This window comes from Vibrio sp. 1CM7H, assembly GCF_023161645.1.
Taxonomy (GTDB): domain Bacteria; phylum Pseudomonadota; class Gammaproteobacteria; order Enterobacterales; family Vibrionaceae; genus Vibrio; species Vibrio diabolicus.
This window is the reverse complement of the sequence record NZ_JALNTV010000001.1, coordinates 288,357-346,027: the sequence shown is the minus strand read 5'-3', so window position 1 is coordinate 346,027 and position 57,671 is coordinate 288,357. Positions and strand designations below refer to the sequence as shown.

Genomic DNA, 57,671 nt, shown 5'->3' with positions numbered 1-57,671 from the left:
TCGCGATTGACAACGCTTGCTGTGCCCCAGAGGTAATAATAATGCGCTCTGGAGAACAATTCACTGAACGGCTTGATGCGAGGTAGTCAGCTAAAGCACAGCGCAATGCCCAACTACCCTGAATATCTTGATTCCCCAACAAGCAAGTACGAGACATATGGCGAGTGAGTAACTTTTGCCACTGTGCCATCGGGAAAGCGTCCAGATCCGGCACACCTGGTGCAAATGCAAGGTTGATATCAAAGTGAGTTTTCGGTGATGAGTCTCTCTGAACTGAATTAGGTTCAGGCAAGTACTGCTCCGGCAGTTCTACGGCAACATAAAAGCCAGAACCTTTTTGGCTGTTCAAGTACCCTTCCGCCACTAACTGTTCGTAGGCAGAAATCACGGTATTCCTACTTAGATTAAGCGCCTGTGAAAGCTTCCGCGTAGAAGGCAACTTCCCATTCTTCACCCACAATCCTTGAACAATTTTCTTGCGAATAGCAAAAAACAACGCTTGCTGACGCGTTCCATCACTTTCTTTTAAATGTAGGTCACCGATATCAATCAAAGACAAACTGGATCCATCCATTAAATAAAACTGGCTCTCTTTAAGCTACCAGTTAAGCGCTACATTGCAATCAAAGAATGAGGGTCAAGCGCTCGTAATCGTGAGTAAACAAGGAGAGAAAATGCTATCCAACACCAATAGAACGGAAATTAAGAAAGGCGCACATAAAGCAGTCTATGATGTTAGCAAACTGCACGCCATCATAGATGAAAGCCTAATCGCTCATATTGCGATAACCAACGAGTCAGGCCCTGTGGTCATCCCTATGCTGGCATGGCGTGTCGATGATTACGTGTATATCCATGGTGCCAACAACAGTCGACTGTTACGCTCACTCAAACAAGGAGTGCAAACGTGCTTAACCTTTACTTTGTTTGATGGTTGGGTATTGGCTCGAAGTGCATTTCACCACAGTGCGCATTATCGTAGCGCCGTGGTCTTTGGCCAGTTTGAGATGGTGGAGAATAACCAAGAAAAAGACAGGTTGCTGAATCACTTTATCGAACAGATCGCTCCAGGGAGAACAAAACAAGTCCGTTTGAGTAATGAAAAAGAACTCAAAGCCACCATGCTACTGCGTATCCCGCTCACGGAGGCATCAGTGAAAATCAGCAATTTTGGCGTCAACGACGACGCAGAAGACATGGACATTCCTGTTTGGGCAGGTGTCCTACCCTACCGAACCGTCGTAGGTCCACTGCAAGCTTGTGAAGATTTGTATGAAGGTATCGCTGAACCAGACTACCGCAGTGCCTACTCTAATCGTTGGCAGGAATAAGCACCGTAAAACGTGCGCCGCCTAAGTGACTCTCGCCGACAGAAAGTTCCCAACCTAATTGCCTCGCTGCACTGGTAGCGATGGCAAGCCCTAAACCAAAGCCTTTCACGTCGGCGTTGCGGCTTTTGTCTAAACGCGAAAATGGCATAAATACTTCTTCTCGCATCGCTTCAGGTACGCCCGGACCATCGTCCTCAATATCGATGCTCCAGCAATCCGCTACCATTCGAATCGTCACCTCAACGCAGGATTCACCGTAACGCTTGGCGTTTTGCAATAAATTATCGATGACGAGGTTACCCAAAGTAGGCTGAAAGTGAATCAATTGGTTCGCGAGTTCATTTTCCGCTCTCAACATGGCGGACTCTAAGCCTAAGTAATTCATACGGCTTTTGCACCAAAGTGGCAGTTCCATGGTTTCAACAGAATCGACCCAGGAGTGGTTTTTCACACTCAAGCGAGACAGCATGACGATGTCGGACGTTAAATCCGTCACTACATCAACGTATCGTTCAATATCGTCATGTAACTCTGCCTGCATTTCACCACTCGTGCGCCTAGCTAAATCCGTCGCTAGCTGAATACGACTCAGCGGAGTGCGCACTTCATGAGGAATAGCTTGAGTAAAGATGTGTGTTTGACGTACTCGTCTCTCAATCTCTTCAGACATGTTGTTGAAGCCTTGGGCGAGCTCTTTCACGGGTTGCGAAAATTGCTTTAAATCGACTCGCGTATTCAACTCACCATAACCAAATTGTTGTTGTGCAGCCGTTAGTTGTCGAATTTGGCGGTCAAGACGTCGTACAGGTATGTAAACCATAATGCCTAAACTGCACACAACAACCAAAAGTAGAGTCAGTATAAATACAATCTCAGAATCTTCATTCCAATCAACATCTGGGCTAAAGAAATCCGTTTTTTCTTTGAAAACTAAACTCTTCGAGGTGTTAGGTAAAGGGAATACCGCGGCATAGGTACTGCCATCAATAAGATAAACAGGTATCCCTTGTATTCGGTACAGCAGCTTACAATCTCGACAAGGCGGTGATCCGTCCCAGTTTTCAACCAATGTTAAATCAAAGATAAAGAAATCTTGCTTGCCGTTTTCGGTTAACTTCTTATAGAGAGAATCCGGAGTGCCTCGTTGCTCAATGTATTGATCGACAAAATAAGCACCATCACTCAAAAAAACACCGACTTCTGTTTTGCGCATGTACTCTTCCCCCATAAAGAGAAACAAAGCAACAGTCAGCGCAAGGCCAGTAACTAACCCCACATATAGACGAGTAAACAGGGAAAACATGCGTCATTTACCTGTCAGCATATAGCCGTGGTGACGTATGGTCTTAATGGTAGCAGTATGGATATGAGCCTTAGAGAATTTCTTCCTTAGTGAGGATATACGCATATCAATCGAACGATCAGTAATGCAGTATTCAATGCCTCTGGCAAGACGGCAACATGATTCACGAGATACTGGTTTATCGACATTCAGCATCAGGAGCTCTAGAATTTCAAACTCAGAGCTCGTTAAACCAATATCTTTTTGCAAATAAAATGCTTGGGAGCGACGAAGACAAAGGCTAATGCCATATCGGCTCAGCTTTTCTTCTTCAACGGTATCAACTTGACGACGATAGCGACGCAACGCCGCTTCAATACGGGCGAGAAGGATATTGCCTTTTATCGGTTTGGTAAGGTAATCATCAGCACCGAACTTAAATAAGCTCACCTCGCTCATTTCATCATCGGTTGCAGTCAAAACAATGATAATCCCATGATAAAATTTACGTGCCTCTTGGCATATTTCTGCGCCATTTTTTCCCGGCAACATCAAATCTAACAGCACTAGGTCCGGATTGAGTCCGTGAATCGTTTCTAATGCATTTTGACCGTTGTCGATAACGGTTACTGTATAGCCTTCGGCTTCGAGGTACATTTTGGTTAATCGAGCAATCTCAGAGTCGTCTTCTACCAGTAAGATTGTATTGCCCACCATGAATCATTTACTCCACCAATATGATGGAGGGAGTATATCGCTCGTCCTATACTGCGCAACCCACTTAAATGATAATTTTAATAAAAAGCGGGCTTACATACGCTTACAAACCATACATATACGATAATCCTAATCATTCCACGCCCCTAAAACCATGCAATAACCTGATGTTTTATTTATTAGCAGAATATAGCTTCACATAAAAAATAAATTTCGGAACAAAAATCTACTACATTTTTAAATATATCGAATGATAGTCCTTACCAAAAAACAATGTCGATATATATGACTTGGTTTGCTTATATAGACAGGACTTTATGTTGCTTCTAAGTTTCTTGCTCTAATAAAGTCTACGAGTAACATGAAATGAGATATTCCCAATTAACACCTTTAGCCATATTTTGCGCGATAAGTCTAACTGCTTGCGGCGGCAGTGAATCTAATTCGAAACCATCGACAACGACACCTCCAACACCACCAGCGCCAACATTGAGCACTGTCACAATCCCAACTGTCGTTTCTACAGAGCTTCCAGCCAAGTTAAAAGTGGCTGCTGATGCGGGCTTCACCCACTATGTGAAAATCTCCCTTTCTGAAGCAAATAACAATGATACATTTCACATTGTGGCTGTTGATGATGGTGCGAATAATGAAAAAATCTTTCGTGCAGCCAAAATCATACAACACCTTCTCACAAACCAACCAGACTCTAAGTACGGCGCTGACAAGTCTCGTATCGCTAAGACATTAGCCGAGCGTGATGCCACACTAATGCTGACCGAAAACGACGAACAGAATGATGAGATGCTAACCAAAATCTTCATCAACGAACTGATTCGCCAAGACAAACTGAACGATGCAGTGACAAACTCGGGCTTAGCACACTCTTTTGATACGAGTTCTCTAGAAAAGTTTGTTGTAAGCATGATGGTACTTAACGAAGAAGATATGGATACACTTGTCACATCTATCGTGGCAACATTAGTAAATAGTAAAGAAACACCAAACTGGCTAAGGAACAGCCAATCTCTGATGTATCGAGAACTGACAGTTGAAGGCGATTGCCATTACATGAGTAATTTTGCCGATTACTGTGCCAATCTTGGTAAAAAAGCCGAACGAGACGCCGCTTTTGAAGAAATTTTACACTTGGTCCAAGCGCAAGGTATTGCACCTAACACGGGGACTGCGGCACTGCAAAATGACATTCAAGCTCATGCGTTAAAAATCTATAACGATATTCAAGCGGGCAAACCGACGGTGTGGCGCCCAACTCAGTATGACTGGGACGATTGGAAATCGGACGACTTCGATCCTGAAAGTGTTAAACAAACGGGCCCTTCATATTCTCACGAATACTTTGCTGCCGCTTTTGAAGCTTACATGGGTGTAGCAAAAGCAAACGGACAAGGTTTAGATGGCTACCAAGCGTTAACACGTGAAGAAATGCAAACTCAAGATCCACAAGCCGTTGATTGGATCAGCGGCTTATTCCACGGATACTTGCAATACACCGCGAACATCGACTCTGCGGGCGTCAAACTTTACACAGAAAAGACAAATCCAGGCACTGTGCCTACCTTCCGTATGGCTCCCAACAAAGACGGCTTGATAGAAGCATACACCTACAAATCTCAGTGGCTGACAAGAGTGAAGATCATTGGCGACGACGCAATGAATGTCATCGGTAATGACCAAGACAATACCTTTGAAGGCAACTGCAAAGACAACAGCATTTATGGTGAAGGTGGTATCAACACCTATATCGTGCCACACAAACTGGCAGAATGTACTGTTATCAAAGCAAAGAGCGTTTCTGTTAAGTGCCCGAGTACAGGCTCGGATGAGTTGTACGACATTCAAAAGATCCAATTCACCGACCAAATCTTAGATGTAACCGAGCTATAAACGATGAAAAACATGAAGAAACTTACTCTATTCGCTCCCCTACTCCTTGTAGGTTGTGGTGGCCTAGCTGTCATGGATCGTACTGATGCCGTAAAAGCACAACCAGAAATGCTGATCAAAACCGACGGAGATTTTTGGGGATTCGGTGCAGATGGTCATTTTGATTTTGCTGGTAAGTACAAAGGCAACTATTCACGCAGTGCTTCTAACTCAAGTTGGTTTAACCATATCTCTTTCAAAGAAGGTACGATGGGCGCAGAAGTTACTCGTATCGACAACGGGGAAACTTGGCTTCTGAGCTGCTCTGGAGGCGGTATGTCGGTTAACTACATGGGCGTCGATTTTGGTGGGAATGACCCTTACACCTGTGATATCACCCAAGATGGCGTCAAAGTGGGAGAATTTGCCATGGAGCCAAAATCCGCTCTCATCGACATCAGCTTTGAGAAAAAAGAGACTGGCGTAGTGCGTATTGGCAGCACCCACTTTAATGTAGAAACCGTACATACTAGTCCCGACGCCATGATGGCGGTAGACATTCCATTGGGTTATAGCTTTAAGGAAGGCACACAAGAAATTGCCGCTGTGCAGACGAACGGTACCATTGCGGTACAGATGCTCCCAGAACTTAGTGAACAAAAAAAGGATGTGATTGCCATCGGCGCTGTTGCAAGTGCACTAAGCTGGCGCCCTAAGAAATAGCTATTACATTAAACAACACCACACAAAAAATAATAAAGCCCTCTACCTTGAGGGCTTTTATTGCTTGTTTTCATAAAGACAAGTGAAGCATTACTTTTCTAATCTTCCCGCATACTGCTTGGGCGTTAATCCACGATGTTTCTTAAACATACGATTGAAGCTCGCCACATTGGTGTAACCAAGGCGCATGGCTATGTCATCAATACTCACGCGCTTACTCAATAACCCAGCCGCAACATTACTCAATACATAGCCGGATACCATCGAGAAGTTGAGGCCTAATTTGTGCAAACGACGTTGAAACTGCTGTTCAGATAAATCAAGCAGAGAAGAAACGCGCTCTAACGTTGGCAATCCATAATGACTGCTGTAGTTCACCACTTCATAAATCACTTTCAACTCATCTTCTGGGTCGGGCATATTAAGCAAATCATCCAAATCGGAAAAACTCATCGCTAGACGGCTGTCCTCGCGATGGCTCACTTGGCGGGAAGCTAATCGGTCATCTCCCGGGATCCATATTTCTGTTTTTGGCTGACTCCATTCCACCTCGCAGCCGAAATATTCCCGGTATCGCTCAGTATTTTTTCTCGACCCTGAAATCTTGACGCGCAAAGGCTGATAGTCTTTACCAAGAAATTCGCGTAGCACTTTAATCATAAATACCGCACAGCGGATACTATCGTGCACCTTTACTGACGTTTCTATAAACGGATTGTGGTAAGTCCATTTGATGATTTTGCCCGACTGTTCGCCAGCGAAAAACGCCCCAGATTGTAAGTTACTCGCACCATAATTAACGCGTCGAATCGCGCTGGCTAAATCATTCCCAGAAAATAGCCAGCGTCCCACAGGTCCAAGCTTTTGCAGTTCAATACCTCGGCTGAGACTCAATACCACATCCGGGTCACCACTGGCTTGTTCAACACAACGATACCATTCTGCGACGGCTTTTAGCGGGATCAGTGTCATTGGGTTGTGAAATACCGACGACGGAATCCCCAGTGCATCCGAGCCCAAATTATATTTAGATAACGCGAGGTTATGCATGTTTAGAATGCCCATCGCGCGAATAAATCGAACCGTCTTCATTACCAATCACATCAAATTTAATCCTCTATTGATTGAATCTGTCACAAAGAAAGACCTAAATCAAATCCAGATCACAATACGCCAACCGTTTGATAGAGGAGTGTTTAATGAGTTTACTGAGTGTCCCATTTGTCGGTACAGGCGCAGATACGGCGTTACATGTTGTCGCTGCTGTCGTTTTAATCGCGAGTGTCGCGGGCGCGTGTTACGGCTTTTGGAAAATCCATGAGTTGCCAATTAATAAGGCGCACAGCAAAGACCATCATCAGATAGGGCTCATCACTGCGCTCACCTGGATTGGGTTTGTCTGGCACTGGGTTTGGGTGCTAGCCGTGATCTTTGCATTCGTTGATATGGAAAAAGCCATCATCAATCTGCGTGATACATGGAGAAGTAAACCGCAAACAGAAACACAGCCAAAAGAGGAAGCGGAATGTTAGAAGGTTTAGCGGTATGGGCTCTCTTCATCTATCTGCTGCGTTTGGTTGGCATGCCTTGGAACAAAGCAACCAAATCGTTCGCTTATCTTGGCGGTTTGAGTTGGCTGATGTTCGTATGGGTAGGTTTGATTAACTTCACCCCGATGGATTTATCCGGTGGTTCTGTCGTGCAGTCACCACACATCCAATTGCGTCCAGATTCAACCAATGTGAAGGGTAAAGTTGACCATATTTACATTAAGCCAAATCAACAAGTTAAAGAAGGTCAGCTTATTTATGAACTTGACCCAACTCAATACGAAATCGCATTAAATCAGGCGAACGTATCCGCCGATTCTGCACGAGTCGCATTAGCTACGGCAAAAGGCGACATCGAGATTGAAGAAGCGAATCATCAAGCATTGGTGCAAGATCTAGAAACATCAAAGAGCCAATTGGAAGCGGCGAACGTTGACTACAAATTGCAGAAAAAGATGCTAGATCGTTATGTTGAGCAAAACCGAGTGGTGCAAAACACCATCACGGAAAGCGATATCGACAAACAATCGAGTGCGGTTGATATGGCACGTCACAACGTGTTAACCCTTGAGTCTCAAATTAAGAAGAAACAAGTCGATATTTCCCGTGCAAAACTGGCGATTCATAAAGCGGAACTTGCAGTTGAAACCAAACAAGCCGAACTGCGCCAAGCTGAAGAGCAAATTGCAAAAGCGCAATGGGATTTGAATAGCACAAAAGTTCATGCCCCAACAGATGGCTTTGTCACCAACTTTATCCTGCGTGAAGGTCAGCGTGTTTCGATGATGCCACGTATTAATATGTACACTAACGAGAAGTATGTGCTGATGCGAGTCAACCACCAGGCGGTTCGTAACATCAAACCGGGTCAGCCAGCGGAATTCTCTTCGTCCGTTTACCCAGGCAAGATCTTCTCAGCGACCGTCGAAGGCATTGTTGAAGCAACAGGTGAGTCACAAGGTAATCTGCTGGGTTTCGATGATTCTGTTCGCGTGACAACCGGCAAGAACTTACAGAACAAACACCACTTTGTTCGTCTTAAGATTGATGAGCCAGAAGGCTACGACATTCCTGTTGGCTCTGTTGGCCTCGCATGGGTCAGCGGTGAAAAACCGATAGGCTTCATGGCCTTCTTGGATGTGATTCGCGGGATCATCATTCGAATGAAGTCTCAGCTGTACTTCTTCTACTCCATCTAAACTCACAAACCGCCAGTTTCGCTGGCGGTTTTTTCATTTGTATCCAAACACATCCTTTTCCCGTATAACAATTAGTTAGTAAATAGCGGAGAAGATTCATGTCGGCAAAGGAAAGAAGCCTACCTACCCATCGTATCTCAAGGTTCAGCAAGTTCGCTTCACTTGCTACCCGTGTCGCAGGCAATGTGATTGCAGAAGGCACGAAACAAATCGCCAAAGGCAATAAACCAAAAGCGAAAGACCTCTTGCTGACGCCACAAAACATCGCACGGTTGACAGACCAACTTGCTCACCTACGTGGCGCTGCAATGAAGCTTGGTCAAATGCTCTCAATGGATGCTGGTGATGTTTTAGAACCTGAACTCGCCGATATTCTCTCCCGTCTTCGTTCCAACGCAGACCCAATGCCTGCAAAACAACTGAACGGAGTCATGGAAAGTTCGCTAGGAACGAGTTGGAAAGCTGAGTTTCTATCATTTAACTTCAAACCAATCGCCAGTGCATCAATAGGACAAGTGCACCAAGCCTACAGCGATGCGGGCGATAACCTAGCCGTCAAAGTGCAATATCCGGGCATACGAAAAAGTATTGATAGCGACGTCGATAATGTCGGTACACTGCTCAAGGTCGTTGGGTTGATTCCCGAGTCTGTCGACTACAAAGGATTGCTCGAAGAAGCGAAAAAGCAACTGCATGATGAAGCCGATTACACCCGAGAAGCGCAATTTGCGATTCGTTACCATGATGCTTTGAAGGAGCATCCTCATTTTGTCGTACCAAAGATTCACACTGAAAGTTGCTCAGACTCCGTTCTCGCCATGGAGTTTATTGACGGCGTACCCATTGAACACATCGAACATTATGATCAAAGTACGCGAGATTTTGTCATGCACAGTTTGCTCGAATTGCTGTTCAGAGAGCTGTTCGAATTCAAGATGGTGCAAACCGACCCTAACTTCGCCAATTACTTGTACATTGAAAGTACTCGCCAAATCGGCTTGTTAGATTTCGGTGCAACTCGCGAATACAGCGAACGATTCAGTGCCGGCTATCGCCAAGCCTTTGCGTCCGTCATGAATAATGACGAACAAGGCTTGAATGACGCGCTTGAACAAATTGGCTTCTTCAGCCAAACCATCTTACCTGATCAGCGCCAAGCGATTCTCGATTTAGTAAAAATGGCATGTGAACCCATGTTAGTTGATGAGCCATATGATTTTAAAGCCAGTGGCTTAGCGCAAAAACTTCGCGAAGCTGGCACTATTTTGAGCATGGAACAAGAGTACTGGCATACCCCACCTGCCGATGCCCTATTTTTACATCGTAAAATTGGTGGCATGTATTTGCTCGCAGCGAGAATTGGCGCAAAAGTGAACATTCGCCAATTGGTACAGCCATATCTCACTATCAACAGCGAATAGCCTATTGTTTTTCTGTTACTTTCAAGTACCTTGAGCAAGGTTAAGATGCATAGTTGTGCATCTCAATAACATGCCATACTTCCATAAAACGAATTAACTATCGGGGTACTCGGTGAGCAAGTTTCAAGATCTCTCCACTCTAATCCAGCAAATTGGCCAAGCCGAAGAAGCGGATCAAGTCGCAACGCTCAATGAATCTATTGAAGCGGGTCTCGAACCTGGCGCAGTCGCCCTAATTCTGGAAGCCTTTCCAATCGATGATCGTGTTCGCTTATGGCGAGCTTTGCCACTAGAACTGCATATCGACGTGTTAACGGAAATGCGTGCCGACGTACGTTTTTCTATCATCAATGCATTATCTGAAGTCGAGCTAAAACTCACCCTCGCTAAACTTGATAACTTATCGCTGATCGAATGGGCGGATTCGTTGCCTGAGTCGATCATCAACGAAGCGCTCGCGTTAATCGAAAAAGATGAGTTAGAGCTTTACGATCAGGCAAACGAATATGAAGATGAAGAACTCGGCCACTGGGCTGAGCGTAAAATCATCACCCTGCCCTTTAATATTACGATTGGAACGGCTAAGCAGTTAATGGAGCGCTATAGCTACGACACGCCTCAACAGGTCTACCTGATCAACCGTAATAAACAGTATCGAGGGACAGTCAATTACTACGAAATTTTACGTAGTGATCCTGATACTCGCTTGAAAACACTCGTTATTGAAGCGGTGACGGTGCTAGACAGTAAGATGATGCTTCCCGAAGCGGTAGAAGCATTAGAGCACAGCACACTGCCCGCTCTGCCTGTGACTGATGCAGACCAAACTCTGATTGGTGAAGTCGATTGGCAATTTGCATTAAGTACGCAACGTGAAATCTACGAAGCGCGCTTAATGGCCGGTACTGGTATGGATGAAGGCGATGACTTGTTTGCGCCAGTATTAAAAAGCTCACAAAAACGCGGCGTGTGGCTGGGCATCAATTTGCTGACTGCAATTTTAGCGTCTGTCACTATCGGGCTATTTGAAGACGTGATTGCTCAAGTGGTGGCTTTGGCCGTACTAATGCCAATTGTTGCATCGATGGGTGGCATTGCAGGCAGCCAAACGCTGACTCTAATGGTTCGTGCGATGGCGCTTAATCAGATTACCCCAGGTAACCGATTCAAATTCTTAAAAAATGAGTTGGGCATAGGCTCACTGAACGGCATTGCTTGGGCGCTAATCATCGGCGGGTTAGCCGGATTGTGGTTCCAATCGCCAGTTTTAGGCGGAACCATCGCGCTGGCCATTATCGTCAACATTATTACCGCTGCTTTATTTGGTGTGTTGATACCCATTATTTTGGATAAGTTTAAATTGGACCCTGCTTTGGCTGGCTCGGTGATTCTAACAACAGTGACAGATGTGGTTGGTTTTTTCGCCTTTTTAGGGACGGCGAGTTTAGTCATGCTCTAAAAAGTCCACTGTTTATTAATCAATCATTAGCATAATAGAGTCAAATTGCATAACGCAGTTGCAAATTGCAAACAAACTCAAACTTTAAGCAACGCATGTCACAGAAACTACGTATTTTAGGGCATATTAAAGTTGGCACAGTAACTGCATTATATAAATCGACCCTTCTTAAGCCGAGGGTCACCTAGCCAACTGACGTTGTTAGTGAACTTGATTTTGTTCACATGTATATAAGCCAATCGCACTCTTTGCGGTTGGCTATTTTTTTATGTGGCTATTGCTCTCTTATCCTCTGACCGAGCTCGGTTGTACTTTTCCTGCCCACAACAGATTGTTTACTGTTTATAAAATTCAAATATTCGCCCACTAAACCATTAGAAATACCAGCTTCAACAAAAACAAATTACCTACATAAAATAAAACCAAGAAAACATACCCAAAAAAGAAAAAATAACGTCCAAACCAAAAATCTTATCATGAAATCGTTTTCTTTTCATAGAAATCGACTGAACAATCTAGAGTTATAGATAAATTTAATCCATAAACATAAATAGCAATTCAAAACATTCATTTCACATAGAAAACCTGTCTATAAATCATAGAAAACACGTAAAAACAAACTTTTTACCTTTATAAGTAAAAAATCAAGCCATTGTTATTAAAAGAAAAAATAGACATCAAAAACCAAGCAAACGTTTAAATTGCAATTTTATCATTGACTATTAAATTTACATCACGATAATACGCGCCGTTTGCCTGAAAACCAGGTGCTATAATTTAACATTTCAATGTGCGGAGGTAATAATGGCTGGAGACAATAACTACAGTCTTGGACCAGTTCCCGACACGGCCAGAAAAGGCGTGGCGTCACTAACCATGGTGATGTTAGGACTCACTTTTTTCTCCGCAAGTATGTGGACAGGGGGTTCTCTCGGTACTGGGCTCTCCTTTAATGATTTTTTCCTCGCTGTTCTCATCGGTAACCTAATCCTCGGTATTTACACTTCTTTCCTCGGTTACATCGGCGCTTCTACTGGTCTCTCTACTCACCTTCTTGCTCGTTTCTCTTTTGGTTCTAAAGGATCTTGGCTTCCTTCAGCTCTTCTTGGTGGTACTCAAGTTGGGTGGTTTGGAGTTGGTGTCGCGATGTTTGCGATTCCGGTGCATAAAGCAACGGGCATCGATACCAATACATTGATCCTCGTTTCCGGTTTGCTCATGACCGCGACCGTTTACTTTGGCATCTCCGCACTGATGGTGTTGTCAGCAATTGCCGTTCCTGCCATTGCGCTACTTGGCGGTTACTCTGTCGTAGAGGCAGTAAATAGTGTTGGCGGTATAAGCGAACTACAACAGGTTCAACCAACCGAGCCACTCGATTTTTCAATAGCTCTCGCGATGGTTGTCGGCTCTTTTGTCAGTGCTGGTACATTAACGGCAGATTTCGTGCGCTTTGGCAAAAAGCCGCGCAGCGCCGTGATGATCACCATGGTGGCATTTTTCATCGGTAACTCGTTAATGTTTATCTTTGGCGCGGCAGGTGCGTCGGTGACGGGTCAATCAGACATCTCTGAAGTGATGATTGCGCAAGGCTTATTAATTCCCGCCATCATCGTACTTGGATTAAACATTTGGACGACTAACGACAACGCGCTCTACGCATCGGGTCTTGGATTTTCCAACATCACAGGCTTACCAAGTAAATACATCTCGATGGCGAACGGGCTTGTTGGCACACTCTGCGCTCTCTGGCTCTACAATAACTTTGTTGGCTGGCTGACCTTCTTATCGTTGGCAATTCCACCGATTGGCGGCGTGATCATCGCTGACTTCTTCACGAACCGTAAACGCTACGCAAACTTTGAAGCCACCCAGTTCCAAAGCGTAAACTGGGCTGGCATTATCGCTGTAGCGATTGGCGTTGGTGCAGGACACTTCCTTCCTGGCGTAGTACCGATTAACGCTGTACTTGGCGGTGCAATTAGCTTCCTGATTCTTAATCCTATTCTCAACAAAAAAGCACTGGCAACACGGCCAGCGTAAGGAACCATCATGACAACACTACTGATCAAAAACGCAACGCTAAAAGGACAAGAAGGTCTACAGCAAATTTTGATTGAAGATGGTCAATTCAAGCGCATCGAAAGCAACGGTGTGGAGCTTAATCATAACGGTGACACCATCGATGCTGAAGGCGGCATGGCGGTGGCGCCTTTCTGCGAGCCGCACATCCACCTAGATACAACGCAAACCGCAGGCGAGCCAAGCTGGAACATCTCTGGCACATTGTTTGAGGGTATTGAACGTTGGGCTGAGCGCAAAGAAATGCTGTCGATTGAAGACGTGAAAACGCGCGCAAAACAAACCTTAAAATGGCAGATCGCAAACGGCGTACAACACGTTCGTACTCACGTCGATGTTTCAGACCCTACCCTAATTGCCCTAAAAGCGATGGTAGAAGTGCGTGAAGAGATGAAAGAGTGGGTAGACATCCAAATCGTTGCGTTTCCGCAGGAAGGTATTCTCTCTTACCCAAATGGCAAAGAGCTGCTAGAAGAAGCAGTCAAATTGGGGGCGGACGTTATTGGCGCGATTCCACACTTTGAATTCACACGCGAATATGGCATTGAATCACTGCACTACGTATTCGAGTTAGCACAAAAATACGACCGTCTGATCGACGTGCATTGTGATGAAATCGATGACGAGCAATCTCGCTTCGTTGAAACGCTGGCAGCATTAGCGCACAAGTTCGATATGGGAAATAAAGTCACGGCCAGTCACACAACAGCGATGGGTTCCTACAACGGCGCTTATGCATCTCGCCTGTTCCGTTTATTACGCATGTCCGGTATCAACTTCGTGGCAAACCCTCTGGTGAACATTCACTTACAAGGCCGTTTTGATGATTATCCGAAACGTCGTGGCGTAACACGAGTAAAAGAGATGCTGAATGCCAACATCAACGTCTGCTTTGGACACGATGACGTATTCGACCCATGGTATCCACTAGGCACTGCAAACATGCTGCAAGTGCTGCATATGGGTCTGCACGTGTGTCAGGTGATGGGTTACGACCAAATCAACAACTCACTGGATCTGATCAGCACCAATTCAGCACGTACACTGAACATTCAAGACAAGCACGGCATTGAAACAGGTAAGCCAGGTAGTTTACTGATTCTTCCTGCAGAAAATGTTTTTGACGCAGTACGTCGCCAAGTGCCGGTTCGCTACTCTGTTCGTCACGGTAAAGTGATTGCAGAAACACAGCCTGCGACAACTCATATTCATCTTGAACAAGTAGAGCAAGTAACGTTCAAACGCTAAAAAGATCGGCGAAACGAAAAAGGCCTGACGACATCATCAGGCCTTTTTTCTACTGGTAAACATCACTGCTCGCTCTGTCTATTCTTGTCTCATAAACCGCTGAACACATTGAAAGGCCATATAAAACGGCTCAGTACCAAACGTTGCACAAGGTTCTGGTGGCTGAATCTCAATTACACCATCGCACTTGGAAATTCCTCTCTGCGTTCGGCATACTTCCGCCTTCACTTTAGTTGTAGATATAACTCATGACCTTATTAAGCCAGATAGAATCGCAATTTTTGGAATTTATGCAGCAAGAGATGCAAGTCGATGCGGCGCATGACATAAGCCATGTTCAACGGGTCGTAAACACCGCAAAAAAACTGGCTATGGAAGAAGGCGCCGACTTATCTATTGTGCTTCCCGCCGCCTATTTACATGATTGTTTTACCTATCCGAAAGATCATCCAAACCGCAAGCAGAGCTCAATCATTGCAGCCAAAAAAGCGGTCGCGTTTTTAGAAAGTATCGATTATCCGCAGCAATACCATGATGCCATTGCCCATGCGATAGAAGCACACAGCTTTAGCGCTAATATCAGACCCAACACATTGGAGGCAAAAGTCGTTCAAGATGCCGACCGTCTGGACGCTTTAGGCGCAATTGGCATTACTCGCTGTATACAAGTGAGCACTGAGTTTGATGCGCAACTTTACGATAACAAAGACATCTTTGCTCAACAGCGAGAACTCGACGATAAACAATTCACTCTGGATCACTTTCAAACCAAGTTATTCAAAATCGCTGAAACTATGAACACGGAGTCAGCGAGACGCGAAGCGCAAAAACGCAAAGTCTTTATGCAAGCGTATATAGAGCAATTACACGACGAGGTGACAGCGTAAATGTCTGAAAGCCGTACGTTAATTAAAGAGCTTAAACGCCAGCTAAAATTAGCTGGGCTGCATTATATCGATGTTGCACAACACCTTGATTTAAGTGAAGGCAGCGTCAAACGGTTACTGGCTGAAGGTCAACACATTAGCCTTGAACGCTTAGAACGAATTTGCCAATTGATTGGTTTAGAAATGGCGGAACTGTTTAAGCTCGCGGCTGCGCACAATAAAGGTCTAGAGTCGCTAACGTTAGAGCAAGAAAAGCAGTTGGTTGACGATAAAGCCCTGCTACTCGTGGCGATCTGTGTTGTAAATGGCTATCAGTTTGAACAAATCGTTCAGCAATACACCTTCAATGAGTTGGAACTGGTGCAAAAACTTGCTCAGTTGGATCGTCTGAACATCATCGACTTGCAGCCAAATAACAAAATTCGTTTGCGTATATCTCCGACATTTAAGTGGCAGGTGGGCGGCCCTATTCAACGGTTCTTCCAACAGCAAGTTCAAGACGCCTTTTTCCAAAGCTACTTTTCCGGTGAAGATGAACAGTTGTCCATGGCAACAGGATTGATGAGCGTACCAACCAACAAGAAGCTGCAACAGAAACTGCAAAAGGTCATCGATGAGTTTTATCAGGCTTGCCAAAGTGATAGCTCTCTCGATATGGAAGAAAAACACGGCACCTCTCTCATTATTGCGATGCGTCGCTGGACGTTCCCTCTATTTGAACCATGGGAAAGAAAACCCACTCAGAAGTCTCGAAATTAGTAACTCAACAAACAAATAAAAATGAAAGTAACGAATTTCGTTACTTTTGGTGGCATGCAACGTCACTTGAAAGAGAAAGCTGGTTTAATCGTTCATTGAGCATAAAGTGCTCCTATCTCATTCGACTTTGTTTAATCGGGGCCAGCATGTTTTTCTCAAAACGCTTTTTTCCTTACTTTGTGACGCAATGCCTTGGCGCACTCAATGACAACATCTACAAAAACGTTCTGTTATTGATGGTGACTTACAGCCAAATTGATAACCTACCAATATCCGTTAATCTATTTGTTAATTTGGCGGCAGGCTTATTCATCTTACCTTTCTTTCTATTCTCTGCGCATGCTGGTGCCGTCGCTGACAGCATGGACAAAGCCAAATTAATACGACGTTTAAAGCTCATCGAGCTGGCTATCATGTCTTGCGCTGCAACCGCTATTGCCACTCAAAGTGCCATGCTGATGCTGGTTCTGCTGTTTATGACAGGCACTCAATCGGCCTATTTTGGTCCCGTGAAATACGCCTTGCTACCACAAGCGCTCAAACCAAATGAGCTTGTTAAAGGAAATGCTTGGGTTGAAATGGGCACGTTCCTTTCGATTCTTATAGGTACGCTAAGCGCAGGCCTGCTGCTAGCCATTCCTAATGGTACCTTGATTGCTTCTTGTGTCGTGATTGCCTTGTCTTTGCTTGGTTTTATGAGCAGTGTGAATATTCCAACGATGCCTAGCCAATCGACTGACAAAGCGAAGTTTGAACCAATTTCTGGTTTAAAGAACACGTTAAAAGTGGCAAAAAAACAGAGAGGCATTTGGATGTCTATTCTAGCCATCAGTTGGTTTTGGTTCATGGGTGCGACTTACCTGACTCAATTCCCTAACTTTGCGCGTGAACATTTGTTTGCAGACAGTACTGTCGTTTCTTTACTGTTGGCATTGTTTTCCATTGGTATCGCTACAGGCTCTTGGTTGTGTGAAAAGCTCTCTTTCAACCACGTTGAGCTTGGTATTTTGCCATTCGGTATCCTTGGTCTGACAGTCTTTGGCGTCGACTTGCTATGGGCCGTCCCTAGTTATCCATCACTTCCGATTCACTTTTATGATGTGCAAAGCTTCGTTGCTGAATCCAAACATCTGCGCGTCATGATTGACCTGTTCCTTGTTGGTGTAAGCGGCGGTGTCTTTATTGTTCCTCTTTATGCGTTCATCCAATCTCGTTCAAACAAAGGGGAATGTGCACGTGCCATTGCTGCTAACAACATCATGAATGCGTTGTTTATGGTGGTGTCTGCTTTGGTTTCTATCGTTGTACTCAGCGCACTAGAGCTTTCTATTGTGGAACTGTTTGCCATGATGGCAATAGGTAACTTCTTCGTGGCAATCTATGTCTATCGTCAAGTACCGGAATTTACACAACGCTTTATCAGTTATTTACTCAGCCATTGTATGTATCGTGTGTCAGTACAGGGGCGCCAACATATTCCTGAACAAGGTGCTGCGTTAATCGTGGCTAACCATGTTAGCTATGTCGATGCGTTGATTTTGATGGGAACCTCTACTCGCCCGGTTCGTTTTGTGATGGACAAGTCCATCAGCGAGCTGCCTGTTCTTAAATATGTTTTCCGTCATGCCGGTGTTATCCCGATCTGTTCTCCACGTAAGTGTGCCGACACTTATCGACGAGCATTTGAACAGATTGAACAAGCGCTTAACGACGGTGAAGTTGTCTGTATCTTCCCTGAGGGTCGCTTAACGTCTAACGGTGAACTGGGTGAGTTTCGCCCTGGTGTGGAAAAAATCCTTGAGCGTAATCCTGTTCCTGTCATCCCTATGGCGTTAAAAGGGCTTTGGGGTTCTTTTTTCAGCCACAAAGGCGGACATGCTCTCACAAAACGACCGACTCGTTTTTGGTCAAAAGTGGATGTTGTTATCGGTGAAGTGTTAAGCCCAGCTTCTTTAAATCGTCATCAATTGCAACAACAAGTACAGGATTTACTGGGCTGATACGCTTGCTATACCGATCAAACTTTGCAGCAAAACGTAAATATGCACCACAAAGGGCAAGTAGTTCTTTGTTAATTAGAGTAGGATATCTACAACGTCATAAATCTAGGAGGTATTATGAAAATCATCATCTTACATGGTCTTTATATGCATGGGCTGGTCATGCAGCCTCTTAGCCAAAAGCTGAGAAAACTCGGATACGAAACGCAAGTACTCAGCTATAACACTGTTGCTATCGATGAATCTTCACTGTTTGATTCTATCGACCATTCGCTTAATCCACTGACCGCAAACGTGCTCGTGGGGCACAGCTTGGGAGGTTTAATGATTAAGCGCTATCTCGCCAACAGAAAACCAACCACTAGCTTAATCTCTCATGTTGTCGCTATCGGTTCACCTCTTAAAGGCGCGTCCATAGTAGGTCGGATTCAAGATCTCGGATTGGGTGCAATTTTAGGAAACTCACCACATCACGGATTAAACAAACATGATGATGCGTGGGCTTTTCCGCAAAAACTCGGCAGTATCGCAGGAACGATGCCGATTGGCGCTCGCCCATTGTTGATCCGTAATGACAACACCATGTCGGACGGTACGGTTACCGTAGAAGAGACAAGACTGGACGGTATGCAAGATCATATCGAAGTGAAGCAAACGCATACGAGTCTGATTTACAACACCTTCGTGCCGCAGCAGATTGATCACTTTATTCGCACAGATTATTTCCGTCGATAGCACACTTTTCCATCATACAGATGGAATCGACTTTCCAAGCTATTCAGTTCGCAGTACTATCCTAGCTCCACTTCCTCACAACTTGAATGAAGTGGCACATTTTTAATTGTTCTCAGGGCGGGGCGAAATTCCCCACCGGCGGTATACTTTTTCAAGTGAGCCCGCGAGCGCTCGATTCGTCGAGGTCAGCAGATCTGGTGAGATGCCAGAGCCGACGGTTACAGTCCGGATGAAAGAGAATAAGAATACACCAGTATCGCGAGTAAGATCGCGTTGAATGCTGGTGCGCTTCTTTTTGATCGTATTTTACGACGATCTCTCATACCGCCCTGATTCTGGTGATATTTAGGAGTTAACCATGAATCAGTCATCACTACTTGCCGAATTCGGCGACCCAATTACTCGCGTTGAAAACGCACTTATCGCTCTAAAAGAAGGCCGTGGCGTACTTCTTCTTGATGATGAAGATCGCGAAAACGAAGGCGATATCATTTATTCAGTCGAGCACCTCACCAACGAGCAAATGGCGTTGATGATCCGCGAATGTAGCGGCATCGTTTGTTTATGTTTAACAGACGCTCAAGCAGACAAACTGGAACTGCCTCCAATGGTGGTAAACAACAACAGCGCGAATCAAACTGCATTTACGGTTTCTATTGAAGCGAAAGTTGGTGTAACAACGGGGGTTTCAGCAGCAGATCGCGTGACGACCATTAAAACGGCGGCAAACCCGCATGCGAAACCTGAAGATCTTGCTCGCCCGGGCCACGTATTCCCTCTGCGCGCACGTCCAGGTGGTGTAATGACTCGCCGTGGTCACACAGAAGGTACGATTGACCTGATGCAAATGGCAGGGCTTCAACCCGCTGGCGTACTATGTGAAGTGACCAACCCAGATGGCACGATGGCAAAAGCACCAGAGATCGTTGCGTTTGGTCGCCTGCACAACATGCCAGTGCTGACGATTGAAGACATGGTGATGTACCGCAACCAGTTCGAATTAAAACTGGCATAATTAAATCCCAGCTCTGAAAGAAGCCGCGCATTTGTGCGGCTTTTTTGATCGATCCTCTTTGCACTTGAGTAGTTATACTTATTGAAAACAAAGGGAACAACACCATGAAAGGATTACTGAAACTCGTCGCTCTCGTTGGCTTTATCTCCATGAGTTCGCTTGCTCTCGCATCTGAGTGCCCTGATATTCTTCAAGGTAAGCAAAGGTTGTTAAATTCAACAGAAGAAGTCGACCTATGCGAAAGCTTTAAGGGAAAGACGCTTCTGGTCGTCAATACAGCAAGCCAGTGCGGCTTCACTCCTCAGTTCGAGCAGTTAGAAACCCTCTACCAAACTTACAAAGAGCAAAACTTCACCGTCATTGGTTTCCCGAGTAATGACTTCCGACAGGACAGAGGAAGCGAAACAAACACAGCGAAAGTCTGTTATCTCGATTACGGGGTCACCTTTCCAATGATGGCTCGCTCCTCAGTATTAGGCGTAGATGCAAACCCCGTATTCAGCGAGATTACTAACCAAGCTGGCATCAAACCAAAATGGAACTTCTATAAGTTTCTAATTAGCTCTGAAGGCAAAGTTATTGCCACTTTTCCAAGCTCCACATCACCGACAAGTACTACGCTTACCAATATGATAGAGCAACAATTGTAAGGTGACGACCATGACAACACGCTCAACCATGCTACAACTCGGTTACTTAGGCCTGGTTCCATTTGTGTTTAGTTTAGGGCTAATTTTCACTGACATCTCACTGTTCAATTTAAGTGGCCAGCAATTTTTCATCGCATACAGCGCCGTTATATTAAGTTTTTTATCCGGCATCCTTTGGGGTAACGGCATTGAGCATTACTACCACCGCCTTAGCAGAAATATATTAATTCTCAGCAACCTTTTTGTCTTACTTGCTTGGGGCGCATTACTGCAGGGTCACAAACATTACGCGGTCGCTACCCTACTCTTAGCAATTGGGTATCTTGCTATTTGGTATGCAGAAAAACTCGTGAGGAAAGTCGAACAAGACGCCGAGCCCAAGGGATATCAAGGAATGAGGAGCAAGCTGACCTTCAGCGTAATCGTAATGCACGGATTGGCTTTAGTTTCATAGCCTGGTCTGTCCAGTGCTAAGATCACAAAAAAACGTCTTTTTATAAAACAATGTTCATTTCGTGAATGCACACATATTTTGAACACTGTTTTGTTTTATTTATGAATCAATCCACATATAAGTATTTCAAAGCATTCACAAAGGATATGAATATGTTTTTTCGCAAACTTTTGTTTAGCACTGCGATGATCAATGCAACGACAGGTTGCGTGTCTTACCAGGCACAACAAGCCGCCGCTCAAACAGTAAATAATACAGGCGCCGTGCTTACCAATGTGATTAAAACTACGATTGCTCAGCCATGTAATGTTGCAATCACTGCTGCTAGCTTGTTTTATCCGCATGCCATATTTATGACTAGTGTTCCGACTCAAGCATGTACAAGCGTTCTTAGATAATGCGAAAGTGATAAGCATAAAAAATGGCGACTCTATCGTCGCCATTTTTAAGCATCAATGCTATTTATAGTTACAGCGTCAATAAGTAATTAACTAATTGATTGTACTCGTCGTAAGTACGAATTTCGTTGGCCAAAACAATGTATTTATTGTTCACAACCACACCTGGAACCCCTCTTAACGTGCTGGCTGCAAATTGTTTGTCAAAGCCTTTCTGCATTGAGTTTACGGCAAAGCTATTGTAAGCGGCATCAAACTTCTTACCTTCTACGCCATTATCAACGAAGAGCTGTTTCAGCTCAGCGTCATCTTTTGGCGCTTGTCGCTTTTGATGAATTTGGGCAAACATGGCAGGAATCATTGTATCTTCAACCCCGAGCGATACCATCGTCGCGTAGGACTTGGCCATCGGAATCGCCATATCTCCGCCCATGAACCCCACATGTACCTTTTCAAACTTTGCCTCTTTTGGCAGAGCAGGTTTTAAACGCTCAATAAGCGACTCAAACTTGTAGCAATGTGGGCAATAAAAAGAAAAGAATTCCGTCACAACAGGTTTCGATGCTTTCTTAACATCCAGAACTTTGTAGTGCTTCCCTTCTTCAAATTGCGCTGCGTGAGCGGTAAAAGTCAGTAAAAGTGCACTACATAAGGCAAGTAGTTTTTTCATTGTTTATTTCCTTGTGGCATTCAAATGCCAAATCATTTCATTTGGTAAAAAGGGGAAAACCCCAAGTAATTTGAGATGAGGAATTAAACAATCGGAGGACGATAAAGCTTGGTGATCACTGTCACTACTTTTTCGACTAAAGGCCTATCAATCAATGCAAGGCTGTAAGGAAGAAGCAGTAAGTCGTTTTGAGATAAGTTGGCGGGAATTTTGACCATGCAGGAAGAGCTACAACTCGTGTGAGACTGTTGCACCTTATTGATAGTTGACCCATCGTGATGTGACTCTACGCAGTCGTCATTGACGCCAAGTTGTTTGTGCAGAGCAGCCTGTTGAACAATAATATCGCGTACTTCAATTGTTTTCACCGGGGCTGAAGCCTTCGCCATAGGAGCGACACTGCTCAAAAGCATAGCGGCTAAACAAACTATCGCGGTCAACAATGTGCGGTTAAACTTCAACATAGCTACATCAACAAAAATGGTGATTTAAGATAATACATGATAACGGTTTGACTTCAAGATACGGACTCTGAGTTCCGCCTCGCCTAAAAACTTGGTACGTTAACGGTTCCTTACCCTTGAGGCTTCTCAATACCGCTCCCCTCTCACAAGAACTCATAGCGATTAAGCTATTCATCATTTAGATAGTTCTTCACCTGATACCAGCGACAATTCGATAAAACTTGAAATCGTTATGAAACACGAGTAATAGTTAGAACAGTTTTTGTACGAACAAGGAAAGATCAATGCTTAAAAAGAGATTCTTTAAGACAAAAGATGAAGTTGAAGTCACGTTCGAGCTAGATAAAGACCAGTGGGACTCCATTCATATTGCTGGGGATTTTAACAACTGGCAGCCAGAACCGATGAAATTAATGAAGAAAAGCCGTCAATTTAAATTTAAAACGCGCTTACCTAAAGAGCAGAATGTTCAGTTCCGCTACTTGCTCAATGATGCAAAGTGGGAAAACGACCCTCAAGCCGACGCTTATGTTCCCAATGCTTTTGGCAGCGACAACAGTGTCGTGTGCACCACCGAATAAAACGTAAGTTCACTCTAATATTCCATATTAAGGCGCAACAGTTGCGCCTTTTTTAGACACTTCATAATGTGATTAATGATTAAGTTTGAATCATTACTTGGGGTATTTATCGAATCAACTCATCCGATAACCTTATTCTGAGAAAGCTTTATTTGAAATAATTCGTAAATTTGTTTAAGTTCCAGTGATATTAAATATTGTATACATCACTCAAATGAACGCACAACAAGTCAAACCATCTTTAATCATTGTGGAAGACGATCCCAAATTACAAGCTATGCTGGGAGAGTATTTTGTTGAACAAGGTTTCCAGGTCAAATGTATCGACAACGGGACAGACGCACCGGAAGCGATTATTGACACACAGCCAGACGTGGTTTTGTTAGATTTGATGCTACCTGGACAAGACGGCCTGAGCGTATGTCGTCAAATCCGTGAATGCTACAAAGGCAAAGTGTTGATGCTGACAGCGAGTGATGACGACTTCGATCACGTCGCCGCATTAGAAATTGGCGCCGATGACTTTGTTACCAAGCCAATCAAACCTCGCGTGCTACTGGCGCGCATTCGCATGCTATTGAGAAGAAAAGAGGCAGCCTCTACCGAGTCCGAAAACGGTCTACAAATTGGAGTGCTGTGTTTAAACCGATTACGTAAATCATGCGTCATGAACCAGGAAGAAATTGCGCTGACTGACGGTGAGTTCGATTTATTATGGGTTCTCGCAACACACGCAGAAAAAACACTCTCACGTGAGTGGTTAACGAAAACACTACGTGGTATTGAGTACGACGGTACAGATCGCACCATTGACAACCGTATTGTGACATTGAGAAAAAAATTAGGCGATGCCTCTTGCTCTCCACAAAAAATCATCACGGTTCGCGGCAAAGGCTACCTATTTATGCCTGATGCATGGAATGAATAATGAGACGGATTTATCTGGAAAGCTTTGTCGGTCTTATCATTCTATTTATGGTGAGTTTGTGGGGTTACGAATTCTTGGTCTATGAGATCAACACAGATTACGATTACCTGCTACAAGAGCAAGAAGGTCAAGCTTTCCACGATCTTATCTATCCTATCTACGAAGAGCACGGACTAGAATACACTCAACAACAGCTTGAGCAATTTGCCACGTCCAGCCATCGCTTGTTGATTCCTCACACGCTCGAAGAACTTCCAGAGGACATCAGAAAAGCATTTGAAAGTGACACCTCTGTTAACGTGGCTTACGACGAAGAAAGGGATATATGGTTCCGCCTAGATGCGGACACCCCTATTTTCAAAATGATCGATGATCCGGATAGCTCAGTTATTCAGGCGATTAACTTTGATGACAACATTGTATGGTTATTCTTTTTAGCCGGATTTGCTCTGTATTGCATACTGCTGATCTGGTTTTTGAGTCGTCGAATTCGTGAGTTAGAAAGAGTCACGGTCGAGTTTGCTTCAGGCAACTTCAAAGCACGAGCAAGCACCTCAAGCGCCAAATCCGTTGGGACACTGAACAAAAGCTTTAATACGATGGCTGACAAAGTTTCTCGCCTGATCACTAGCAATAAAATGCTGACCAATGCAGTTGCGCATGAATTACGCACTCCTATTTTTCGTTTACAGTGGCAAGCTGACTTGTTATCGGACTCTACATTAACCGAACAACAGAAAAAGCATGTACGTAGTATCGTCGAGGACATTGACGAGATGGAAGACATGGTTGAAGAGCTGCTTTATTACGCCAAAATGGAACGCCCAGATACGGCGTTGCAAACAGAAAACGTAGCGCTCGCCAAGTTAGTTAATGAGTTAAAACAGAGATGGCAAAAAGAGACCAAATTATCAATCTCACTCAATGAAACAAACTCTGAAAACGCGCGCGCATTCGCCGATCCAAAACTGCTAAAACGTGCCTTGGATAATCTGCTACGCAATGCAATGCGATATGCAAATACTCAAATTATGGTTGAGATAAAAAGTGATCAGCAAAGCTGCTTAATCCATGTACATGATGATGGTATAGGTATAGAAGAGCAGCATTGGCCTCACCTTTTTGAAGCATTTTATAGCGCCGATGAGTCCCGAAACAAAAACACGAGTGGATTTGGGCTTGGTTTGGCGATCGTCAGGCAGATAATGGAACTTCAACATGGTGAGGTTTCGATTTCTCATAGCCCACTTGGTGGTGCTTGCTTCACACTTCGTCTTCCAAAATCAGACAGTTAAGTTAACGTCTTTCCTCCTTTACAGAAGACGACACTTCAATACACTCCAGCGACAGAGCCCAACAATAAAACAGTGTACATTTAATCCATAAATTCACAGAACAAATGGATAATACTCATGTACAAACCTTTTATTCTGGTTATGACGCTTGCCTCTACTCTTAGCGCTTGTACTTATAATCAAAAGCCTGTTGTCGACATGACTAATGTTGATCCTGCTAAATATGAACAAGATTTTCTTTATTGCCAAGGGTATGCGGACAACGTAGACAAAACGGAAGCTGCAAAATCTGAAGCCGCTAATGGCGCAGTTACAGGTGCACTAATTGGGGCAGCAGCTGGAGCGCTAGAAAGCGGGATAGGTGGGGCTGCTGTGGGTGCCGCTGCAGGCGGTGCTGTAGGAGCAGGGGCCGGAGCGTTGAGTGGAAGCAATGACTCCACCAAAACACAATCTCTTGTACTGCGAAAATGCCTTCAGAATAAAGGCTATACCGTCTACGACCTTGATTAATTCAACTCTTTTTTCTTATTCAAACCCTATATCGTTGTGTGATGAATGCCATTCACAAATGTTTCACGCAAGAACGATTAGTCTCATTTCATCGTTTGGATAGATGCACAATCTAAATTATTAAGCTGTAGTAAGGTCATATTTTGAAGCCAGGTAAAACAGGTCTACGCCGTGTCATGGATGCGACCGGCTATTCATTTCAGGGATTGAAAGCCGCATGGAAATACGAAGCCGCCTTCAGACAAGAATTGATTCTAGCCTTAGTGCTTTCCGTCTGTGCTTTTTTCCTTCCAGTCACCACATTTGAAAGAGTACTGATGATCAGTAGCCTGTTATTGGTCCTGATCGTCGAACTTATTAATTCCGCCGTAGAAGCGGTTGTCGACCGTGTTAGCGATGACTGGCACGAGCTCAGTGGTAGAGCCAAAGATATCGGCTCGGCTGCAGTATTTGTTGCGCTCACTCTTGCCCTTTTTGTTTGGGCTTCGTTCTTGCTCTAATTTTGATTCAAGACATTTACTTATGAAGACACATAATTTGCAACAAAAAGGTATCTCGTACGTTACCTTTACTTTCTTGTTGGCACTCTATTTCGCGCTGGTTGTAAACATTCCTATTTACAAAGAGCTGAATGGTATTTTTTCAAGCCTAGATAATGTCAAAATTGGTTTTATTATTACGATACCCATTTTCTTTCTTGCCGCGCTCAATTTCCTTTTTAACTTATTTAGTTGGCCTTGGGTTGGAAAGCCATTCTTTATTATTTTGCTCATAATTTCGAGTATGGTGAGCTACGCAAGTTACAACTATGGCACGCTTTTCGATTCTGGAATGATTGCTAATATTGCTGAAACCGATTCGAGCGAGGCAAGCTCTTACCTGAGTGCTTATTCTGTAATCTGGACGCTACTTATGGGGGGCGTCCCTGCGATGATTGTCTATAAGGTCAAGTTGCAATCTCAGCGCCACCAATTGCTGTATTTTTCTCTCACGAAGTTGGTGTCGATGTTGTCATCTCTTGCAGTAATTGCTGTTATTGCCAGTGTTTACTACCAAGACTATGCATCTGTCGGTCGCAATAACAGCTATCTGAAAAAAATCATTATTCCCACTCAATTCGTTTACAGCACGACTGGGTATGTAAAGGAGAAATACTTCACCACGCCAGAGCCGTATCGCGAGATTGGAATCGATGCAAAGCAGTCAGATAGCGCAGTAAAGCAAGCACAGAACAAGCCGACACTACTGGTGTTTGTTGTCGGAGAAACCGCTCGAACACAGAACTACCAACTCAATGGCTATAAGCGAGAGACAAACCCTTACACCAGTAAGCTGGATGTGATTTCATTTCAAGAGGTTGCGTCTTGTGGCACTGCAACTGCAGTATCTGTGCCTTGCATGTTTTCTCAGCTCACGCGAAGCGAGTTTGAACGGACCAAGGCAGATAACCAAGATAATGCTCTCGACATCATGCAGCGCGCTGGAGTTGACCTCATCTGGAAAGAAAATGATGGCGGAGACAAAGAAGTCGCCCACAAGATCAAGAAAATTGAAGTGAACCGAAAGCAAGCAAGTCCTCTGTGTAACGGTCAAACCTGTTACGATATGGCGCTGTTAGATCACTTTGATCAAGAAGTTGCGGATATGCACGGCAATCGCGTTGTCGCCATGCACCTTATAGGAAGCCATGGTCCTACCTACTTCCAGCGTTATCCTAGAGACAAAGCGTTTTTCAAACCAGACTGCCCACGTGCAGATATAGAAAACTGTAGCGTCGAACAAATCGTGAATACGTACGACAATACGATACGCTACACTGATCTTGTGTTGGCACAAACCATCAACAAACTCAAAGCATTAGAGTCTCAATATAATACCGCTCTCATCTACGTATCGGATCATGGTGAATCATTAGGCGAAAACGGATTGTTCTTACATGGCATGCCTTACGGCCTTGCACCAGACTTCCAAAAACGTGTTCCTTTGCTCATGTGGCTATCTTCCGGCTTTAAGCAAGTGAAACAAATAAACACCGACTGTTTGTCGAATGAAGCGCAAAAGGCAGGCCAGTACTCACATGATAACGTGTTCCACTCTTTATTAGGCGTTATGGATGTACAAACCCAAGCCTACGACGGCAAGTTGGATATATTCAAAGATTGCCGCACGACTTCCTAAGTGGACCAACAAAGCCTGACTCAAAATGTGAGTCAGGCTCTTTTCTAACAAGGCATTTAAACTCATCAGCTTGCCAAGCGTTATACTACAACCTGCCATCCATACATCGAAATAAGGACTAGGATGAAAATTGGTATTATTGGTTTAGGAGATATTGCTCAGAAAGCATACCTTCCCGTTATCACTCAGCTTCCAAATATCGAACTTGTATTTTGTACCCGCAACGCAAATGCACTTGAGAGTCTGGCTAAGCAATATCGAATCTCAGAGACCTGTCAAGACTACCAGCAGCTTCTGCACTTTGGCGTAGATGCTGTCATGATTCATGCGGCAACAAGCGTACATCCTCAAATCGCAGCATTCTTTTTGCAACATGGAATCCCAACCTTTGTCGACAAACCATTAGCGGACAATGCTGATGACGTGGAAAAACTGTACGATATTGCCGAAAAAGAAAAACAACCACTTTATGTGGGCTTCAACCGACGTCATATTCCGCTTTACAACCAACACATGCCAGAGGTACAGCAAGGCAACATTTCTGACCTAAAATCGCTACGCTGGGAAAAGAACCGTCACCAACTACCAGGCGATATTCGTACCTTTATATTTGATGATTTTATTCACCCATTAGACAGTATTAACGTGACAGCCAAGACCGATTTAAAAGAGGCTTACATAACGCATCAACTTGAGGGTGCCCAATTGGCGCGTTTAGACATTCAGTGGCAACACGGAGATACTTTACTCCACGCTTCGATGAATCGTCACTTCGGTGTGACTATGGAGCGCGTTCAAGCTTGTTATGCTAACAAAGCAGTGGAATTCGACTCTTTCGTTGAAGGGAAACGATGGCAAGCGAACCAAGAGCAAAAAATCCATTTGAAAGATTGGACGCCAATGCTGACGAGCAAAGGTTTCCATGCGATGTTGCTCGACTGGTTTAACGTCGTTGAATCTGGAAAAATCGCTAGTGAAGTAGTGAAACGCAACATTGCTAGCCATCAGTTAGCAGAGCAAATTTGTCAATATATCGAGAAAGTTACCTCTAGGTAGCTTAATTCTTGGCTATGTGCTTAATCGAGTATTACGCTCTATACTAAAACAAACGTAGCTTCAGAGAGTCATTCATTCTCTGTTAATACTTATGCGGCTATTCTATCAAGCAAGCGAATGAGGGAACGGATCACGTTTATTAACGGAGTGGTTCTAGTTTTACATTACTATACCCTCAGGAACCAGCATCATCACATTCAAGAGTAAAGGAAATAGAATGAGAACACTCGGTAACATCATTTGGTTTGTATTTGGTGGCGTATTTATGGGGTTGCTGTGGTGGTTTTTCGGCATCTTAGCCTTTATTAGCATCATCGGAATACCTTGGGGGCGTGCGTGTATCGTTATGGGTAATTTTTCCTTTTTCCCATTCGGAAAAGAAGCCATTTCACGCGATGAATTGACCAATGAAATGGACATTGGTACGAGCCCTCTAGGCGTTATCGGCAACGTCCTTTGGTTTGTCTTTGCAGGTCTTTGGTTAGCAATCGGTCACGTACTTTCCGCCGCAGCGTGTTTTGTAACCATCATTGGTATTCCGTTTGCACTCCAACACCTGAAGCTTGCGGTTATTTCACTCGCACCAATTGGTAAAACGGTTGTGTCGTCAGAAGAAGCTGCAATGGCTCGGTACAATATCAACCGCTAACAAACAGCCAGTATACTTTCTATCCTCTGGGCAATCGTGCTCAGAGGGCAACTCCCGTCAAAAGTAAGCCTATTATCGCTATCGCATATTCAATAATGGTTGATTGTATATCCATACCGTCACCTTTAAGTTGAAGTTCACCCTAGCTCTGTACTACTTTACTTTTTTATTAATCAATGGATTAGCTTAACCCTCCAAGCTCACCCACGCTCAAAAATCAGTATTATTTCCGCTCATCTAAATTGAGTTCATTTACGAAAAGTCGAACTATAAGCATAGTTGATATTAATGATTTTTGACGATAAATAACTCACACCAATCCAGCGATAGTTCCAGCGTTTACTTTTTCTCAGTAAACGCAAGCCGTTACGAAAGCGGGTTTCTTCCCGATCAAAGCCACCACTTCGCATCACTATCGCTTTTCTTTAAAAGGCAACAAATATTCGTTGTTATCTTGAGTAAATTATTTTGTTTGTCGCATTTAAGTTCAATCAATATTATTCGCGACATCAGAGAAATAGACCATTGAGCTCCTTAGCATTTATCACAGACATAGAACGTAAAGCCCCTTTTTTGCTCGTTTTTCTTTTTACAAATGTTCTAACTCAACGTCTATTCAGACAGGAATACACCGTGGATAAATATCAAGCTGCTTATGCCAAACGTCTAGAGAAGTTAAAGGGTAATCAATCTCCAAAAACGATAGCCCGTCTTTCGGCTTGGGAGGCATTTCTTAACAAAGAGTACGAACTCCAAGACTTAGAATACCAACTATCAGACGCAGCACACCTACACTATGAACAATCTCATGTGAAAAATGATATTTCTTTTAAGGCGTTCAAGCGGGCGTTCTATAACGAATCCATCAAAATCTACAACCTAACCGATGGCGCCTCTATACAGAAAGTATTCACTCCGCTGCTCGCATTAACGACAGTTTGGGTGCTATTTATCTGCTTTTTTGACAAGTGATCATCACTTTTATTAGAACAATAAACTTAGGGCGCTTGCATCATGATTCAAAACGATAACCAGACGCACAACGCCCCACTTAAATATAAAAAAGGAGTTTGATCTTGTATGTCTAAGATGACACTTCTTTTAATTACAACAACGATCAGTATCGGAATTACAGGCGCCGCTTTCTGTGTGGGAGTGACATATTTATTCAGTGCGCTTTCACTAAATGAGCTGCTCAATAACCTGTAACTCCCTAGGCTTAATATAAAAAGGGCATCCATCGATGCCCTTTTCTTTTACTTAAGGAGATGCCCTAGCACTTAGGACCACTTGGGTATAAAACCGTTATGCGTTAAGCTGCATTCTATTCATCCAATAGGTAAAGAATGGAACACAGTGATGGAACAAGTAGGAGAGCGTGCGTTGATTGTCGAAGGTGGTGCGATGCGAGGTGTATTTTCTTGCGGCATACTCGATCATTTTCTCGCTAACGATTTCTCTCCATTTGATAGCTTTTGGGGCGTATCGGCGGGCGCAAGTAACTTGGCGGCGTATTTAGCTAAAATGCCCGGGCGCAACTTAAAAATCTATCTCGATTACAGTTTAAGGAAAGAATTCATCTCACCATCTCAGATTCTACGTGGCGGCGATATGATGAACTTAGATTGGATGTGGAACGTCACTCTCGAAGAGCTTGGTATCGACAAATCCGCACTAAAAGCGGATTCGAGACCTTTCTTTTTAGGCGTAACACGTCAAGACAATGGCCAAGCCGAGTACCATACTCCTAATGTCGACGAGCTCGCAGAAACAATGAAAGCCAGCAGCGCACTTCCCGTACTTTACCGAAATGGTGTCTTACTGAACGGCACCCGATACGTTGATGGCGGGGTTTCTGATGCACTTCCTGTCGCAGAAGCAATAAAGCGAGGAGCCAAAAAGATTATGGTTTTACGCAGTCAACCCTCTAGCTACCAAAAGCCGAAAGGAAAGTTCAGCGCACTAACCAAACGGATGTTGAAAGAAACGCCAGGATTAATTGAGCCGATGTTGACGCGTGAAGTTCGCTACAATCAAACGTTAGCACTGCTCGACAATCCACCATCGGGAGTCGAAATCATCCAAGTTTGTCCTCCTGAATCATTTAAATTAAAACGATTGAGTCGCTCGCCAGCACCATTGCGCCAAGCTTATGAGTTAGGTATTGAAGCAGGAAAAGAAGCCATCATGCGATGGAATCAGAAGTAGAAAAAAGCCACGTGGATTAGACGTGGCTAACGCAAATTCGATGGCAGTGGATTATCGTATTTGCTTCTGGTCGAGCCCAATAGTCAGGCTCAAAACTGTTGATAACTGCGCTACTCACAGAAAAGGGAGTTAGGATGTTGACGCTAGTAGGTTTCAAACAATCCTGAATTGTAGTCTTGGATTGCTTGTTCTATTTCTTCCATGCTATTCATTACAAAAGGGCCATAGTGAACCACTGGTTCATTGATTGGTTCGCCAATAAAAATCAGAGCACCACTCTCCTTTTCGGCTTGTAATTCAACCCATTCACCTTTCGATAGAATCGCCATTTCGCCTTGATTGATCTCACGATCTTTTAACTGAACACGACCTTTATAAACGTAGATCATCATGTTGTGGTCTTGCTCCGTGGTCAAATTCAAAGCGTGACCAACCATCGCTCTCCAATCGGCTACTGTGGCAGCAACACCTGTTTCTGTTAAAGGCCCCTGAATACGTTCGTTGTTTATAGTCAGATGACCAGCAATCAAGCGTACAACACCCGAGCTTTGAGTTTCGAATTCCGTTATCGTTTCAGGTTGAAAGTCATGATATTGAGCCGGTGACATCTTATTTTTCGCAGGCTGGTTTATCCAAATTTGGAAACCATGCAATTCACCTTCCTGCATAATAGGCATCTCACTATGAATGACGCCTCTTCCTGCCGCCATCCATTGAGCGCCACCAGAACGAAGCTCACCAACATTATCCATGTGGTCACGATGCTGGAAATGACCTTTCAACATATAAGTAAGCGTCTCGATGCCGCGATGCGGATGAGGAGGAAAGCCACCCACATAATCAGCACGGTCGTCAGACTTAAGTTCATCCATCATCAAAAATGGAGAAAAACTCGCATGATTAAACCCTGCTACTCGACGAATTTTCACTCCGTCACCATCAGCAGTGGGTTGTGATTGAATAAGCTGACGAATTTCTCTGAATGTGCTCATACTATTTCTCCTCGTTTACCTTTGTGGCCGCTTGCAAACCGCATGTTCAGCCATGGCTATCGATATGGTTCTATTTTAGATTGAAGAAAAATAATCATGAGCCTTGCTATTTGAGCTACTTATTCAAATTTTTCGAACAGCCCACTTATCCAAGCTGTCGACATATATTTAAAAATAAGTGTAGCTATTTCCTAAACAAGGTGTATAGTAGGCCTTGGCTCTTAGAAGAGAGCTGTTAATGCAACATTTAGTTTAAGTTTCCTCTCAGTAAAATCTTGAATCCCCCAATTCAGACACCTGCGTACAACTTCCTCTTGATTGAACATTCAATAGCTTAGAAAAGATCCACAAAACAAATTCAAATTTTAATGTTTAATTCAAAGGTATTTTTATGTCTAAAGTAAACGGCTCAGTAAAATGGTTTAACGAAACTAAAGGCTTTGGCTTCCTATCTCAAGACAACGGTGGTCAAGATGTATTCGTACACTTCAACGCTATCGTTTCTGACGGTTTCAAAACACTGACTGAAGGTCAGAAAGTAAGCTTCAACGTAGAGCAAGGTAAAAAAGGTCCTCAAGCGACTGAAGTAACTCCTCTATAAGACTGCTTTTCTTGGTGTAGCATGCCCATGCTGCACCAAATCTCTCTCCTTCAAAAATATTCTCACTTTAATCACTCAGCCTAATATCAGGCATTGCTTTGTGCTACCTAAAATAAATAGGATAGTACTGCTTAATTTATTATTTATATTTATAGGAAAAATCATGTCCTCAAAAAGAACAGGCCGTCAAAGGCATTGGTATCAATTACTTAACAAAGACAAAATCACTAAGAAACAGGAGAATAAATGTTAGAAATTGAATTTAATCTAGAACAACCTCACACCTCTTGGAACGCTAAAATACATCAATTAAATGGTGATATTTTACGAAGGCACGTATTACCTAAGCTTCATTCTCATAGCTACATGATCGATTTTGAATATTGTGAGAAAACGCAATCTGGAACTATTCTCTGTGATTCAGGTTCAAAGTTAGGAAGTTTTACTGTTAACTAATTCAGTTTTCATGCATTAATGAATGATGCAACTAATTTGGAAGGTATCCAATGGCTAGAAAAAGTAAGAAGCAAGCAGAAAAAGACAAAAAAGAGTCTGAGCAAAACGCGGCGGCGGTAAAACAAAAAACGCGACGCCGTATAGAAGACATTATGGAACAAAGAGAATTTGACAAGTTATTTGATCTATAAGCTATCCTTGACTCTCTCAATTCTCTCTCTGCTCCATCGTTGTGCAAGGTACCGCCACCTACCTTTGCTCAAACGAAGCCTCACTCTTTTCCTCGCTTATAACAACACGATAAGCCTCGTTCACGCTCAAAACCAATTTGCTCCTCTATACCCAAGTGACTTATACGGTTGCCAGTTACTTTTCTTAGAAAAATCCTTCGACTACTGACAACTAGGTTATTTGCGTATAGCCAAATTGAGAATTTTGCGTATAATCGCCTCGTTTGCTTCGTATAACCCCAATGATATGGTTTGGGGGTCTCTACCAGTTCCCGCAAAGTGCTGATTACGAAGAGTTGAGATCATCGTGGGTCTTACTCTTTGTGATAGCGTTCGATTTATTCCTATCTATACCTATTCTTAGAGTAACTGCATCCACAATACACATAAGGTGGAATATGAACGCATTTATTCAAGGTCTTCCAAAAGTAGAGCTGCACTTACATATCGAAGGTTCACTTGAACCAGAACTCTTATTCAAATTAGCGAAACGAAACGGCATCGAGATCCCTTACTCTTCTCCGAGTGAACTGCGCAGCGCGTATCAGTTCGAAGACTTACAGTCATTCCTTGACCTTTATTACCAAGGGGCGGATGTTTTGCGTAAAGAGCAAGACTTTTACGATCTCACTTGGGAATACTTACTGCACTGTAAAGCGGATAACGTTATTCATACCGAAATCTTTTTTGACCCACAAACGCATACAGAGCGCGGTATTGACTTTGACACCGTTATCCACGGGATCGCTCGCGCACTACAAGATGGGCACGAGAAGCTCGGCATTACTTCACAAATCATTGCGTGTTTTCTCCGTCACCTTTCAGAAGAAAGCGCCATGGAGACTCTGCAAGCCGTTCTGAAACACCGTGATAAGATCATTGGTGTCGGTCTAGATTCTTCAGAACAAGGCCATCCACCAGCTAAGTTCAAACGAGTATTTAAACAAGCAGTAGAAGCAGGCTTACTGACTGTTGCTCACGCAGGTGAAGAAGGTCCGGCACAAAACATTACCGATGCAATTGAAATGCTTCACGTCAGCCGCGTGGATCATGGTGTTCGCTGTGTTGAGGATGAAGCATTAGTCGAGTCGTTAATTGAAAGCAAAATGCCACTGACGGTATGTCCATTATCGAACCTTAAATTGTGTGTATTTGACGATATGAAAGATCACAATATTGTCGAGCTACTGCGCAAAGGGGTCGCTGTGACAATTAATTCGGACGATCCGGTATACTTTGGTGGTTACATGACAGATAACTTTTTAGCCGTCAACAACGCACACCCAATGAGTAAGAATGAACTAGCTCAATTCACAATGAATGCGATTGATGCTAGCTTCATCGATAATGAGTTGAAAGCGAAGTATCGCCATCTCGTTAGTCAATACGTAAGTCAGCATGAAGCGTTGTAATAAAGCCATCAGTGCTACATCTTGGGTCAAACACTTAGGTGTTAAAACCTTACAAAAGCTCTGTGGTTAACCGCATTTATAAGCGCTAGACTGAGAAAGCTAAACTAGCACACAAAAAGGAATAAAATCATGATTCAACAAGGCCAAGCTCTACCAGTTGCGACTCTAAGCGAATTGACTGCCAATGGTATGGTTAACCACGACGTTACTGAGCTGTTTGCAAACAAGAAAGTCGTACTCTTCGCTGTACCTGGCGCATTCACCCCAACGTGCTCGGAAGCTCACCTACCAGGCTATGTGGTATTAGCCGACGAGTTGAAAGCAAAAGGTGTTGATTTAATTGCGTGTGTTTCTGTAAACGATGCATTTGTGATGCAAGCTTGGGGCGAAGCTCAAAACGCTTCAGAAATCCTGATGTTGGGTGATGGCGACGCAAGCTTTACTAAAGCATTGGGTCTTGAAATGGATACCGGCGGCTTTGGTGGTATTCGCTCACAACGCTACGCCATGATCATTGAAAACGGCATTGTGACCAAACTTAACGTTGAAGAACCAAAAGAGTTTGAAGCAAGCAAAGCAGAAACGATTTTAGCGGCGCTTTAAGCTTACCCTTAGATACAAAAACGGAAGCCATCGCTTCCGTTTTTTGTTGGCTAACGCATTCTCACAACACTCGTTTGTTGCTTACGCTGCATTTCCGCAAAAGTCAGCACAAATGGGGATGATTGCTTTACGCGGCTCGGCAGTGAAGAAAGCGCATTGTAGGCATCCTGTTTCGTTTTAAAATCGCCAACAGTTACCGTATACCAACGCGTGCCTCGGCTGTTTTTCCAGTTAACCCAAACCGGATGCTTAGGATCGATATAACGAATGTAATCTTTCACATCTTTTTCTTGCTTTAGCGCGAGTACCTGCATCGTGTAATGGTTTGGGTTTAAATAACCATACGCATCCTGAGAGGTCATTACTCCAACACATTGGCCACTATCGACCTGCTGCTGGTAAGGCATAGCGCAGCCCATGAGCGATAAAATCAATGTCAAAGATAAAATCTTGTGCACGTGTCACTCCATTTTTGTTCTAGTTTCTTTTCTCTCGCACTCAAAAACACAAAAACGCTTCTAATTAGGCGAAAATAGACCCATACGAGAAGGTTCGATGTTTTAGCGCAACGAGTATTCCAAAAAAGTAAGGCGACCACGTTGGCCGCCTTAGTAAATTGATTTAATAGAACAATAACAAGATAGAGTGATAATGGCAGAAGTTAGCTGTTTTTTAGAGCCAACTCGCGACCAATTGCTTAAACCAGTCTAAAATTCGCTTGAATAAGCTGCCTTCTTCCACTGATTCCAACGCAACAAGTTCGGCTTCATTCACAACTTTACCTTCGACTTTGTAAAGCACTTTACCAACCACTTGTTGCTCAGAAATTGGCGCTACCAAATCGCCATTATATTCAACTTCAGCTTGTAGCTTTTTCACATCCCCTTTTGGTAAAGTGAGATAAACGTCATTGGCCACGCCTACTTTAAGCTCATCTTGTTCTCCCATCCAAACTCGAGCGTTCGCAACTTCCGTTCCTGCCTCGGTTGGCATTACCGTATCGTAAAAGCGGAAGCCATAACTTAGCAGTTGTTTGCTTTCGGATTCACGGATATTCTCACTTTTTGCTCCCATCACAACAGCAATTAAACGCATGTCACCTTGAGTCGCTGAAGTCGCTAGACTATAACCAGCACCGCTTGTATAACCAGTTTTCATGCCATCGACATTCATACTGCGATCACGAAGCAAGCCATTGCGGTTATATTGCGTAATGCCGTTGTAGGTAAACGAGGTTTCGCTATACAGTGGGTAGATGTCAGGTAAGTCACGAATAATAGCTTGACCCAACTTGGCAATGTCATAAGGTGTTGAATATAAACCGTCACTGTCTAGACCATGAGGGTTGGTGAAAGCTGTGTTATTTAATTCAAGCTTAGCAGCCCAACTATTCATCAAGCTTACAAACCCTGATTCACTACCTGCGACATGTTCAGCAATGGCCACACTAGCATCATTACCTGATTGAACAACCAGGCCACGGTATAAGTCAGATAAAGAAACGGAAGTATTGACTTCAATAAACATCTTTGAGGAATCTGGGAAGTTTTTTGCCCAAGCATTTCGGCTAATGACGACCTCATCATCCAAAGTAATATTACCTGCGTTAATTTCTTGACCAGCCACATAAGCCGTCATTAACTTCGTTAAGCTCGCAGGATTTAGCCGTTTATGTGCATCACGTTCAACCAGCACTTTCCCAGTGTGAAAGTCCATCAAAACATAGCCACGAGAACTGAGTTCCGGTGCATTTGGCACAACGGTTGGTGCTGCATAAGCCAACGAAGATACAGCAGCGAACCCTGTAATTAACACTGTGTTTAATATAGTACTTTTTCTCATCATGACATCTTATCTTAGTAGCATTTAAGGCTTACAAACGGTACCCGAATGAATTCAAAGCGCAGGGTTACCTAGGTAAAGAGCGAGTATATTGAAACGGCGCTCAGTTACAGCCACCTTGTTACGATTAGTTACTTTTACTCAATGTTTGTCGAGAATAATGAGAGGTAGGTAGAGCTTTCGTCTAGAAAGATGAGACAAGAGGCGAGAAATCATGCCGTTATGCTATGTAATTAGTGTTCAGAGAAAAAACCGTACAAGCCAGATCTAAAACTAAGCTTGTACGAGAAAAGATAGCTAAAAATTTTATCACTATCTAACTAGGGGCAACTAAGAAAATCTACAATTCAATTAATAATCCGAACTAATAATTGACTAACCAATGCTTCATCTCGGTCATAACAACATAATAATTTATTGTCAGAATTTCAGATAAAAATAAAAATTCAATTTATATATAACCTAAATATTATCTATTACTAGACAGGAGAAAAGTATAATTTCCCTTTCTTAAAACTAAGGGAGGCTTTTTTCGATGCCTTTGAGTTTGTATCGTCATCAGTAAACTGAGTGTAACAATGAGGGATAAGGCATCCGGCTTTAGCACGAAAAGATAAGCCACTGTTATTTAAGTTCACTCTCTGCTTTTTTATCACTAAAGACTTTAAATTTCGGTTACCTTCAGTTTGTATAGCAATTCTTTCACGTACCCCAACCCAGTACGAATCAAACGACGACATTATACATATCCTCTTTCATGGTATAAGCAGTTGTAATTAAACATTGCTCAAAGCTAGATGTAGAATTCAGTAAATTATTTAAATTTTATTTATCTATAAATTTTAATTTAAATAGATTAACCTGCACATTCCACACAAAATAAAAGGTTATGTCAAAGATTAATTATCATTAAGTTTATTTATACTAGATATAAAATTAAGTTATAAATTTAAGGTTATCTAAAGTATAAATTTTTAGAATATCATCAGCTAATAGTTAATAGAAATGCAGAGGGCTTGTTGAATATGAAAACGACAAATAGAAGCAAAGAACTATCTATAGATTGAATAATCCTCAACGGGGTTACAATTCAAATAAAAGTAGCGCATCTAGTAAGATGCGCTATGGATTTGATCAGTTTTGGAGTATGAGTTCGGATGAAAACAAACTTACTTGAAGTGACTGAGCCAAGATTGCTTATGGTTTAAGCTTCAATACCTTATCAATATCTTCTGCGCTGTGACGTTCAGGTAACTGCTCCCACTCTTCTCCCCATGAGCGATTCACAATACGACCACGCTGGACAGCTTCTCGCTCATCAATCGCTTTCGCCCAACGTACAACGTTTTTGTAACTCTCCGCATCTAAGAACTCCGCAGCATCATACGCGCGACCCAATACCAAATTGCCGTACCATGGCCAAGTAGCGATGTCTGCGATACTGTACTCATCGCCTCCTAGGAATTCATTGTTTGCGAGGCGCTTGTCTAATACATCTAACTGACGTTTTGCTTCCATTGTAAAACGGTTGATTGGGTACTCGAACTTCTCTGGTGCGTACGCGTAGAAGTGACCAAAACCACCGCCTAGGTATGGCGCAGAACCTTGCAGCCAGAATAACCAGTTCATTACCTCAGCACGCTTAGCGCCTTCTTTTGGTAGAAAGTGACCAAACTTCTCTGCTAGGTAGAACAGGATGTTACCTGATTCAAACACGTTCACTGGCTCAGAACCTGAACGGTCAACCAGTGCCGGAATTTTCGAGTTCGGGTTCACAGCAACAAAACCAGAACCAAACTGGTCGCCGTCACCAATCTTGATCAGGTATGCATCATATTCTGCTTCTTTTACGCCTGCCGCCAGAAGCTCTTCAAACATGATTGTTACTTTCTGGCCGTTTGGAGTCCCCATGGAATAAAGTTGGAATGGGTGTTCCCCAACAGGCAATTCTTGCTCATGACGAGCGCCTGAGTCCGGGCGGTTAATGCTCGCCCACTGGCCACCGTTTTCGTTATCGTTTGTCCAAACTTTTGGTGGAATGTATTCGTTAGCCATTGTTATCCCTTATTGTGTTTGAATGCATTATCAAACTGGCAAACTCAGTGCGCCAGCAAGCATGATGAAGTAACCCACCGCATTCGATAAATGGGCATACCCAAGATATTAGGCCGGAATCTTCAAATAAAAGTCCTGACCTTTCACTTAATTAGAACCTTTGGTTATGGGATTTTCTTTCACGCTATAAGGAAAAAAGTTGTGTTAATGTGAGTTAGGTTCGAGATGCTAACAATAATGAGTAAGCACAACTCGGCGGCGCATCTCTGTTTGGTGATTTAGAACAACCGCTTAACTTTACAGTCACCAAGAGTGAAGTTGTTTTGGATACCTTAGTTCAAACCACTTACGTGCATGAAAGATAGTTAGGCTAGATAGTTAAAAAGAAAAACGCCCTTCACTGAGTCAATGAAGGGCGTTTTAATATCTTTGTAATCGAAACCGTTACTTAGCTGATTCAAACAAACCAGTGATGCCTTTCAAAGGGAAAAGCCTTGCTTGCTCCAACCCTTTCAACGTTACCTTGTTGAGGTCATCAATAAAGAAACGACTGGTCATCGTGTGTTTACCACCATTAATAAAAATCTCGATGACAGAGTTGTCGATATATATATCAATCGTCTGCTTAGCGTCCAATCTTGGTGCTTTTCGAATGCCACCAAATTCTTCTGCGTACAAATGAGACATGTGACGACGGTCCAGCATAAACTCGTGCTCTGTCGCACTAAAGACGATGTTGTCACCTTTGAGGTTAGTCAGCTCAAGTTCAAAGCCATCGCCCTCAAGGTCTAATTGTATCAAACAACTGGTGCTTTCCAATGTATGGGATTGTGCAAAGACCACCTCTTCTTTTCTTAAACTCTCCAGCTCAGGGAGTGGAGTTTGAACAAGAAAACCATCTTTCAACGTTAGTTCTCTAGGAAGAGACAACATTCCTGCCCACTGGTGTGTGACCGATGGTGTGTCGATTTCTGGCAACCCTATCCATGCAATAAGAATGCGACGCCCACTCTCATCTAAATAGGTTTGGGGGGCGTAGAAATCAAACCCATAATCTGGCTGTAAAATATCTTGGTGGTTTTCTAAAGTCATCGACTCTAGGTTCAACTGATCACCCACGATATACGCGACAGAATAGATGTTTTTGAAATCATAAGGATTACTACTGCTCACACCCTGTGGAGAAAACAGCATCACCGATTGACCATTAATCTCAAAGAAATCAGGACACTCCCACATGTACCCAAGGTCAGAAAACTTGGTCTTGATAGGACCTTTATGCTGCCACGTTTTCAAATCTTTGCTTTGATAAAGCGCCATTGAGCCATGCTCAGTTTTGGTTTGAGCACCCACCACCATCAAATAGTCGTCGCCTTTCTTCCAAACTTTTGGATCACGAAAGTGCTCCGTGTAATGTTCGTTCTCAATGACCACACCGTGCTTTTCAATGTTGCCGTCTGAATCCATGGTGGCAAAACACTGTGTTGGGATTCGATTCCAATTTTGGTCACGCTTGTTGCCAGTAAAAAACAGCAAAGCCTTGTTGTTTTCCACCAAAGCGCCGCCCGAATAGACACCATGTGAATCGTAGTCTTGGTCAGGATGAAGACCTACGCCATGATCAGTAAAATGGATGAAGTCTTTAGTAGAAAGGTGATACCAATACTTCATTCCATGGACTGGTCCCACTGGCGTCCACTGGTAAAAGATGTGGTGCTCACCATTGAAATAGCACAACCCATTTGGGTCATTTAACAGCCCAAATCTAGGGGCGATATGAAAACTAGGAAAGCCTTTATCTTGCTGACGTAAAAGTGTCATTTCTTCGATATCACACTGAGGGATTTGCTCAAGTCGGCGATATCTTTGCTCTACAGTCCAACGGTTGTTTAAGCTCATAATTTTTCTCAACTGAAATTGGATCTGGAGATCATTGCCCAATAAATTGCAGCAATTCTGTCTGGGTCGGAAGCGCAGTCATTGCGCCTTTTTGCGTCGTCGCTAATGCGCCACAGCCATTTGCCCATTGAATCGCAGAGCTAACAACAGGATGATTTTTCCAATCGTCATGTTGAGACAGACATGCCAGTAACCCTCCGACAAAAGCATCACCCGCACCTGTGGTATCAATCGGACTAACGGCTTGACCTGTGATCAGCTCATTCTGACTTTCAAAGACTCGCCAAACACCTTTCGCACCTTGTGTCACCAAGACCAAAGCAATATTCAAAGCGGCTATTTGTTGTAAACCTTGCGCCATCGATGTTGAGTCAGTTAAGAACAAAAGCTCTTCTTCAGAGAACTTAACCACATCAGCCATCGCTACAGCCTTCATCACGACAGCTTGGATTTCTGATTGATCTTGCCACACTTCATCACGCAAGTTAGGGTCAAAGCTAATGAAACCACCAGCGGCTTTTGCTCTTTTGATCGCCTCAAATGTGCTGCTTCTACTTGGCTCATTTGCCAGTGAAATCGAACAAACATGCAGCCAGTCACCTTGCTTAAAGTTAGGGATGTCTTCAACAGACATAAACTGATCTGCGCTCGGTTTCACCATAAATGTAAAGCTGCGTTCACCTTGATCATCTAAATCCACCACCACTGTTGATGTTCTTTGCTCAGGATCTTTAACGAGAAACTCCGTGCACACGCCCTCTTGATCCAGAGTTGATTGCATGAAGCGACCAAATGGGTCATCCCCCACACGTCCAAAAAACGCACTCTTACCAGATAGACGAGCAATTGCTACGGCGACATTCGCTGGTGCACCACCGGGACATTTGAGTAAAGAAGTCTCAGATTCCGGTATTAGATCGACAACAGCATCACCAGTTACCCACACTTGATTCATCTTGCTTACCTTAAAATTAAAGCCCTGATAGCCCAACGTGTTGAACACCTTCACTACCAAGTAAAAATTGAAAAAGGCTAGCCAAGCCATTAGTGCTTGGCTAGCACCCCAAACATTTAGGAAAAGAAGTGGATTTTGGGGGACTCCACCCTTAAGGAGTTCAGATTAAGCCGCTGCTTTTTTACCGACTTTAGCGCGGTCACGCATACCAAGAACAATGGTGAGAACAAATGCGGTCAAGAACGCGATCACCATACCCGCGATGTAGTAACCAATCTTATCCGGCGTGATGGAAATGATGCCTGGAAGACCAGCTGCCCCTAATGCCTGAGCTTTCACATTAAACATTGTGATGAACGCACTTGATAACGCCGCAGCGCAAACTGCCGCAATAAATGGGTAACGTAGTTTTAAGTTAACACCAAACATGGCTGGTTCTGTAATACCCAGCAAACCCGTGACACCCGATGGAATCGCAATACCTTTCATCTTCTTATCTTTACTCATCACGCCTACCGCCAACGCTGCAGCACCTTGAGAAACGTTAGACATCGCCGCAATAGGAAAGATAAAGGTGCCGCCTGTCATCGCAATATCCGCAAGAAGTTGCGTTTCAATCGCAATGAAGCTGTGATGCATACCGGTAATAACAAACGGAGCATAGATAAGACCAAATACCGCACCACCAACAAAGCCAGCTGTGTTGTATAGCCAGTTCAGACCATCCCCCAATAGGAAACCGATATCACGCGTGAATGGACCGACGACAGTAAACGTCAATAAACCCGTGATGAAAATCGCAAGTAGCGGCGTTAAAAGGTTATCTAAAACCGAAGGAATAACCTTGCGCAGACCCAACTCAACCTTCGCAAGAATGAATGCCGATACCAAAACCGGTAACACCGAACCTTGGTAGCCCACTTTTTGAATTTCAAAGCCAAGAATATTCCAAACCGGAATGTTGCCAGATACCGCAGCCCCCCCGAAGCCCCACCCGTTAAGTAATTCTGGGTGGACCATCAACATACCTAGCGCCGCCCCTAAATAAGGGTTGCCGCCAAACTTCTTACTGGCTGAAAATGCCAGCAGAATAGGCAGGTAAACAAACGGAGCGTTCGCAAACGTGTTGATCATGTTCGCCAAGTCTGTCAGTCCTGGGTTGGCATCAATCAAAGATTTGCCATCAATAAACAAGCCTTGAGCAGTCAATAGGTTATAGATACCCATCAACAAACCGCCAGCGACGATTGCTGGAATGATTGGGACGAAAATATCAGACAGCCCTTTCACCGCGCGCTGAACGATGTTTTGTTTCTCTGCGCCAGCAGACGCAACGTCGTTGGTGGACATTTCACTCATCCCCGTCAACTTCGCCATTTCTGCATAAACTTGGTTTACGATGCCTGATCCAAAAATGATTTGGTACTGACCCGCAACTTTGAACTGCCCTTTTACCCCTTCAAGGCTATCAATCGCTTGTTCATCTATTTTTTGCTCATCTGCAACGGCAAGGCGTAAGCGTGTCGCACAATGCGCAAGTGCGGTGATGTTGCTTTTACCACCTAATAGAGTTAACAACTCTTTTGCTACTGCCGGATAATTCATTTCATACCCCATTGGATTATTATCTGAGCTTGCGAAATTTTCGGGAACGTTTGCAAAATAGATTTTTGCTCAATAAAACCAAATGATCAAAGATAAAGCAGAGAGAATGTGAGAATGATCGTCAAATTCTCTCCCTAAGAGCAGTATAGGAAGTTAGAATCGCTACTTATCAAAGAGCTTTTCATCTTCTCTTTGCAAACAATCCCAAAAACGAAAAACAGAATGGATAGGAACAATGGCGAGTCTGCATGATGTCGCCCGTCTGGCTGGCGTATCAAAATCAACAGTGTCACGGGTTATAAACGATGAGTATGGCGTAAAAGAAGCGACAAAACAGAAGGTCCGCCAAGCAGTAGCGGAGTGTGGCTATGTGCCGAACCAAGTCGCTAAAGATCTAAAATCTCAAAAGACCAATCTGGTTGGTGTCATTGTTCCTCGGGTTTCCTCTCATGCCACATCCCAAGGTGTCGATGGATTAACCGATGTCCTTGAAAAAGCTGGGAAACATGTCTTACTTGCTAGCACTCACCAAGCCCACGAAAAAGAACTGGAATACATTCAGATCTTTAACCAAAAACGGGTTGAAGGGATCATTCTTTACGCCACCCACCTCGATTCCAAGCTGGTAAAAGCAATTCAAAACTCAGCGGTCCCAGTTGTGCTCGTCGGTCAAGATGGTTCCATGTTTAATATTCCAAGCATCATTCATGATGACGCACGAGTGGGGTTTGAAGCGGGAAATAGACTAGTTGCAAAAGGTTGCCAAACTATGGGGTTTATTGGCGTGCAAGGTGACGATATCGCGGTAGATAAACAACGCTCTGAAGGATTTGTTCAAGCCCTGCAACACCATGGTTTTGAGCTCGCCTTTCATGCTCGTGGTGACTTTACAATCGATTCTGGCTATTCATTGGCAAAACAACACTTAACAAAGAACCCTAAGCTAGATGGCTTGTTCTGTGCGACAGACCGTATTGCTATCGGTGCGATGAGAGCGATTCAAGAACTCGGATTAACACCGGGTAAAGACGTTTTAGTGCTAGGAGTTGGTGATGATGAGCTCGCATCAGTGTGCACCCCAACCTTATCAACATTTAACTATGCATTTGATAAAGCAGGGGAAAATGGTGCGAAACTGTTACTAGATAGAATCGCCAACAGAAGTTTTGAAATGAGTAAGATGGTACTAACCTTCAAAACAATTGAGCGTCAGTCCTGTTAATGAAAAAGCGCCAACTGAAATCAGTTGGCGCTTTTCTTATTACTCTTTGTCGGTTAGAGCCCTTTAGAACCAAGTTTCCATTTGCAGTGCAAACAGAACTTCACCACCATCACCCATCGTTGCAGCGCCCGCATCCTGGCTAATCGAGTAGCCATTCAAGTCTTCGCTCCAATCAACGTAGCTAACTGCAAAACGTAGCTCCGGACGGTCAAAGAAACCTGCTGCGGTAGACATCTTAAGCGTTGGTGCAATTGTCGCTTTGTAAAAACTGCCACTTGCTTTATCAATCGCATTGTCTAGGTCCATGTATTGGTATGAGCCTTCATAAACCATCTCAAAGTTTTGCGTAAACTCTTGTGCTAAGCGGATGTTGAACGATGCCCACGTAAATTCATCATTTTTAGCAAAGCGATCTTGGCTGTGTTCTGCTAGCAACGCAGGTGCTACACGCCAGTTGTCGCCGATGCGTGTTACACCATAACTGAACAAGCGTACGGCTTTTGCGTCTTCTAGCAAATCACCGTTTGAACCAATGCCTTTAAGTTCCACACCCAGTCCATCACCCATCAAAATACCGGTTTTAGAGAAGCCTTCACTCATGCCAAAGAAGTTATCGCCATGGTAAGCAAACATCGCATGTAAACCTTTGTCCGCTGCACCCTCTACCCGATCATTGTTATCAGCAGACGTCATGCCGCTCAGCATCAATTGCCAATTACCAAAGCGGTTGTTCATTGTCGCGATATAGTTTTCAACATCAGTTGACGAGCTATCAATCTCACCAAAATCACGACCATAGATCGAGAAGTTTGCTTTCCATGAATCGCTCATTTGGACGTCATACACACCTGCACCAGTACCAGAGAGGAAAACGATATCCGAGTCAAAGAAGTGAATGTCAAAGTTATCACGGTCAAATCGTTTACCTGCCCAAAACGTTGCGTCAGCAAACGCACTTGATTCAGAGAACATGCTCAACTTGTTTAGCTCAGCATATACCTGACGAACGTTTAATTGACTCTCACTCGCTGTCCATTCGTTATTGGTTTCCGTACTATCTGCCAGCATGATTCGGAACAATGCGCTGGAACCATCATCTGCAAAGCGTTTGTGAATAAGGTTTGCTTCCACATAATGATCATCCTCAACCCCTAATCGTCCAATTGGAGCGCCAATAGCACCAGCTGCCGTCATGTAAGGACCAGTACCCACTGCACCATTCAGATCATCATTAATGAGCAGCCCGGAACGAGCGTAACCATGAAACTCAAAGCTTGAGGCTTTCTCATTTGCTTCTGTGGATACTTTTTCTGTTTGTTCAAGTCTCTGTTCTAATTCATTAATTCGCTTTTCAAGAGCGTCAACATCTGTTGTTGCGAATGCAGGTGCAGTAATCAGCCCAAGCGCTACTGCCATCGTCAAAGTGTGTAGTTTCATTTCCATAGTCTCACGTAAATTTATACTTAGGTTACCTGCAAACGTTCCCAAGCAAAATTGCAAACTTATGGTGACTTTAAATGTCCATCTAAAGCCTGAATTTCAGAGCGCTCAGATACAGAGCGTCTCTACCACTTGTATCAATGAAGGCGATAATATATAAAAATTTCGGGAACGTTACCGCAAGGAAGCGATTTTGTTACTTCTATCACGTTCAATTGTGTTAATTACAGAAAAATCATTAACCAGCGCACATTTGAATGGTAATGAGAAACAGGCATTGAAATTCAGCCTTATTAACAGGTGGCATTGTGGCAGAGACGTTGGCTCAACGTCTTTTATAGATTGTCTTGTGGTTAGAGCGCACAAAAAACTTCATAGAATCAGTGAGAGCATTGGCTCCATGCATTTTAATATCTACAAAACTCATTTTTTGAACATAAATGAGTTTTGTAAAATCCAATAATCTTGCTCATGGTCACATCGGTTTCGAAAGGCCACTCATTACCAAAAAGTAATCAAGCTAATGTAGTCTAATGCATCTCAACGTTATTCTCTTTGGCGACTAGTAAGTATTTAATTTGATGTTGAAAATCTGCCTCAATTATCTCTTCTCGACCTTTGGACATAACGGTGTCGTAAACCATGTTTACATATTCATACGGCAGATATTTATCAAAAACATGAACTATATCGTCGTTAATTAAAATTTCACCGTAACAAGCTAAGTCTTCATCAAACGTATTTTGGTAACAAGATATTTTAGAACTATCCCATCCAGAGTAAAATTTGACACTCTTGACATCGTCATACATCGCAATGAATAACTTTTCGATTCCAAGCTTTCCTTCAGCCTCAAACCTCGACTCAAAGTTAACATAGCCGATAGCAATACCTTCATTAGAAGCTGAGTAATCTTTATTAACTCCGTAGTGGACTTGGTTTTCTCTAAGTTTAGAATTGCCAATAGCTTTCCAAGTTAGGCGGTTCCCATCAATATTTTCACCAAATGTAAGCTCTTCTTTGACCTCAATAATTTGGTTCGCCAATTGGTAAGTTAAAGGCAGGTCAAGATCCGGAACGTTAGTGGCAAGACTTAGACCTTTCCTGCTATGTTTTTCGTAAATTACCTGATGTTTTCTTGGCTCGGAGTGAGAGCTTACAACTATCCATCCGCTTTCTTCAGTAGATGGGTTAGTTGATTCGGAGTTACAGCCCAAAATAAGAAGAGTTGACGCGCTAAACAGTACAGTTTTTAAGTACATAGTGAGTATTCAAAGTTAATTATTTAGTGGCATTATCATTTAAAACAATATCATGGGCAATAAAATCATACTTTAATACCTCAATAGTTATTCTATTTCGAAGTTAATATTTTTGATTAGCTAAATTGCTAGGTTAATAACTGAGAACGATGCCAGAATGAATTACGTGTTCTAACTCTATACTTAATCATACAAATCCGGCAGTGCGAAACGAATAAAGTGAACGTGTCAAAAGCCCGAATAGCGTTACCCAACAAAAACGCCCTTCACATAAGTAAAGGGCGTTTGTTATTTGAGATTTTGATTAGCGAGCTATAACACCAACCCACCATCAATCTTGAGCACTTGTCCGGTTATAAACGCACTTTTATCAGACGCTAGAAACGCAACGCCATTGGCAATGTCTTGCGCCGAGCCCATGCGTCCCAGAGGCGTTTTACTTTCCATCATTTGAATGACTTTTTCAGGCAAGCTCTTTGTCATGTCGGTAGCGATAAAACCTGGAGCAACACAGTTGACTCGGATTTGAGCGCCTTTTCTTGCTAACTCTTTCGCCCAGCCTTTGCTCATCGCTATCACGCCACCTTTACTCGCGCCATAATTACTTTGACCAATATTGCCATCCGTTCCCACGATAGACGAAATACTGACAATACTGCCTGCGCCTTGCTCTAGCATGACAGGTGCAACGCGCTGGGTGAGTAAAAACACCGCTTTTAGGTTCACTTCGATAACGATGTCCCAGTCTTGCTCTAACATGTCTGGCAGCAGTGCATCTCTCGTTATCCCGGCGTTGTTGACCAGAACATCAATGCGTTGATGTTTCGCGACGATGCGGTCGACCACTTCACTTACCGCTGCGGCCTCACAGAGATTCACTTGATAACTTGAAAGGTTTGGCGACTGACTCCACTCCACAAGCGAGATATCTAGCCCCACGACGTGAAATCCATCTTCGAGTAATTGTTCGCAAATGGCCTGCCCTATACCGCGAGCAGCCCCTGTAACGACGGCGACTTTTTCGTCTTTCATCTTGGTCTTCCTTAAATGTTGAGAGTACAAATCTTGCTTGCTCCTAAGCGCTTATCGTTATGTGGCTCTGTGCTTCTCATACGCAAAGGGGTTTATTTAGATAATGAAACTATAGGAATATTCTGGAAGTAGGGTGTGAATGAATCAAGACAACTTGATGATGTTTCAGCCCGTATTATTCCTCGAATCAAGATAGAAATACGATGGGGAGTCCTAAGCCTTTGAAGAAAAGAGAAAAAAGCACCAATGACGCCAGTGGTGCTTTTGAGTAAGTGCCGTGTTAATGCTTTGCCTCTAACAAGACGTGCCTTTTGAACGGTGGGAGCAGGTTAAATATCACTCCGATGATAAACAACGTAATAACAATCGTCGCACCGCTCGGTAAATCATACTTTGCAGAAGCTGCTATCCCCAGCAGAATACCAATTGTTCCGATACCTAAACTGGCGATTAAAAAACGTCTACCTTTAAGACTTGCGGCGCACAAAGCTGGAATCACAAGCAAGGCAAACTCCAAGTAAATTCCTGTCAGTTTGACGGTGATAGGCATCAAAATAGCGAAGATGAGGTAAAAACCGCTACCATGCATAAACTCCGGTTTCAGCGTTAGCAGCAATAACATTGCCCCCGTAATTGCAGCCAAAGGCCAAACATCTTGCCATGTTGACCATAGTAGCTGGCCATTCAAGATCCCTTGAATAAAATCGGCACCGTGTGGGTCTTTGCTAACCAGTAATACTGCCAATGAAGCGGACACAACAAACAAGCTGCCGATCATCGGTTCTAGGTGAGGATGTTTACGCTTTTCAAGCGCAGCAATAACACCACAAAGCACCAAAGACATCATCCAAGGACCAAGCATGCTGCCAAGCCATGATTCGGATAGCCAAGGAGAACCAGCATACCAAGAAGAAGAGTTCAGCCAATAGTTACTTAGCGCTGCTCCCAATGCTGCGACCTGAGCAACCGCCAGATCGATAAAAATGATCTGCCGCTGTAAGACTTGCTGCCCAAGCACAACATTCCCAACTAGCGCAATTAATCCGCACAGAACGGCTGGCGCCAACCAAAGGTATTCACCCATAATTAAAATTTCACTGAACTGGGTGATACCAACGTGGCGAGCAGATCAGTGATCACCTCATCATAGAGATCATCTAAACTTTGCTGTTTTGAGACCGTCAAAGGTAACTGCGCTACAGGCTTATCCGTTTGTTGCTGTAACCACATCGCCGGACGTTGATCTTGATGAGATGAAAACACAATAGCGTCAAACTGTTTGGCATCCAATTGAGTTAAAGATTGCAGATGTGAGGTCGTTGGCGATATCCCCGGTTTCGGTTCAAGATCCGCGACTTGAACCATACCTAGCCAATCAAACAAGTATCGGTAGGTGGAGTGATATCCAACGACCCGTTTCCCCTGTAATGGTTGAGCTTTTTGTTCCCATTCATTGAGCTTTTTTTGCCACTGCGCGCGAAACTTCATACCATTAACTTGGTAACTTTGTGCGTTGTCGGGATCAATCGCTTTTAAGCGCTCCGTTACTTTGCGAGATAATGGAATCATGTCATTTGCCGCAAATTGAACATGTGGGTTTCCGTGCGCATGAATGTCCCCCATGCTGCGGTCAACATGATCATGAGAGTCCAACATACGCACGAAATCGGTCGCATAAATCATGCTTTGAGCACCATTTTGAACGGCACTATTGCCACTTCGATTTTGAAGCATCGGCAACCAACCTACCTCCAACTCAGCGCCAGAGCACATCGCCATGTCAGCTTGGCGCATCTTGGCAATCAAAGACGGACGAGCTTGAACATAATGCGGATCTTGCTTAGCCGTGGTTGCTGAGTAAATGGTGGCGTTTGGGGCATGACTTTCAAGAAAAGCTTTCCATTCAGGCTCACAAACGAAAATGTTGAGAGCCAAAGCAGGCGAAGAGATGATGGCAGATCCCGCCGCCACCATCACTAAACTGCATTTACTTATCGCAAGTTTAGAACGCATGTGCACCGTGCGCTCCAAATGTCATTACGTATTGTAGAGTAAACACGTTGTCTGTTTCGCTGTCTTGGTTATCAATGCGAGTGAATTGCGCACGGATCGTACCGAAATGAGAAGAATCCCATGCGATCATCGCATCCATCTCTTTATCATTCAGTGCTGTGAAATGCATGTGATCGCCGTGTGCGTGGCCATCATAACTTTCTGCTTCGCCGTAACGTAGGCCTGCAGACCAACTTGGGTTGAAGCGGTAAACGCCCGAAACATAGTATGCGCTTAGGTTGTCTGGTGACTCTGCATCGTTCTTGTATTTGCTGTCTACTACACCGTCTAACAACATGTATTCCGCAGATAGCGTGAAGTTGCTGTACTTGTAGTTACCATCTGGTGCCCACTTCCACACAAAATCTGCGCCGTATAGGTTCGCACCCGTTACAGCCGCAGCGTGGCTGTGGTCATGTTCTTCTTCGTGACCATGGTCGTGATCTTCGAATTCTTTAACTTTGCCATTTTCGTTACGCAGGTAGCTTAAACCAAACTGCCAACTGGAAGATTCAGAGAAATCATTACCAAGCTTCATCGTTGTCGTGTAAACACCAACTTTAGAGCCACCTTCAACAGAAGACATCTTGTTGCCGCTTAATGCTTCTACACCAAACTTCACGTAAAGATCGGTTGGCAGAACGATGTTTGCGCGTACACCGTCATCATAGTAATGCGAACCAAGGAAAGTACGGTAAGCAATTGGGCGTTCAACGAAACTGTCAGTGTGCATGTGTTGATTGTTGAGGTAACCGAAGTCAGATAGGAATCGGCCCGCTCGCACGTTTACACCGTATGGCAATACCAAAGTTTCGATGAATGCTTCTTCAAGCTCTAATTCTGTCTCATCGCCATGACTTTCAAGAACAGCGGTCAACGCACCGTGAAACTTGTCGTCAATATTTGATGATAAGTTCAATTCCGTATGGCCTAGGCCAAAGCCCTCTTCGCGCTCAGAATTATGACGTTGACCATCTTGGTAGTAGCCATCAACAACAACACCAATCTGTGGGTTCGATAATGTATCGGCAAAAACAGGGGACGCAAAAATGCTACCGATCGCGAGAGAAACCAATTTCTTATTCACTACTTCTTTCCTTTTGTTATGTTATAACATTTAATTTTGCGATGTTATAATATAACAATTATCATTACACAAGCAGAAATTTAACTCGGTTCCGACTGCTAGCTCGTATTCAATCCCTGATTTTGACTATCAACAAGTGAATCAATTGATGTTTTTTATACGTATACTATTGAGAGTCAATCATTAGATAAGTAACGGAATTTCAGTATGTTGAATATGGATTTCTCGAAAAGAATCGTGATAGAAACAGGTGAACAGGTGTGGATCGCCAGCCCTTCCAAAGGCGTGTGGCGTAAACCTTTGGAAAGAGAAGCCAAAGAATCAGGGCACACCACCAGCGTAGTGAAGTATGAGCCAAACTCGCACTTTTCGACTCATCCTCATCCTCACGGAGAAGAAATATTAGTGCTCGAAGGAGTGTTCTCTGACGAAGATGGTGACTACCCTGCTGGAACCTACTTGCGTAACCCTCCTGGAAGTCAACATGCGCCCTATAGCAAAGAAGGCTGTGTGATTTTAGTTAAACTAAATCAATTCAATTCTGATGATCTTGAAACAGTTCGCATCAACACGAACGAAGCGAATTGGTTACCTGGCATCGGTGGGCTGAAAGTCATGCCATTGCATGATTTTGAGCATGAACATGTCGCATTGGTTAAATGGCCGAAAGGCGAGAAGTTTCAAGCACACCGTCACTTTGGTGGTGAAGAAATTTTTGTGTTATCGGGGGAATTTAAAGACGAGCTAGGAACCTATCCTCCCTACTCTTGGATACGCAGTCCACATATGAGTGAGCACTTTCCTTTTGTAGAGCAAGAAACGGTCATTTGGGTAAAAACAGGCCACCTGCCACTCCAAGCTCCTGCTCAGCAATCCTAATGTTGGAATACTTGGCATCGTCCCTTGAAACTAAAATCGGCTCGTAGATTACGAGCCGATGATCATTGCGTCGCTAAGAGCCCATAATTCTCGAGTGGAGCCAATCTTTGAGCTCAGCTCGATTATGTTTTAACACGTTCATTTCGTGATCATCAATCGGGCTTCCTTGCAGTTCTAGTACGCGGATTTCCTTATCTAAAGCATTGTAGTTTTTAACGGTTTCAGCAAATGATGCATCGTTTTCGGCAAGCTGAGTAATGGTATCCAAATGTTCTGGGAATTCATGAGTTAATGAGTGATTTTCACCTAACATAGAGACCTCTTGGCTAGAGTTATTGATGTATATCTCCGCTCATTTTTTGAGCGACACATTCTTAACCATAGCACTTCATTGAGCACAATATCGTCGATTTGAGCACACTTTTACTGAACGTCTTAATGATGGTTCGTCACTGTTTTCCACCCGGTAACTCCGCTCGTTGTTATTCTGTACTTTGTCAATAATCGGCTACATTTAATACACTTCTCATAAAAAGGTACATCTAATGAACAGCATGAAAATTGGCCTAATCAGTGCATCAATAGCCGTTGCACTTATTGGCTGTAATTCAGACAGTGACTCTGTCAGTACAATGACTCCTGTTACTTTGTCTGTATCAGATGCCCCTATTGATGACGTATCAGAAGTGGTGATCACATATAACAAAGTTGCATTTCTTCCTCTGGATGGTGGCACACCACAAGTATTCGATGTGTATAAAACAGACGAAGAAGGCAATCTGGTCGACGAAGATGGTAACCCCCTTCCCGAAGGTGAAGATCCACTCTCACTAAGTGTTAACTTACTCAACTTCCAAGGCAGTGACGCGCAGGAATTGGTGGATGATGAACTGATACCAACTGGTAATTATAAACTCTGCGTGTTTGCTAATGATGGCGATCATCCAAACTACCCATCGTATGTGATTGACGAAGCGACAGGAAATCAAATCCCACTGACCGTCAAAGGTGATGGTGCTTGCCCACAAGGTGTCGGAAAGGATCCTGACTCTGGAGTACTGTTTTTTAACAACACCTTTGCAGTCAACCCTGACAATAATGAGTTCGTAGTTGAATTTGATCTGCGCCGTGGCTTAAAAGACGGAACAGGCAAAAACGAAGGCTACAGCATTCAACGCACCTCCGTCACTTTAATTAACACGGTTACAACGGGGGAGATTCAGGGTGATGTCGCAACATTGACCTATCAAAGCTGCGAAACGGATACCCCAAGCGCAAATGGATATGCGCACGCGGTCTACTTATATCAAGGAAATATCGCTGAAGAAAACATGGGGCCATTTGCCGGCGCAGAAGGCCAAGCAATGCCAATCGCAGCAGCGAACGTGGTTCAAGACGTTGATGATGCAAATTACGAGTACGAATTCGGTTTTGTAGAACCTGGTACTTACTCGGTCGGTTATACCTGTACGGCAAATGACGATTCTGAAGAAGGTATTGTCGCTGGCGAAACTTTCAGCATTTATCAATCAACTAGCGGACTTAACGTATCCGTTGGTACTAATACAGACGCAAACTTTTAAGATCCCCTAGAAATGGCAGAGTCAGCACAAGCTCTGCCTTTTCTTCATGGCGTTCTTGGTCAGCTCTTTGCTCACCACAAATCGACTCACACGATAATACGTTCGTTTTCATCCTTAGAAGAAGCTAATGGGTAGATAGAAATCCAGCTCAAACGCCTCATCGTGGCTGAGAAAGTGATTTTTATGATAATGGACATAAGCGGGCGTAGAACGCTGTTTAAAGCCAGAGTTAGGCAACCACTTCTCTAATACCATACTCAGTTGAGGAAGAAGCTCACCATATACGCCCGTTAAGCGAAAGACGGCATGTAAACCGCCTGGGATGGTCATTTGATTCACGACGCCACGCACTTTGAGCGGCGTATCAATCTCCATACAAGCCACATAGCGACACTTGTCGAGTTCTACCCAAGCAGGGTTGGAGTGATGCAAGCCGTATTGAACCGAAAAGTCCCGATTCTCTGAACTTGCCCACGCTTTCAAAATCAGCCACGCATTGCGAATGGAACGGTTATAGCCCTCATGTCGAACATACGCCGCAAAGCGTTGTGGAACCTCCATAATTTTAGGTTCTGGCAACTCGCGTTTCGCAACACGATGATAACCCGCAGCCACTTCCGGATCCTTCAAATACGGTTTTTCTGCGACTTGTAAATCATGCTTTCGCCACGCACCAGGTGACATAGCGAACGTCGCTTTAAACGCTCGGCTAAAAGAAGATACCGAGCTAAAACCGCACTTGTTAGCAATGTCTAACACCGACGAGCTGGTATCAAACATCAGTTGATTGGCGGCGTATTCCATTCTTGTGCGGCGGATATATTGATGGACAGACTCCCCTACCACATCTTTAAAAATACGATGGAAGTGTTGCTCAGAATAGGCTGCTACATCTGCTAGCTCTTTAGCTGATAAATCTCTGCTAATGTCCTGATGAATGTAAAACAGCACGTCATTGATTCTGGAAACTTGTTGATGACTCACGGAGTAAACTTTTGCTTAAATAGCATAAATGGACACGTTTAACAGCATAAATGGACACACTAAGCTTGGCAATTTACCTATACTATTTCTGACATAAAAAAGACAATTACGAGAAGCACAGCACATGGAAATCGCACAGTCATTACAACAAACTAAGTCATCCTACATTCGAGAGATCCTCGCAGCAGCGAGCGATAAGAACGTCATTTCTCTTGCGGGTGGCTTACCGGACGAAAAAACCTTCCCGATCGACTTAATGAAACCGACGCTCGAAAACCTCGCGAACATGCCAGAGGTATTTCAATATGGCGCAACAGCAGGCTACGCACCGCTACTTAACTTTTTGACCGATTATTATCAGTTACCAGAATCTCATTTGGCGATGATCACAACGGGTTCTCAGCAAGGGCTAGATTTGATTGCGCGTGCGTACGTGAATCCGGGCGATAAAGTGGTGATGGAAGCACCAAGCTACCTTGGTGCTATGCAAGTATTCGGTTTAGTGCAAGCCAACATCGTGACCGTTTCACAAACCGAGTGTGGCCCAAACCTTGAAGAACTCGAGCAATGCTTTGCCACGCAGCAACCAAAAATGTTCTACGCCGTGCCCGATTTTCACAACCCAACGGGCGTATGCTGGGCGCTAGAGACTCGCCAAAAAGTTGCCGAGCTTTGTATCCAATACGACGTGGCATTCATTGAAGACGCACCATACCGCGAGCTGCGTTTTTCTGGTGAAGCACTGCCGCTGGTTTCGGATTTCTGCCCGCAGCACTCCATCGTGTTGCGCTCTTTCTCCAAAATCGCCTCACCAGGCTTGCGTATTGGTGTGGTAACGGGCAAACGCAGTTACCTTGAGCCACTCATCAAAATCAAACAAGGTGCCGATCTGCACTCTAGTATTCCTATGCAAGCTTTGCTGCATGGTCTACTGCAACATGACAACTTCGAAACGCACATTTCAACCATCTGTGCGCTTTACAAATCGCGTTACGATGTCATGTTTACTGAGCTGCAAAAACAGCTGCCGGAAAGTTGCGTACTCAAACCTGTCGATGGTGGTATGTTTGTCTGGGTAGAAATTCCAGAATGTGACACGTTCGAACTTGCGAAGACCCTTCTCGCAAACTGGGTTGCTGTAGTG

Annotated in this window: 57 protein-coding genes, 1 pseudogene and 2 riboswitches (2 of these 60 cut by a window edge); of the genes and pseudogenes, 37 read left to right on the top strand and 21 right to left on the bottom strand. The window is 43.8% G+C overall.

All coding sequences use genetic code 11. The annotated features are described in order from the left end of the window. On the bottom strand, positions 1-574 hold the start of the coding sequence (locus MSG33_RS01570; RefSeq protein ID WP_248379571.1) for a PLP-dependent aminotransferase family protein. It extends 872 nt beyond the left edge of the window; the window shows 574 of its 1,446 coding nt (coding positions 1-574); the start codon lies at positions 572-574; the stop codon falls past the left edge of the window. Between the two features lie 100 nt (positions 575-674). Here MSG33_RS01570 and MSG33_RS01565 point away from each other — a divergent pair, with 100 nt between their 5' ends. Continuing rightward, on the top strand, positions 675-1,331 hold the full coding sequence (locus MSG33_RS01565) for a pyridoxamine 5'-phosphate oxidase family protein (RefSeq protein ID WP_248379570.1): 657 nt from the start codon (positions 675-677) through the stop codon (positions 1,329-1,331). On the opposite strand, the gene MSG33_RS01560 is transcribed toward MSG33_RS01565, so the two are convergent. Beyond that, positions 1,312-2,634: an ATP-binding protein gene (locus tag MSG33_RS01560; protein WP_248379568.1), complete on the bottom strand. Its 1,323-nt coding sequence runs from the start codon at positions 2,632-2,634 to the stop codon at positions 1,312-1,314. The two genes, MSG33_RS01565 and MSG33_RS01560, sit on opposite strands and share 20 nt — an antisense overlap. A gap of 3 nt (positions 2,635-2,637) precedes the next feature. Further along, positions 2,638-3,330, bottom strand: coding sequence for a response regulator transcription factor (locus tag MSG33_RS01555; RefSeq protein ID WP_025546713.1), 693 nt, complete (start codon positions 3,328-3,330; stop codon positions 2,638-2,640). A 366-nt stretch (positions 3,331-3,696) separates the two neighbouring features. Here MSG33_RS01555 and MSG33_RS01550 point away from each other — a divergent pair, with 366 nt between their 5' ends. After that, positions 3,697-5,238, top strand: a complete 1,542-nt coding sequence (locus tag MSG33_RS01550) for a hypothetical protein (protein ID WP_248379566.1) — start codon at positions 3,697-3,699, stop codon at positions 5,236-5,238. Between the two features lie 12 nt (positions 5,239-5,250). Next, positions 5,251-5,940, top strand: a complete 690-nt coding sequence (locus MSG33_RS01545) for a hypothetical protein (RefSeq protein ID WP_041853146.1) — start codon at positions 5,251-5,253, stop codon at positions 5,938-5,940. Positions 5,941-6,030: 90 nt separating this feature from the next. On the opposite strand, the gene MSG33_RS01540 is transcribed toward MSG33_RS01545, so the two are convergent. After that, on the bottom strand, positions 6,031-7,032 hold the full coding sequence (locus MSG33_RS01540; RefSeq protein ID WP_248379563.1) for an AraC family transcriptional regulator: 1,002 nt from the start codon (positions 7,030-7,032) through the stop codon (positions 6,031-6,033). A gap of 107 nt (positions 7,033-7,139) precedes the next feature. Between MSG33_RS01540 and MSG33_RS01535 the strand changes: the two genes are divergently transcribed. The 14 genes from MSG33_RS01535 (at position 7,140) to MSG33_RS01470 (ending at position 21,797) form a co-directional block, all read left to right on the top strand. Next, complete coding sequence (locus MSG33_RS01535) at positions 7,140-7,472, top strand: MFS transporter (protein ID WP_248379561.1); 333 nt, start codon at positions 7,140-7,142, stop codon at positions 7,470-7,472. Next, positions 7,466-8,689 (top strand): biotin/lipoyl-binding protein, encoded by a 1,224-nt coding sequence (locus tag MSG33_RS01530; protein WP_248379558.1) that lies wholly within the window; start codon positions 7,466-7,468, stop codon positions 8,687-8,689. The genes MSG33_RS01535 and MSG33_RS01530 overlap by 7 nt, the downstream gene beginning before the upstream one ends. A gap of 98 nt (positions 8,690-8,787) precedes the next feature. Next, positions 8,788-10,110 carry an AarF/ABC1/UbiB kinase family protein gene (locus MSG33_RS01525; RefSeq protein ID WP_248379556.1) on the top strand — a complete coding sequence of 441 codons (1,323 nt, stop codon included), beginning with the start codon at positions 8,788-8,790 and terminating at the stop codon, positions 10,108-10,110. A gap of 112 nt (positions 10,111-10,222) precedes the next feature. Next, positions 10,223-11,569 carry a magnesium transporter gene (locus tag MSG33_RS01520; RefSeq protein ID WP_005396363.1) on the top strand — a complete coding sequence of 449 codons (1,347 nt, stop codon included), beginning with the start codon at positions 10,223-10,225 and terminating at the stop codon, positions 11,567-11,569. An 804-nt stretch (positions 11,570-12,373) separates the two neighbouring features. Then, entirely contained in the window at positions 12,374-13,612 is a 1,239-nt protein-coding gene (gene codB, locus MSG33_RS01515) for a cytosine permease (protein ID WP_248379553.1), read from the top strand. Between the two features lie 9 nt (positions 13,613-13,621). Next, positions 13,622-14,899, top strand: coding sequence for a cytosine deaminase (locus MSG33_RS01510; protein ID WP_248379550.1), 1,278 nt, complete (start codon positions 13,622-13,624; stop codon positions 14,897-14,899). 248 nt (positions 14,900-15,147) lie between these two features. Continuing rightward, a complete protein-coding gene (locus MSG33_RS01505; protein WP_248379548.1) occupies positions 15,148-15,786 on the top strand; it encodes an HD domain-containing protein in 639 nt (212 codons plus the stop codon). Continuing rightward, positions 15,787-16,545: a helix-turn-helix transcriptional regulator gene (locus MSG33_RS01500; protein ID WP_109168948.1), complete on the top strand. Its 759-nt coding sequence runs from the start codon at positions 15,787-15,789 to the stop codon at positions 16,543-16,545. 146 nt (positions 16,546-16,691) lie between these two features. Then, on the top strand, positions 16,692-18,545 hold the full coding sequence (locus MSG33_RS01495) for an MFS transporter (RefSeq protein WP_199804250.1): 1,854 nt from the start codon (positions 16,692-16,694) through the stop codon (positions 18,543-18,545). A gap of 117 nt (positions 18,546-18,662) precedes the next feature. Continuing rightward, on the top strand, positions 18,663-19,280 hold the full coding sequence (locus MSG33_RS01490) for a triacylglycerol lipase (protein WP_140093558.1): 618 nt from the start codon (positions 18,663-18,665) through the stop codon (positions 19,278-19,280). Between the two features lie 104 nt (positions 19,281-19,384). Further along, positions 19,385-19,525: riboswitch (FMN riboswitch) on the top strand. A 113-nt stretch (positions 19,526-19,638) separates the two neighbouring features. Next, a complete protein-coding gene (gene ribB / locus MSG33_RS01485; protein ID WP_006741191.1) occupies positions 19,639-20,295 on the top strand; it encodes a 3,4-dihydroxy-2-butanone-4-phosphate synthase in 657 nt (218 codons plus the stop codon). A gap of 104 nt (positions 20,296-20,399) precedes the next feature. Further along, entirely contained in the window at positions 20,400-20,945 is a 546-nt protein-coding gene (locus MSG33_RS01480) for a glutathione peroxidase (RefSeq protein WP_005396353.1), read from the top strand. 10 nt (positions 20,946-20,955) lie between these two features. Next, positions 20,956-21,399 carry a DUF3429 domain-containing protein gene (locus tag MSG33_RS01475; RefSeq protein ID WP_167427316.1) on the top strand — a complete coding sequence of 148 codons (444 nt, stop codon included), beginning with the start codon at positions 20,956-20,958 and terminating at the stop codon, positions 21,397-21,399. Positions 21,400-21,551: 152 nt separating this feature from the next. After that, positions 21,552-21,797 (top strand): hypothetical protein, encoded by a 246-nt coding sequence (locus tag MSG33_RS01470; RefSeq protein WP_005373664.1) that lies wholly within the window; start codon positions 21,552-21,554, stop codon positions 21,795-21,797. A 70-nt stretch (positions 21,798-21,867) separates the two neighbouring features. Here the strand turns inward: MSG33_RS01470 and MSG33_RS01465 are convergent, their stop codons facing one another. After that, a complete protein-coding gene (locus MSG33_RS01465; RefSeq protein ID WP_104972344.1) occupies positions 21,868-22,467 on the bottom strand; it encodes a thiol:disulfide interchange protein DsbA/DsbL in 600 nt (199 codons plus the stop codon). An 83-nt stretch (positions 22,468-22,550) separates the two neighbouring features. Further along, on the bottom strand, positions 22,551-22,931 hold the full coding sequence (locus MSG33_RS01460) for a hypothetical protein (RefSeq protein WP_167427315.1): 381 nt from the start codon (positions 22,929-22,931) through the stop codon (positions 22,551-22,553). Between the two features lie 284 nt (positions 22,932-23,215). Between MSG33_RS01460 and MSG33_RS01455 the strand changes: the two genes are divergently transcribed. The 10 genes from MSG33_RS01455 (at position 23,216) to MSG33_RS01410 (ending at position 32,336) form a co-directional block, all read left to right on the top strand. Next, positions 23,216-23,512 carry an isoamylase early set domain-containing protein gene (locus MSG33_RS01455; protein ID WP_167427314.1) on the top strand — a complete coding sequence of 99 codons (297 nt, stop codon included), beginning with the start codon at positions 23,216-23,218 and terminating at the stop codon, positions 23,510-23,512. A 214-nt stretch (positions 23,513-23,726) separates the two neighbouring features. Then, on the top strand, positions 23,727-24,440 hold the full coding sequence (locus MSG33_RS01450) for a response regulator (RefSeq protein ID WP_005396348.1): 714 nt from the start codon (positions 23,727-23,729) through the stop codon (positions 24,438-24,440). Next, on the top strand, positions 24,440-25,735 hold the full coding sequence (locus tag MSG33_RS01445) for an ATP-binding protein (protein ID WP_048624808.1): 1,296 nt from the start codon (positions 24,440-24,442) through the stop codon (positions 25,733-25,735). Before MSG33_RS01450 ends, MSG33_RS01445 begins: the two co-directional genes overlap by 1 nt. 117 nt (positions 25,736-25,852) lie before the next feature. After that, positions 25,853-26,245: a glycine zipper family protein gene (locus tag MSG33_RS01440; RefSeq protein WP_005396344.1), complete on the top strand. Its 393-nt coding sequence runs from the start codon at positions 25,853-25,855 to the stop codon at positions 26,243-26,245. A 143-nt stretch (positions 26,246-26,388) separates the two neighbouring features. Beyond that, a complete protein-coding gene (locus MSG33_RS01435; protein ID WP_012842368.1) occupies positions 26,389-26,745 on the top strand; it encodes a diacylglycerol kinase in 357 nt (118 codons plus the stop codon). A 22-nt stretch (positions 26,746-26,767) separates the two neighbouring features. Beyond that, a complete protein-coding gene (locus MSG33_RS01430; RefSeq protein WP_248379546.1) occupies positions 26,768-28,423 on the top strand; it encodes a phosphoethanolamine--lipid A transferase in 1,656 nt (551 codons plus the stop codon). 123 nt (positions 28,424-28,546) lie between these two features. Then, the gene (locus MSG33_RS01425) at positions 28,547-29,479 is read left to right on the top strand and encodes a Gfo/Idh/MocA family oxidoreductase (RefSeq protein ID WP_248379544.1); all 933 of its coding nucleotides are present in this window, start codon (positions 28,547-28,549) and stop codon (positions 29,477-29,479) included. Between the two features lie 217 nt (positions 29,480-29,696). Beyond that, positions 29,697-30,128, top strand: coding sequence for a YccF domain-containing protein (locus tag MSG33_RS01420; protein WP_005373685.1), 432 nt, complete (start codon positions 29,697-29,699; stop codon positions 30,126-30,128). Positions 30,129-30,761: 633 nt separating this feature from the next. After that, on the top strand, positions 30,762-31,100 hold the full coding sequence (locus MSG33_RS01415; protein ID WP_006741201.1) for a hypothetical protein: 339 nt from the start codon (positions 30,762-30,764) through the stop codon (positions 31,098-31,100). 387 nt (positions 31,101-31,487) lie between these two features. Further along, positions 31,488-32,336, top strand: coding sequence for a patatin family protein (locus tag MSG33_RS01410; RefSeq protein ID WP_248379541.1), 849 nt, complete (start codon positions 31,488-31,490; stop codon positions 32,334-32,336). Between the two features lie 143 nt (positions 32,337-32,479). Here MSG33_RS01410 and MSG33_RS01405 read toward each other — a convergent pair whose 3' ends face one another. After that, positions 32,480-33,328: a pirin family protein gene (locus tag MSG33_RS01405; RefSeq protein WP_134645472.1), complete on the bottom strand. Its 849-nt coding sequence runs from the start codon at positions 33,326-33,328 to the stop codon at positions 32,480-32,482. A gap of 391 nt (positions 33,329-33,719) precedes the next feature. Here MSG33_RS01405 and MSG33_RS01400 point away from each other — a divergent pair, with 391 nt between their 5' ends. The 5 genes from MSG33_RS01400 (at position 33,720) to MSG33_RS01380 (ending at position 36,630) form a co-directional block, all read left to right on the top strand. Beyond that, complete coding sequence (locus MSG33_RS01400) at positions 33,720-33,929, top strand: cold-shock protein (protein ID WP_005396336.1); 210 nt, start codon at positions 33,720-33,722, stop codon at positions 33,927-33,929. Between the two features lie 246 nt (positions 33,930-34,175). Continuing rightward, positions 34,176-34,385, top strand: a complete 210-nt coding sequence (locus tag MSG33_RS01395) for a hypothetical protein (RefSeq protein ID WP_053807947.1) — start codon at positions 34,176-34,178, stop codon at positions 34,383-34,385. 50 nt (positions 34,386-34,435) lie between these two features. Beyond that, on the top strand, positions 34,436-34,576 hold the full coding sequence (locus MSG33_RS01390; RefSeq protein WP_005396335.1) for a hypothetical protein: 141 nt from the start codon (positions 34,436-34,438) through the stop codon (positions 34,574-34,576). A gap of 248 nt (positions 34,577-34,824) precedes the next feature. Continuing rightward, a riboswitch (purine riboswitch) is annotated at positions 34,825-34,924 on the top strand. Between the two features lie 89 nt (positions 34,925-35,013). Continuing rightward, positions 35,014-36,027 (top strand): adenosine deaminase, encoded by a 1,014-nt coding sequence (locus tag MSG33_RS01385; RefSeq protein ID WP_248379539.1) that lies wholly within the window; start codon positions 35,014-35,016, stop codon positions 36,025-36,027. A gap of 129 nt (positions 36,028-36,156) precedes the next feature. Continuing rightward, entirely contained in the window at positions 36,157-36,630 is a 474-nt protein-coding gene (locus MSG33_RS01380) for a peroxiredoxin (RefSeq protein WP_167427310.1), read from the top strand. A gap of 50 nt (positions 36,631-36,680) precedes the next feature. On the opposite strand, the gene MSG33_RS01375 is transcribed toward MSG33_RS01380, so the two are convergent. The 3 genes from MSG33_RS01375 to yghU all read right to left on the bottom strand — a co-directional run bounded on the left by MSG33_RS01375 (position 36,681) and on the right by yghU (position 40,527). Then, positions 36,681-37,088 (bottom strand): SPOR domain-containing protein, encoded by a 408-nt coding sequence (locus tag MSG33_RS01375; protein ID WP_006741205.1) that lies wholly within the window; start codon positions 37,086-37,088, stop codon positions 36,681-36,683. A 214-nt stretch (positions 37,089-37,302) separates the two neighbouring features. Further along, positions 37,303-38,472, bottom strand: a complete 1,170-nt coding sequence (locus MSG33_RS01370) for a D-alanyl-D-alanine carboxypeptidase family protein (protein ID WP_170901895.1) — start codon at positions 38,470-38,472, stop codon at positions 37,303-37,305. A 1,197-nt stretch (positions 38,473-39,669) separates the two neighbouring features. Further along, positions 39,670-40,527, bottom strand: a complete 858-nt coding sequence (gene yghU / locus MSG33_RS01365; protein ID WP_047008085.1) for a glutathione-dependent disulfide-bond oxidoreductase — start codon at positions 40,525-40,527, stop codon at positions 39,670-39,672. A gap of 254 nt (positions 40,528-40,781) precedes the next feature. Here yghU and MSG33_RS23580 point away from each other — a divergent pair. Further along, positions 40,782-40,892 (top strand): annotated as a pseudogene (locus MSG33_RS23580) (dihydrofolate reductase); the annotation flags it as partial. A 79-nt stretch (positions 40,893-40,971) separates the two neighbouring features. On the opposite strand, the gene MSG33_RS01360 reads toward MSG33_RS23580, so the two are convergent. The 3 genes from MSG33_RS01360 to MSG33_RS01350 form a co-directional block, all read right to left on the bottom strand. After that, on the bottom strand, positions 40,972-42,426 hold the full coding sequence (locus MSG33_RS01360; protein WP_248379538.1) for a sucrose-6-phosphate hydrolase: 1,455 nt from the start codon (positions 42,424-42,426) through the stop codon (positions 40,972-40,974). Positions 42,427-42,457: 31 nt separating this feature from the next. After that, complete coding sequence (locus MSG33_RS01355; RefSeq protein ID WP_248379536.1) at positions 42,458-43,381, bottom strand: aminoimidazole riboside kinase; 924 nt, start codon at positions 43,379-43,381, stop codon at positions 42,458-42,460. 165 nt (positions 43,382-43,546) lie between these two features. Beyond that, positions 43,547-44,986, bottom strand: coding sequence for a sucrose-specific PTS transporter subunit IIBC (locus MSG33_RS01350; protein ID WP_005392788.1), 1,440 nt, complete (start codon positions 44,984-44,986; stop codon positions 43,547-43,549). A 235-nt stretch (positions 44,987-45,221) separates the two neighbouring features. Here MSG33_RS01350 and MSG33_RS01345 point away from each other — a divergent pair, with 235 nt between their 5' ends. Next, positions 45,222-46,208 carry a LacI family DNA-binding transcriptional regulator gene (locus tag MSG33_RS01345; RefSeq protein ID WP_009698245.1) on the top strand — a complete coding sequence of 329 codons (987 nt, stop codon included), beginning with the start codon at positions 45,222-45,224 and terminating at the stop codon, positions 46,206-46,208. 63 nt (positions 46,209-46,271) lie between these two features. On the opposite strand, the gene MSG33_RS01340 is transcribed toward MSG33_RS01345, so the two are convergent. The 6 genes from MSG33_RS01340 to MSG33_RS01315 all read right to left on the bottom strand — a co-directional run bounded on the left by MSG33_RS01340 (position 46,272) and on the right by MSG33_RS01315 (position 53,081). Further along, positions 46,272-47,645 carry a carbohydrate porin gene (locus tag MSG33_RS01340; RefSeq protein ID WP_248380541.1) on the bottom strand — a complete coding sequence of 458 codons (1,374 nt, stop codon included), beginning with the start codon at positions 47,643-47,645 and terminating at the stop codon, positions 46,272-46,274. Positions 47,646-48,178: 533 nt separating this feature from the next. Beyond that, complete coding sequence (locus MSG33_RS01335; RefSeq protein WP_012842374.1) at positions 48,179-48,910, bottom strand: hypothetical protein; 732 nt, start codon at positions 48,908-48,910, stop codon at positions 48,179-48,181. 312 nt (positions 48,911-49,222) lie between these two features. Further along, positions 49,223-49,942, bottom strand: a complete 720-nt coding sequence (locus tag MSG33_RS01330) for a beta-ketoacyl-ACP reductase (protein ID WP_248379533.1) — start codon at positions 49,940-49,942, stop codon at positions 49,223-49,225. Positions 49,943-50,222: 280 nt separating this feature from the next. Beyond that, on the bottom strand, positions 50,223-51,026 hold the full coding sequence (locus MSG33_RS01325) for a metal ABC transporter permease (RefSeq protein WP_248379530.1): 804 nt from the start codon (positions 51,024-51,026) through the stop codon (positions 50,223-50,225). 2 nt (positions 51,027-51,028) lie between these two features. After that, positions 51,029-51,955, bottom strand: a complete 927-nt coding sequence (locus tag MSG33_RS01320) for a zinc ABC transporter substrate-binding protein (protein ID WP_248379528.1) — start codon at positions 51,953-51,955, stop codon at positions 51,029-51,031. Next, complete coding sequence (locus MSG33_RS01315; RefSeq protein WP_248379526.1) at positions 51,945-53,081, bottom strand: hypothetical protein; 1,137 nt, start codon at positions 53,079-53,081, stop codon at positions 51,945-51,947. The genes MSG33_RS01320 and MSG33_RS01315 overlap by 11 nt, the downstream gene beginning before the upstream one ends. A gap of 207 nt (positions 53,082-53,288) precedes the next feature. On the opposite strand from MSG33_RS01315, the gene MSG33_RS01310 reads away from it, so the two are divergent. Then, positions 53,289-53,960 (top strand): cupin domain-containing protein, encoded by a 672-nt coding sequence (locus MSG33_RS01310; protein WP_248379523.1) that lies wholly within the window; start codon positions 53,289-53,291, stop codon positions 53,958-53,960. 73 nt (positions 53,961-54,033) lie between these two features. Here MSG33_RS01310 and MSG33_RS01305 read toward each other — a convergent pair whose 3' ends face one another. After that, positions 54,034-54,273 (bottom strand): YdcH family protein, encoded by a 240-nt coding sequence (locus MSG33_RS01305; protein WP_005392770.1) that lies wholly within the window; start codon positions 54,271-54,273, stop codon positions 54,034-54,036. Between the two features lie 232 nt (positions 54,274-54,505). Here MSG33_RS01305 and MSG33_RS01300 point away from each other — a divergent pair, with 232 nt between their 5' ends. Further along, positions 54,506-55,543, top strand: coding sequence for a DUF4382 domain-containing protein (locus MSG33_RS01300; RefSeq protein ID WP_248379521.1), 1,038 nt, complete (start codon positions 54,506-54,508; stop codon positions 55,541-55,543). Between the two features lie 114 nt (positions 55,544-55,657). Here the strand turns inward: MSG33_RS01300 and MSG33_RS01295 are convergent, their stop codons facing one another. Next, a complete protein-coding gene (locus MSG33_RS01295; RefSeq protein WP_237308746.1) occupies positions 55,658-56,527 on the bottom strand; it encodes a helix-turn-helix domain-containing protein in 870 nt (289 codons plus the stop codon). 124 nt (positions 56,528-56,651) lie between these two features. On the opposite strand from MSG33_RS01295, the gene MSG33_RS01290 reads away from it, so the two are divergent. Then, a protein-coding gene (locus tag MSG33_RS01290) for a PLP-dependent aminotransferase family protein (protein WP_182018749.1) crosses the window boundary here: on the top strand, positions 56,652-57,671 show its 5' portion. 129 nt of this gene lie beyond the right edge of the window; the window shows 1,020 of its 1,149 coding nt (coding positions 1-1,020); the start codon lies at positions 56,652-56,654; the stop codon falls past the right edge of the window.

Coding starts and splice junctions, on each gene's coding strand:
- MSG33_RS01565 (WP_248379570.1), top strand. CDS start 675: ATGCTATCCAACACCAATAGAACGGAAATTAAGAAAGGCGCACATAAA.
- MSG33_RS01560 (WP_248379568.1), bottom strand. CDS start 2,634: ATGTTTTCCCTGTTTACTCGTCTATATGTGGGGTTAGTTACTGGCCTT.
- MSG33_RS01555 (WP_025546713.1), bottom strand. CDS start 3,330: ATGGTGGGCAATACAATCTTACTGGTAGAAGACGACTCTGAGATTGCT.
- MSG33_RS01550 (WP_248379566.1), top strand. CDS start 3,697: ATGAGATATTCCCAATTAACACCTTTAGCCATATTTTGCGCGATAAGT.
- MSG33_RS01545 (WP_041853146.1), top strand. CDS start 5,251: ATGAAGAAACTTACTCTATTCGCTCCCCTACTCCTTGTAGGTTGTGGT.
- MSG33_RS01540 (WP_248379563.1), bottom strand. CDS start 7,032: ATGAAGACGGTTCGATTTATTCGCGCGATGGGCATTCTAAACATGCAT.
- MSG33_RS01535 (WP_248379561.1), top strand. CDS start 7,140: ATGAGTTTACTGAGTGTCCCATTTGTCGGTACAGGCGCAGATACGGCG.
- MSG33_RS01530 (WP_248379558.1), top strand. CDS start 7,466: ATGTTAGAAGGTTTAGCGGTATGGGCTCTCTTCATCTATCTGCTGCGT.
- MSG33_RS01525 (WP_248379556.1), top strand. CDS start 8,788: ATGTCGGCAAAGGAAAGAAGCCTACCTACCCATCGTATCTCAAGGTTC.
- codB (WP_248379553.1), top strand. CDS start 12,374: ATGGCTGGAGACAATAACTACAGTCTTGGACCAGTTCCCGACACGGCC.
- MSG33_RS01510 (WP_248379550.1), top strand. CDS start 13,622: ATGACAACACTACTGATCAAAAACGCAACGCTAAAAGGACAAGAAGGT.
- MSG33_RS01505 (WP_248379548.1), top strand. CDS start 15,148: ATGACCTTATTAAGCCAGATAGAATCGCAATTTTTGGAATTTATGCAG.
- MSG33_RS01500 (WP_109168948.1), top strand. CDS start 15,787: ATGTCTGAAAGCCGTACGTTAATTAAAGAGCTTAAACGCCAGCTAAAA.
- MSG33_RS01495 (WP_199804250.1), top strand. CDS start 16,692: ATGTTTTTCTCAAAACGCTTTTTTCCTTACTTTGTGACGCAATGCCTT.
- MSG33_RS01490 (WP_140093558.1), top strand. CDS start 18,663: ATGAAAATCATCATCTTACATGGTCTTTATATGCATGGGCTGGTCATG.
- ribB (WP_006741191.1), top strand. CDS start 19,639: ATGAATCAGTCATCACTACTTGCCGAATTCGGCGACCCAATTACTCGC.
- MSG33_RS01480 (WP_005396353.1), top strand. CDS start 20,400: ATGAAAGGATTACTGAAACTCGTCGCTCTCGTTGGCTTTATCTCCATG.
- MSG33_RS01475 (WP_167427316.1), top strand. CDS start 20,956: ATGACAACACGCTCAACCATGCTACAACTCGGTTACTTAGGCCTGGTT.
- MSG33_RS01470 (WP_005373664.1), top strand. CDS start 21,552: ATGTTTTTTCGCAAACTTTTGTTTAGCACTGCGATGATCAATGCAACG.
- MSG33_RS01465 (WP_104972344.1), bottom strand. CDS start 22,467: ATGAAAAAACTACTTGCCTTATGTAGTGCACTTTTACTGACTTTTACC.
- MSG33_RS01460 (WP_167427315.1), bottom strand. CDS start 22,931: ATGTTGAAGTTTAACCGCACATTGTTGACCGCGATAGTTTGTTTAGCC.
- MSG33_RS01455 (WP_167427314.1), top strand. CDS start 23,216: ATGCTTAAAAAGAGATTCTTTAAGACAAAAGATGAAGTTGAAGTCACG.
- MSG33_RS01450 (WP_005396348.1), top strand. CDS start 23,727: ATGAACGCACAACAAGTCAAACCATCTTTAATCATTGTGGAAGACGAT.
- MSG33_RS01445 (WP_048624808.1), top strand. CDS start 24,440: ATGAGACGGATTTATCTGGAAAGCTTTGTCGGTCTTATCATTCTATTT.
- MSG33_RS01440 (WP_005396344.1), top strand. CDS start 25,853: ATGTACAAACCTTTTATTCTGGTTATGACGCTTGCCTCTACTCTTAGC.
- MSG33_RS01430 (WP_248379546.1), top strand. CDS start 26,768: ATGAAGACACATAATTTGCAACAAAAAGGTATCTCGTACGTTACCTTT.
- MSG33_RS01425 (WP_248379544.1), top strand. CDS start 28,547: ATGAAAATTGGTATTATTGGTTTAGGAGATATTGCTCAGAAAGCATAC.
- MSG33_RS01420 (WP_005373685.1), top strand. CDS start 29,697: ATGAGAACACTCGGTAACATCATTTGGTTTGTATTTGGTGGCGTATTT.
- MSG33_RS01410 (WP_248379541.1), top strand. CDS start 31,488: ATGGAACAAGTAGGAGAGCGTGCGTTGATTGTCGAAGGTGGTGCGATG.
- MSG33_RS01405 (WP_134645472.1), bottom strand. CDS start 33,328: ATGAGCACATTCAGAGAAATTCGTCAGCTTATTCAATCACAACCCACT.
- MSG33_RS01400 (WP_005396336.1), top strand. CDS start 33,720: ATGTCTAAAGTAAACGGCTCAGTAAAATGGTTTAACGAAACTAAAGGC.
- MSG33_RS01395 (WP_053807947.1), top strand. CDS start 34,176: ATGTTAGAAATTGAATTTAATCTAGAACAACCTCACACCTCTTGGAAC.
- MSG33_RS01390 (WP_005396335.1), top strand. CDS start 34,436: ATGGCTAGAAAAAGTAAGAAGCAAGCAGAAAAAGACAAAAAAGAGTCT.
- MSG33_RS01385 (WP_248379539.1), top strand. CDS start 35,014: ATGAACGCATTTATTCAAGGTCTTCCAAAAGTAGAGCTGCACTTACAT.
- MSG33_RS01380 (WP_167427310.1), top strand. CDS start 36,157: ATGATTCAACAAGGCCAAGCTCTACCAGTTGCGACTCTAAGCGAATTG.
- MSG33_RS01370 (WP_170901895.1), bottom strand. CDS start 38,472: ATGAGAAAAAGTACTATATTAAACACAGTGTTAATTACAGGGTTCGCT.
- yghU (WP_047008085.1), bottom strand. CDS start 40,527: ATGGCTAACGAATACATTCCACCAAAAGTTTGGACAAACGATAACGAA.
- MSG33_RS01360 (WP_248379538.1), bottom strand. CDS start 42,426: ATGAGCTTAAACAACCGTTGGACTGTAGAGCAAAGATATCGCCGACTT.
- MSG33_RS01355 (WP_248379536.1), bottom strand. CDS start 43,381: ATGAATCAAGTGTGGGTAACTGGTGATGCTGTTGTCGATCTAATACCG.
- MSG33_RS01350 (WP_005392788.1), bottom strand. CDS start 44,986: ATGAATTATCCGGCAGTAGCAAAAGAGTTGTTAACTCTATTAGGTGGT.
- MSG33_RS01345 (WP_009698245.1), top strand. CDS start 45,222: ATGGCGAGTCTGCATGATGTCGCCCGTCTGGCTGGCGTATCAAAATCA.
- MSG33_RS01340 (WP_248380541.1), bottom strand. CDS start 47,645: ATGAAACTACACACTTTGACGATGGCAGTAGCGCTTGGGCTGATTACT.
- MSG33_RS01335 (WP_012842374.1), bottom strand. CDS start 48,910: ATGTACTTAAAAACTGTACTGTTTAGCGCGTCAACTCTTCTTATTTTG.
- MSG33_RS01330 (WP_248379533.1), bottom strand. CDS start 49,942: ATGAAAGACGAAAAAGTCGCCGTCGTTACAGGGGCTGCTCGCGGTATA.
- MSG33_RS01325 (WP_248379530.1), bottom strand. CDS start 51,026: ATGGGTGAATACCTTTGGTTGGCGCCAGCCGTTCTGTGCGGATTAATT.
- MSG33_RS01320 (WP_248379528.1), bottom strand. CDS start 51,955: ATGCGTTCTAAACTTGCGATAAGTAAATGCAGTTTAGTGATGGTGGCG.
- MSG33_RS01310 (WP_248379523.1), top strand. CDS start 53,289: ATGTTGAATATGGATTTCTCGAAAAGAATCGTGATAGAAACAGGTGAA.
- MSG33_RS01305 (WP_005392770.1), bottom strand. CDS start 54,273: ATGTTAGGTGAAAATCACTCATTAACTCATGAATTCCCAGAACATTTG.
- MSG33_RS01300 (WP_248379521.1), top strand. CDS start 54,506: ATGAACAGCATGAAAATTGGCCTAATCAGTGCATCAATAGCCGTTGCA.